The organism is Stenotrophomonas sp. (assembly GCF_032061965.1).
In the GTDB taxonomy this organism is placed as follows: domain Bacteria; phylum Pseudomonadota; class Gammaproteobacteria; order Xanthomonadales; family Xanthomonadaceae; genus Stenotrophomonas.
Genome location: NZ_DAMBEF010000032.1, coordinates 1 through 40803 on the forward strand (window position 1 = coordinate 1; position 40803 = coordinate 40803).

Annotated in this window: 36 protein-coding genes, 1 tRNA gene and 1 pseudogene; 16 read left to right on the forward strand and 22 right to left on the reverse strand. The window is 59.3% G+C overall.

The features are described 5' to 3' along the window. Positions 1-274 (reverse strand): ATP-grasp domain-containing protein (locus RT460_RS14920; protein WP_313319762.1); only part of this gene is annotated, 274 nt, incomplete at its 3' end. A gap of 260 nt (positions 275-534) precedes the next feature. On the opposite strand from RT460_RS14920, the gene RT460_RS14925 reads away from it, so the two are divergent. Next, positions 535-2172, forward strand: coding sequence for an ATP-binding protein (locus RT460_RS14925; protein WP_313319764.1), 1638 nt, complete (start codon positions 535-537; stop codon positions 2170-2172). Between the two features lie 45 nt (positions 2173-2217). Continuing rightward, positions 2218-3618 (forward strand): sigma-54 dependent transcriptional regulator, encoded by a 1401-nt coding sequence (locus tag RT460_RS14930; RefSeq protein WP_313319766.1) that lies wholly within the window; start codon positions 2218-2220, stop codon positions 3616-3618. A gap of 88 nt (positions 3619-3706) precedes the next feature. On the opposite strand, the gene pilB is transcribed toward RT460_RS14930, so the two are convergent. Both pilB and galE read right to left on the reverse strand, forming a co-directional pair. Then, complete coding sequence (gene pilB / locus RT460_RS14935; RefSeq protein WP_313319768.1) at positions 3707-5440, reverse strand: type IV-A pilus assembly ATPase PilB; 1734 nt, start codon at positions 5438-5440, stop codon at positions 3707-3709. A gap of 142 nt (positions 5441-5582) precedes the next feature. Further along, on the reverse strand, positions 5583-6557 hold the full coding sequence (gene galE / locus RT460_RS14940; RefSeq protein ID WP_313319770.1) for a UDP-glucose 4-epimerase GalE: 975 nt from the start codon (positions 6555-6557) through the stop codon (positions 5583-5585). A gap of 191 nt (positions 6558-6748) precedes the next feature. Here galE and RT460_RS14945 point away from each other — a divergent pair, with 191 nt between their 5' ends. The 3 genes from RT460_RS14945 to RT460_RS14955 all read left to right on the forward strand — a co-directional run bounded on the left by RT460_RS14945 (position 6749) and on the right by RT460_RS14955 (position 9969). Then, entirely contained in the window at positions 6749-7606 is an 858-nt protein-coding gene (locus RT460_RS14945) for a glycosyltransferase family 2 protein (protein ID WP_313319772.1), read from the forward strand. Beyond that, a complete protein-coding gene (locus RT460_RS14950; protein WP_313319774.1) occupies positions 7596-8768 on the forward strand; it encodes a glycosyltransferase family 4 protein in 1173 nt (390 codons plus the stop codon). Before RT460_RS14945 ends, RT460_RS14950 begins: the two co-directional genes overlap by 11 nt. Positions 8769-8868: 100 nt before the next feature. After that, positions 8869-9969 carry a glycosyltransferase gene (locus tag RT460_RS14955; RefSeq protein WP_313319776.1) on the forward strand — a complete coding sequence of 367 codons (1101 nt, stop codon included), beginning with the start codon at positions 8869-8871 and terminating at the stop codon, positions 9967-9969. Between the two features lie 9 nt (positions 9970-9978). Here the strand turns inward: RT460_RS14955 and RT460_RS14960 are convergent, their stop codons facing one another. The 8 genes from RT460_RS14960 to RT460_RS14995 form a co-directional block, all read right to left on the reverse strand. Then, the gene (locus RT460_RS14960) at positions 9979-11424 is read right to left on the reverse strand and encodes a hypothetical protein (RefSeq protein WP_313319778.1); all 1446 of its coding nucleotides are present in this window, start codon (positions 11422-11424) and stop codon (positions 9979-9981) included. A 114-nt stretch (positions 11425-11538) separates the two neighbouring features. After that, positions 11539-12156: an NTP transferase domain-containing protein gene (locus tag RT460_RS14965; RefSeq protein WP_313319780.1), complete on the reverse strand. Its 618-nt coding sequence runs from the start codon at positions 12154-12156 to the stop codon at positions 11539-11541. Positions 12157-12188: 32 nt separating this feature from the next. Further along, entirely contained in the window at positions 12189-12791 is a 603-nt protein-coding gene (locus tag RT460_RS14970; protein WP_313319782.1) for an HAD family phosphatase, read from the reverse strand. Further along, a complete protein-coding gene (locus RT460_RS14975) occupies positions 12788-13549 on the reverse strand; it encodes a class I SAM-dependent methyltransferase (protein WP_313319784.1) in 762 nt (253 codons plus the stop codon). Before RT460_RS14975 ends, RT460_RS14970 begins: the two co-directional genes overlap by 4 nt. Before the next feature lie 19 nt (positions 13550-13568). Beyond that, entirely contained in the window at positions 13569-14807 is a 1239-nt protein-coding gene (locus RT460_RS14980) for an oligosaccharide flippase family protein (protein WP_313319786.1), read from the reverse strand. Positions 14808-15022: 215 nt separating this feature from the next. Beyond that, entirely contained in the window at positions 15023-15385 is a 363-nt protein-coding gene (locus RT460_RS14985) for a prepilin-type N-terminal cleavage/methylation domain-containing protein (protein ID WP_313319788.1), read from the reverse strand. A 91-nt stretch (positions 15386-15476) separates the two neighbouring features. Beyond that, entirely contained in the window at positions 15477-17357 is a 1881-nt protein-coding gene (locus RT460_RS14990; protein WP_313319790.1) for a hypothetical protein, read from the reverse strand. Positions 17358-17461: 104 nt separating this feature from the next. Beyond that, on the reverse strand, positions 17462-17821 hold the full coding sequence (locus RT460_RS14995) for a prepilin-type N-terminal cleavage/methylation domain-containing protein (protein WP_313319792.1): 360 nt from the start codon (positions 17819-17821) through the stop codon (positions 17462-17464). Between the two features lie 347 nt (positions 17822-18168). On the opposite strand from RT460_RS14995, the gene RT460_RS15000 reads away from it, so the two are divergent. The 3 genes from RT460_RS15000 (at position 18169) to coaE (ending at position 20978) form a co-directional block, all read left to right on the forward strand. Continuing rightward, positions 18169-19428: a type II secretion system F family protein gene (locus tag RT460_RS15000; RefSeq protein ID WP_313319794.1), complete on the forward strand. Its 1260-nt coding sequence runs from the start codon at positions 18169-18171 to the stop codon at positions 19426-19428. A gap of 7 nt (positions 19429-19435) precedes the next feature. Further along, entirely contained in the window at positions 19436-20296 is an 861-nt protein-coding gene (locus RT460_RS15005) for an A24 family peptidase (protein WP_313319796.1), read from the forward strand. Positions 20297-20360: 64 nt separating this feature from the next. Beyond that, on the forward strand, positions 20361-20978 hold the full coding sequence (gene coaE, locus RT460_RS15010; protein WP_313319798.1) for a dephospho-CoA kinase: 618 nt from the start codon (positions 20361-20363) through the stop codon (positions 20976-20978). A gap of 107 nt (positions 20979-21085) precedes the next feature. Here coaE and RT460_RS15015 read toward each other — a convergent pair whose 3' ends face one another. The 9 genes from RT460_RS15015 to RT460_RS15055 form a co-directional block, all read right to left on the reverse strand. Beyond that, positions 21086-22420 carry a HAMP domain-containing sensor histidine kinase gene (locus RT460_RS15015; protein ID WP_313319800.1) on the reverse strand — a complete coding sequence of 445 codons (1335 nt, stop codon included), beginning with the start codon at positions 22418-22420 and terminating at the stop codon, positions 21086-21088. Further along, a complete protein-coding gene (locus RT460_RS15020) occupies positions 22413-23090 on the reverse strand; it encodes a response regulator transcription factor (RefSeq protein ID WP_313319802.1) in 678 nt (225 codons plus the stop codon). Before RT460_RS15020 ends, RT460_RS15015 begins: the two co-directional genes overlap by 8 nt. A 108-nt stretch (positions 23091-23198) precedes the next feature. Further along, entirely contained in the window at positions 23199-23663 is a 465-nt protein-coding gene (locus tag RT460_RS15025; protein ID WP_313319804.1) for a hypothetical protein, read from the reverse strand. A gap of 218 nt (positions 23664-23881) precedes the next feature. Then, positions 23882-24757: a 30S ribosomal protein S6--L-glutamate ligase gene (gene rimK, locus RT460_RS15030; protein WP_313319806.1), complete on the reverse strand. Its 876-nt coding sequence runs from the start codon at positions 24755-24757 to the stop codon at positions 23882-23884. Positions 24758-25037: 280 nt separating this feature from the next. Beyond that, complete coding sequence (locus RT460_RS15035; protein ID WP_313319808.1) at positions 25038-25991, reverse strand: hypothetical protein; 954 nt, start codon at positions 25989-25991, stop codon at positions 25038-25040. 2249 nt (positions 25992-28240) lie between these two features. Further along, positions 28241-28816 (reverse strand): hypothetical protein, encoded by a 576-nt coding sequence (locus RT460_RS15040; protein ID WP_313319810.1) that lies wholly within the window; start codon positions 28814-28816, stop codon positions 28241-28243. A 13-nt stretch (positions 28817-28829) separates the two neighbouring features. Next, a complete protein-coding gene (locus tag RT460_RS15045) occupies positions 28830-30164 on the reverse strand; it encodes a site-specific integrase (protein ID WP_313319812.1) in 1335 nt (444 codons plus the stop codon). Between the two features lie 289 nt (positions 30165-30453). Then, a tRNA-Gly gene (locus tag RT460_RS15050) sits at positions 30454-30527 on the reverse strand. A gap of 185 nt (positions 30528-30712) precedes the next feature. Then, positions 30713-32548, reverse strand: a complete 1836-nt coding sequence (locus RT460_RS15055) for an autotransporter domain-containing protein (protein ID WP_313319814.1) — start codon at positions 32546-32548, stop codon at positions 30713-30715. A 150-nt stretch (positions 32549-32698) separates the two neighbouring features. On the opposite strand from RT460_RS15055, the gene thiS reads away from it, so the two are divergent. The 4 genes from thiS to RT460_RS15075 all read left to right on the forward strand — a co-directional run bounded on the left by thiS (position 32699) and on the right by RT460_RS15075 (position 36852). Beyond that, positions 32699-32899, forward strand: a complete 201-nt coding sequence (thiS, locus tag RT460_RS15060) for a sulfur carrier protein ThiS (RefSeq protein WP_313319816.1) — start codon at positions 32699-32701, stop codon at positions 32897-32899. A 318-nt stretch (positions 32900-33217) separates the two neighbouring features. After that, positions 33218-34012: a thiazole synthase gene (locus RT460_RS15065; protein ID WP_062166729.1), complete on the forward strand. Its 795-nt coding sequence runs from the start codon at positions 33218-33220 to the stop codon at positions 34010-34012. Continuing rightward, on the forward strand, positions 34012-34746 hold the full coding sequence (trmB, locus tag RT460_RS15070) for a tRNA (guanosine(46)-N7)-methyltransferase TrmB (protein WP_313319818.1): 735 nt from the start codon (positions 34012-34014) through the stop codon (positions 34744-34746). The genes RT460_RS15065 and trmB overlap by 1 nt, the downstream gene beginning before the upstream one ends. A gap of 258 nt (positions 34747-35004) precedes the next feature. After that, positions 35005-36852, forward strand: coding sequence for an SLC13 family permease (locus RT460_RS15075; protein ID WP_313319820.1), 1848 nt, complete (start codon positions 35005-35007; stop codon positions 36850-36852). A gap of 167 nt (positions 36853-37019) precedes the next feature. Here RT460_RS15075 and RT460_RS15080 read toward each other — a convergent pair whose 3' ends face one another. Beyond that, a complete protein-coding gene (locus tag RT460_RS15080) occupies positions 37020-37367 on the reverse strand; it encodes a Rieske (2Fe-2S) protein (protein WP_313319832.1) in 348 nt (115 codons plus the stop codon). A 172-nt stretch (positions 37368-37539) separates the two neighbouring features. Between RT460_RS15080 and RT460_RS15085 the strand changes: the two genes are divergently transcribed. From RT460_RS15085 to mscL, 3 genes are all read left to right on the forward strand, one after another. After that, complete coding sequence (locus tag RT460_RS15085; protein ID WP_313319822.1) at positions 37540-37824, forward strand: hypothetical protein; 285 nt, start codon at positions 37540-37542, stop codon at positions 37822-37824. Between the two features lie 224 nt (positions 37825-38048). Further along, positions 38049-38750, forward strand: a complete 702-nt coding sequence (locus RT460_RS15090; protein WP_313319824.1) for a fumarylacetoacetate hydrolase family protein — start codon at positions 38049-38051, stop codon at positions 38748-38750. A 59-nt stretch (positions 38751-38809) separates the two neighbouring features. Continuing rightward, entirely contained in the window at positions 38810-39226 is a 417-nt protein-coding gene (gene mscL / locus RT460_RS15095) for a large-conductance mechanosensitive channel protein MscL (protein ID WP_313319826.1), read from the forward strand. A 63-nt stretch (positions 39227-39289) separates the two neighbouring features. Here the strand turns inward: mscL and RT460_RS15100 are convergent, their stop codons facing one another. Next, positions 39290-40273, reverse strand: a complete 984-nt coding sequence (locus RT460_RS15100) for a hypothetical protein (RefSeq protein WP_313319828.1) — start codon at positions 40271-40273, stop codon at positions 39290-39292. A gap of 248 nt (positions 40274-40521) precedes the next feature. On the opposite strand from RT460_RS15100, the pseudogene RT460_RS15105 reads away from it, so the two are divergent. Then, positions 40522-40803 (forward strand): annotated as a pseudogene (locus RT460_RS15105) (peptidase M28 family protein); the annotation flags it as partial.

The window sequence follows — 40803 nt, forward strand, 5'->3', positions numbered from 1 at the left end:
GCAGCTCGACGCCGGCGGTCTGGTAGGTGGCCATCTTGGTGCCGAGCATCTTGGCTGCAGCAGCCTTGACGTCTTCGACGGTCTTGCAGAACTTGACGCCGCCGGCCTTGCCGCGGCCGCCTGCGTGGATCTGTGCCTTGACCATCCAGGGGCCCTGGCCCAGCGACTGGGCGACTGCAACCGCCTCATCCGGGGTGGCCGCGACCTTGCCGGCCGGAACCGGGATGCCGTACTCGGCAAGCAGCTGTTTTGACTGGTACTCGTGGAAATTCATGCGTCACCGTGGGAATAGGAACGACCGCACGCATCTCCTCGGGCCCTGCGTTGGGGCACCGGCATGGACTGCGGCGGGCCCACTATTGTGGCCGAGCCAGCGCCGGGGCGCAAAGAAGTCTGTACAAATGGCCACATCCGGCATGTTTTCGGCCGTTTTTTCAGTAACTTGCAAGTGAAAACCGACATCTTGCCGCATCTCGTCCCCTAGCCCGCTGCGCACCTATACTTGCGCGATCACGCCTGGATAGGAGCTCCGGCTTGGCCCCCAGTACCTCACTGCTCGACCGCATCGAATCGATACCGCGACGCGAGCTGTATTTCTTTGCCCTGTACCGGGTACTGATCGCCACCTTGCTGGCTGCCCTGGTGTTCAGCCCATTGACGCCCTTCGCGGGTGAGGCGCACCAGCCACTGCTGGCCAAAGCCGTGACGGTGGCCTATCTGCTCATCTCGGTCGCCTTGCTGGCCTGGGGGCGAAATGAGCGCTGGCTGCAGTCCATCGTGTTCGGCAGCGTACTGGTGGACATCGTCGCCGCCACCCTGCTCAGCCATGCCCTGCCCGGCGCCAGCGCTGGCATCTCGATGTCGCTGTTGTTCAACATCGCCGCCGCCGCCCTGCTGCTGCCGCTGGCACGGTCGATGATGCTCGCGTTGTTGGCCAGCGTGGCCAGCATTGCCGAGTACATCTGGCAGGCACTGGAAGGCAGCGAGAACCTGCGCACCCTGGCCGAACTGGCGATGTTCGTCACCAGCTACCTGGCCCTGGCCTTCATCAGCTACCAGATCGGCCACCGCACCCGCCGTACCCAGCAACTGGCTGACCAACGCAGCGCCGAAGTAGCCAACCTGTTCGAGGTCAACGAACTGATCATCCGCCGTATGCGCACCGGGGTATTGGTGGTGGACGGCGCGGGCCGCATCACCCTCAGCAACGAGGCCGCAACGGCGCTGATCGGCGACATGGAGGACGCCCTTGCGGGCGAGCACATTTCACTGACCAGTGCCGCGCCTGAACTGGCCAAACGCCTGCAACGCTGGCGCAATGGCTGGCACGAAGAGGAGCAGCCCCTGCAACTGGCCGCCGAGCAGCCCGAGGTTCTGCCTCGATTTGCGCGTTTGTTGGCCGACAGCGACCTGACCCTGGTATTCCTGGACGACACCAGCGTGGTTTCCAAGCGGGCCGAATCGCTGACGCTCTCCACCCTGGGGCGCTTTTCGGCCAGCCTGGCACACGAAATCCGCAATCCGCTGGCAGCGATCAACTACGCCACCCAGCTGCTTGAGGAATCGGAGCAGTTGGCCGACACCGACCGGCGCCTGCTGCAGATCATCCACCAGCAATGCCAACGCACCAACGGCATCGTCGAAAGCGTGCTGGCGCTGGCCCGGCGCGAGCGGGCCAATCCGGAGAACCTTGACCTGGCTGCATTCGTGCGGCGCTTCGTGCTGGAGTACAAGCAGACCCTGTCGCAGGACACCGACAGCCTGGAAGTGGTGATCCGCGAGCCCTCGGTACCGGCGCTGATGGATGCGCGCCACCTGCATCAGGTACTGACTGCACTGGTCCACAATGCGCTCAAGTACGGTCGCATCGCCGACGAACCCGCCCGCGTGCGCATCCGGGTCGCCTCCGGCGAGCACAACGCTGTGATTGACGTGATGGACCGCGGCCCCGGCATTCCCGATGCCATTGCCGCCCAGCTGTTCCGCCCGTTCTACACGACCTCCGAACATGGCACCGGGCTTGGCCTGTATATCGCCCGTGAACTCTGCCGGGCCAACCAGGCCCAGCTGGACTACGTATCGGTCCCCGCAGGCGGGGCCTGCTTCCGTCTTACGCTCAGCACGCCGAAAACCGCATTCACAACTCGCCCCAATCGACCAGCGGTAACCTAACCTGCCGTTTGTCGGAAGCCACCCTCCTCGGCTATCGTCTTATTCATGAATGCAACAAACAGCGCCCTGATCGTCGATGACGAGCGCGACATCCGCGAACTGCTGGTCCTCACCTTGGGCCGCATGGGCTTGCGCATCAGCACCGCAGCCAATCTCGCCGAAGCGCGCGAACTGCTGGCCAGCAATCCCTTTGACCTGTGCCTGACCGACATGCGCCTGCCGGACGGCAACGGCATCGAGCTTGTGACCGAGATCACCCGCGACTACCCGCGCACGCCGGTGGCAATGATCACCGCCTTCGGCAGCATGGACCTGGCAGTGGAAGCACTGAAGGCCGGTGCTTTCGATTTCGTCAGCAAGCCGGTGGACATCAACGTCCTGCGTGGGCTGGTCCGGCATGCGCTGGAGTTGAACAACGCAACGCGCCCGACCCCGGCGGTCATTCCCGAAAGCGCCACCCGTCTGTTGGGCGGTTCGGTTGCGATGGACGACCTGCGTGGCACCATCGCCAAGGTGGCGCGCAGCCAAGCCCCGGTGTACATCCTGGGCGAGTCCGGCGTGGGCAAGGAACTGGTGGCCCGTACCATCCATGACCAAGGCGCGCGCGCCGCCGGGCCGTTCATCCCGGTCAACTGCGGCGCCATTCCGGGCGAGCTGATGGAAAGCGAGTTCTTCGGTCACCGCAAGGGCAGTTTTACCGGTGCCCACGCCGATAAGCCCGGCCTGTTCCAAGCCGCCAACGGCGGCACCCTGTTTCTGGACGAGGTGGCCGAGCTGCCGCTGCAGATGCAGGTCAAGCTGCTGCGTGCCATCCAGGAGAAATCGGTCCGTCCGGTAGGTGCCTCCACCGAGGTACCGGTGGATGTGCGCATCCTGTCGGCCACCCACAAGGATCTGGCCAAGCTGGTCCAGGACGGCAGCTTCCGCCACGATCTCTATTACCGCATTAACGTCATCGAGCTGCGTGTGCCGCCGTTGCGCGAGCGCCGCGGGGACCTACCGCAGCTGGCCGACGCGATCCTGAAACGCCTTGCCCATGCCCAGGGCCTGCCGATCCCGCAACTGGCCCCTTCGGCGGTGGAGGCACTGGCGGGATATTCATTCCCGGGCAACGTGCGCGAACTGGAAAACATCCTCGAACGCGCCTTGGCCATGGCCGACGGTGAGAGCATCGGCGCCAACGATCTGCGCCTGCCCCAGACCACAGCCGGCCCTGTCGTGCAGGCAGCCACGGCCACCGAGGCTGCCGATCCCAGCATTGATGCACCACTTGTCGATATCGACCCGAGCAGTGCCGCGCTACCCTCGTACATCGAGCAGATGGAGCGCAACGTGATCCAGAAGGCCCTGGAAGAGAACCGCTGGAACAAGACCAAGACGGCGGCACAACTGGGAATCACCTTCCGCGCACTGCGCTACAAGCTGAAGAAGTTGGGGATGGAGTAAGCGCCCGGTAGTGCCGAGCCATGCTCGGCAGTCGGGGCCCTTGCCAATCAAGCCTCCTGCCGAGCATGGCTCGGCCATGAAGTGAGGCTTAGTCCTTGGTAACGCGGTTGATCTCGGCCAGGCTGGTGATGCCCTGCGAGGCCTTCAACAGCGCTGACTGGCGCAAGTCATTGACCCCGATCTTCTGCGCGGCATCGGCAATATCCATGGCGTTGCCACCTTGCAGAACAATCGCAGCAATCTCGTCGGTCATCGGCATGACCTGGTAGATACCGGTACGGCCCTTGTAGCCTTCGGTACATTCATCACAGCCCACCGCCTCGTACAGATCGACACCCGCATCGATCTGCGAAGCCGTGAAGCCTTCGGCCAGCAAAGCGTTTTCAGGCAGCTGCACCGGGCGCTTGCAGCTGGAACACAAGCGGCGTGCCAAGCGCTGGGCGATCACCAACGTCACGGACGAGGTGATGTTGAAGGGCGCGATACCCATGTTCATCAGACGCGCAATGGTCTGCGGCGCGTCGTTGGTGTGCAACGTCGACAGCACCATGTGGCCGGTCTGCGCCGCCTTGATGGCAATTTCCGCCGTTTCCAGATCGCGGATTTCGCCGACCATGATGATGTCCGGATCCTGTCGCAGGAACGAGCGCAACGCCGCGGCGAACGTCATGCCGCGCTTGTTGTTCTGCTGCACCTGATTGACGCCGGGCAGACGGATTTCCACCGGGTCTTCGGCGGTGGAAATATTGCGCGTGTCATCGTTGAGGATACCCAGCGCGGTATACAACGACACCGTCTTGCCCGAACCGGTCGGGCCGGTGACCAGCACCATGCCGTAGGGCTTGTGGATGGCCTCAAGGAACAGCTTCTGCTGCTCAGGCTCATAGCCGAGCTTGTCGATGCCCAGCTTGGCGGCACTGCCATCAAGAATACGCAGCACGATCTTTTCACCAAACAAGGTGGGCAAGGTGCTGACGCGAAAATCGATCTGCTTGGACTTGGACAGATTGAGCTTGATGCGCCCGTCCTGCGGCACGCGCTTCTCGGCGATATCCAACTGCGACATCACCTTCAGTCGCGCGGCGATACGTTGGTTCAACTTGACCGGCGCCTTCGCTACGGTCTTGAGCAGACCATCAATACGGAATCGCACCCGGTAGTCATCTTCGTAGGGCTCGAAGTGGATATCCGATGCGCCCTTGCGGATCGCATCCACCAGCACCTTGTTGACGAACTTGACCACGGGGGTGTCGTCGCCCTTGGCATCAATGCCGGAATCGCCACCACCGGCGCCCATGTCCTCGTCGCCAGCGGCCACGTCCAGGTCGCCCATGCCCTCGTCGTCACCCCCAAGGCTGTCACCCAGGGAATCATTGCTGGCCAGCCACAGATCCAGGGTCCGGCGGATCTGTTCGTCGTCGACCAGGATCGGCTCAACCACCAGGTTGGTCTGGAACTTGATTTCATCCAGTTGCTGGGTGGGATTGCTGGTACCGACGAACAACTTGCCGCCGCGTTTGAACAAGGGCAGCACCTGGTGCCGGCGCAACAACTCCTCGCTGACCAGCTTGATGGCGCTCTGGTTGCCGTCGAATACCGACACATCCATCAGCGGCATGCCGAATTCCATGGCGTTGGCCGCCGCCATGTGCGCCGCCGTGACCAGCTTCTTGTCGGTCAACCATTGCGACAACGGCACCTTGGCATCGGCGGCCTGGGCCATGGCGGTACGGGCCGCAGCCTCGTCCAGCGCCCCGTCCTGGACAAGCCGACGCGCAATGCCGGTGATGCCCACCAGATTGGCGGTGACGGCGGTATTCATGGATTTCCCCTGGTCGGACGGTTAACCAGCCCAATTGTACCCATGCTCCCGTCGGATGCGCGTGTCTGCGACACGGATCGGCAACTACGGCACTTGCTTATGCAGGCTGGGCATGACAGGGATAGCTTCAGCGTTCGATCACTTACCAGGGCTGCGCTTGATGCCAGCGCCAAGCCGATTCGATGATTTCGTCCAGATCGGTCCAGCGCGCCCGCCAGCCCAGCATTTCGCGCGCCTTGCGGCTGGAGGCCACCAAGGTGTCCGGGTCACCCGCCCGGCGTGGCGCCACCACGAACGGGATCTGGCTACCCACCACACGGGACGCAGCGTCGATCACCTCACGCACCGAGAACCCCTGCCCATTACCGAGGTTGAACGCGTGGGCGCCCGGGGAACTCTCAAGAAAATTCATGGCCCGCAAGTGTGCGTCGGCCAAATCCTCCACATGCACGTAGTCTCGGATACACGTGCCGTCCGGCGTCGGGTAGTCGCATCCGTACACATTCAGCGGCGGCACTAGTCCCAACACGGAGCGCAGCACATTGGGAATGAGGTGGGTCTCACAAATGTGAGCCTCCCCGATGCTTGCATCGCGGGCAGCCCCCGCAGCGTTGAAATAGCGCAGTGACACCGACCGGAGTCCATAGGCACTGGCTGCGTCGACAAGCATCTGTTCCACCATCAATTTACTTGCGCCGTACGGACTGATCGGCTGACGAGGGTGCTGCTCGTCGATCCCGGCGCTCAGCGGCAACCCGAACACGGAGGCGGTGGAGGAGAAAATGAAGCGCTCCACGCCATATCGACGCATGGCATCCAGAAGGTTCAGGGTGCCCATCGTGTTGCAGCGGTAGTACTCGAAAGGACGAACCACCGACTCGCTTACGACTGATCGCGCGGCGAAATGGAACACCCCGTCGAATGCGTTCTCGTCGAACACCTTGCACAGCGCATCCTGGTGCAGGAGATCCACCTGCAGCAGTGGCCCCCACTTCACCGCTTGATGATGCCCGTTGGACAGATCATCAAGCACGACAACGGCATGCCCATGCTCAGCCAGCAAGCGCGCCATATGACTGCCGATGTATCCCGCCCCACCACAAACCAGAAACCGCATTATTACTCCAAGCCCGGCTCGCGGCCCCCCGGCCCTTCGGGAAGCGACGGCAGCGATCAAGTCCGTATTCTAAGCCCCCGCCCGCCTGACCTCGCACGCGGGACCGGCGAAAGACAATATCCGACGCGGAACACCCTCCCCGCCCACGAACCCGGCTACTATGCCCGCGGGGAGAACTATCGGTATTCAATGTGTGTGAACTGAGCATCATCCTGCCCGCAAAAAATGAGGCCGAGGGGCTGGCCAAAACCTTGCCGACGCTTCGCCATGCCTATCCTGATGCCGAGATCATCGTGGTCGATGATGGCTCCACGGACAGCACCGCACAGATCGCTCGCGAACTTGGGGCGATTGTGCTGAGCAGTCCTTACTCGATGGGTAACGGCGCTGCCATCAAACGCGGCAGCCGTGCCGCCAATGGGGCCTTGCTGGTCTTCATGGATGCGGACGGTCAACACAGCGCGGAGCACATCGGTCAGCTACTGGCAAAACTCGATGAAGGCTTCGACATGGCGGTGGGCGCGCGCGACGGAAGCGGCCAGGCCAATTTCCATCGCGGCTTGGCCAATGCCTTCTACAACCGCCTGGCCAGTCATATGACCGGCCACAGGATCGACGACCTGACATCCGGGTTTCGCGCGGTTCGCGCCGACAAATTCCGCGAGTTCCTGCACCTGCTGCCAAACGGCTTCAGCTACCCGACTACCAGCACGATGGCATTCTTCCGGAGCGCCTACCCGGTGGCTTATGTACCGATACCGGTTGCAAAGCGCGTGGGGAATGGAAGCCACATCCGGCCGATCAAGGACGGCATACGGTTTCTGCTGATAATTTTCAAGATCGCGACGTTGTATTCGCCGATGAAGTTATTTGCGCCAATTTCCGGGGCGTTTTTCTTTATTGGCCTTGCTTATTACAGCTACACATTTATCACGATGCATCGTCTTACCAATATGAGCACCCTGCTATTTAGCGCTGCCGTTATTGTGTTCTTGATTGGCCTAATCTCGGAACAGGTCACCAGCTTGACGTATCGACGTGACTCCTGAGATCGCGCGCCCTCGCATTTTACTTATCACCCGCAACCTGCCGCCGCTTGTGGGTGGCATGGAGCGATTGAACTGGCATATGGCTGACGAGCTCTCGCGTCATGCCGACGTCTGGATAATTGGTCCCAAAGGGGCTGCCTTGCGTCGTCCTGCGCAAGTGAACGTGACTGAAGTACCTTTAAATCCTCTATGGCGATTTCTACTGGTATCGGCGTGGAAGGCGCTAGTTAATGCCCGGAGTTGGCGCCCCGACATTGTGCTAGCTGGAAGTGGATTGACCACTCCAGCCGTATGGTTAGCGGCGCGTGCGGCCCATGCAAAACCCATTGCGTACCTTCATGGTTTGGATGTAGCTGTCCAGCACCCCATTTACCGTGCAATCTGGAATCCAGCAATTCGCCAAATGGGCACAATCCTGGTCAATAGCAGAGCAACTTATGAGCTCGCAACTGCGCTGGGTGTGACAGCGTCTCGAATGCACATTTTGCATCCTGGCGTAAAGGTACCGGCCGGTCCACAGACAATGAAAGCACTGAAGTGCTTCCGCCAGAACCACGACCTCGGAGAAGGCCCGCTATTACTCTCCATCGGCCGACTCACCAGTCGCAAGGGCATTCGTGAATTCGTGCAACATGCACTTCCCAGTATCGTCAGAAACTGCCCAGATGTAACCCTGGTCGTCGTCGGAGATACCCCCTCACATTCGCTACATGCCGACATACAAACTCGCGCCAGCATCCAGGCCGCTGCCGACACTGCCGGCATCGGGCAACACGTCCGCTTCCTCGGGGTGATCACAGAGGAAGCGCAACTGGCGTGCGCCTACGAATGTGCCAATCTGCACGTATTTCCTGTCCGCAGCCTCCCCGCCGACCCAGAGGGATTCGGCATGGTCGCGGTGGAAGCTGCCGCCCATGGCTTACCAACCATTGCCTTCGCAACAGGCGGCATCATAGATGCGGTTTCCGAAGGAGTATCTGGCCACCTGATCCCGCCAGGAGATTACCGTGCCTTCGCCGACACGGTCATTCAAAGCATCCGAGCATCGAGGATCAAACGTGAAAACTGCATTGCCTTTGCACAGTGCTTCAGCTGGAACGCGTTTGGGCAACGCATCAACTCCCTGCTTTCCATAGCCACGTCACGAAGATCAGATGATTAGGCAACCGGGACGTTGCCTGCCTACCGGCGCGCGGCTGGCAAAAAGCGCCGCCCTGCTCACGTTCCTCGTCCTGGCGTCACTCGTCACCCCTTAATCAAGAATGAAAATTCTATTCATTGGAAAGCGCTTCTATACCAACCGCGATGCGGCGCTGGAAAGGTATGGCCGCATCTATCAGCTACCTTGCCATTGGGCTATCGCCGGGGTGCAGACATCTCTGTGGCTGCTGGACTATCACTCCCGAACTCCAATCAACCAGACGGATGACAATCCACCAGTTCATTCCACCCCGGTATTAGGACTTTCGTCGATCGCCAAGTTCCTGAAAATCCTCCTGGCACGGCGAAAACACAACTTCGACGTGGTGGTGGCCAGCGGGGACTGCTATATCGCCCTTATGGCCTTTACGTTGGCCCGCAGCATAGGGGCTCGTTTCGTGTTCGATGTGTATGACAAGTACGATGAGTTCGGGGGGTACTGGAGCCCACCGCGATTCGATCTTTTTAATTATCTACTCGACCGAGCTGATGGGCGAATTTTCGCCAGCCGCGCCCTCAAGGAGCAACTGCGACGCTCCACCAACGATCATCTCGCCGCCAATGGCATTGATATATCCAAGTTTGTCGCAAGCGACATTCATGCAGCGAGGAGGGCGCTAGGCCTACCCATCGATAAGATCCTTGTGGGGTACTTCGGAAGCATCACAAGTGACCGTGGCGTGGAGGATCTCATCCTCGCCCAAAACATTCTGCGAAGCTCAAATAGCCCAATTCACCTTGTACTCGCCGGCAAGAAAGAATTCGAAATTGAAACCACGTCAGAAAGCATCACCTACCTTGGAAACATTCCGGCGGACCGTGTGCCGTTAGCGATGTCAGCTTGCGATCTACTTGCCCTGCCTTATCGCACATCGCCATATTTGGACATGGCATCGTCGTGCAAAATCACCGAATATATCGCCATCGGCAAGCCCATCGTGGCAACCCTCACGCCCAACCTCGCAAGCAATTTCCCAGAGCAAACCACGCAGTTGGGCGAAGCAATCGCCATACCAGGCGACCCCGAAAGTATTGCTCGGACTATTGTGCGTCAGCTGGAATTCCCAACACTGGTCGATATGCCTGCAAAAGCGAACTGGGAGAGCATCGCGGCCGATACACTCAACTACCTGGGGTCACTGGATTCAACTGCCCAGAGATGAGTCCGAGCGTCACTTCAACCCGCGCAGTCGTCCAGCCAAATCCATAAGCAGCGGAAAGCCCTTTACCAACTCTGAGATGACCGTACGCGACGCGTTGACTCGCCGACGCAGCCTTTTCGCAAACACGGATTGCTTTGCCTTCTCTGCTCTGACCGCTCGCAATCCCGCCAGCAGTTTGGTCAAAACAGGGGCACCGCGTTCCTCCACGCCCACCGCTCGCATGTTTTCTACTCGCGAAGAAGGCACGTTCACATGACACTGGCTCTCTTGCGGAGCTGATGCCTTCACGCTGCGGCCGCATAGTTTCTGGATCAGCCCAGCCACTCGCCTGCCGGCTTGCCCATCGAGCATAGGAAGGTGCTCTGCTTGCGCACGACTGACCGCCGCCACATCAACAGAGCCATCCTCCAATTGATCAATGAATCGCTCGACCTCCGCAGGGGTGCTCGCCGATGCGTAGTGCTTCACCAACTTCGCGGATTCTTCATTGAATGGTTCGCCGTCCCTATTAATAAGTGCCAGCACCGGCTTACCCGTTATCAGATATTCGAGCAGGAATGAGCCAACATCGGTAAGCAATGCGGCCGATGCACTGAAAGCCGCCGCATGATCCGCGGTCTCGTCAAGCACAATGCCCAACCGCTGCAACTCCTGCCGCAGCTCCAACAAATCCGCACTATCAAGCAGGTTCTCGCGCAATATTGCCGGAAACAGCCCCGGATGCGGCCGCCAGATCAAACAAAGCCTCTCCCTTCGCTCGAGCATCAGCTCCAATAACTCCGGCCCAATCAGGTCGAATGTAGAAAAATTTGCCCCGTGCGAGCAGGACATACCGAAACTGAAGTGCGAGTTCCACAATACCGCAGTGCGCCCACCAATCGCGCTGGACATCCACTCTGGTATCGGCCTGGCCAACGCTTGCAACATGTAATCGAAGCGTGGCAGACCCACGACATGCACGTGGCCATCCCCACTAGGACAGTTGCTGCGGTACAAACCCCTCTCCAACTCCGACCGAGCCACCACGGCAGTCGCGTTGATCTGCGTCGGCTGTGAAAACTGCAGCTTGAGATTTTTTATACCCCCGGCCATCACCAAGCCATAAGGTATGTATACCGTTACCGGAACAAGCCGCTGCAGTTGATCAAACCAGAAGTCCCTGGGGCGATCACGGTCATAAGGATGATTCAGAACCACGACATCGAACTGCCCCTTGCTCAAAACCTGGCCCGCCGACCACTCGTGAAATGGAATCCCCGCCTGACCCAGCAACGCGCGCATCAACCCCGCCTTTTCATTAGATAGGATCGGGTTGTCGATCTGGTAAGGAAGTATCCATATTTCCGGACGAAACATCTCAGGATCAGCCAACGCTGACCACAGCGAGGCCAAGTTCACCCACGCTTCCGGTCTTTGCAGCAACAACAGCACGCGTAGAGGGGAGTCATATTTCATCAGGGAGAGGATTCGGTTCGATTACTCACGCGGTCACTGTGCAGGAAGAGGCGGCAGCAACACACATTCTTCCGCCACACCTCAACCCAGCTGCATCATCTTGGCGAAACCATCTCAGGCGTCGGACCTGGCAAGCCCCTTCATGAATGCCTCTGCCGCCGACAGGTCTCCGGGCGTATCTACCTCATGAAGTTCCAGCAGACGCGCCGGCAACGGCAACAGCGGCTCCAACGCCTGATAAACGAAACCGCCGGCGTCTTCCAGACGCACTGGCGGCCCCGAGAAAACATTGGCCCATTCGTACCGACTTTGGAGCTCTCTACCAAAGGCATTGATTGCAATATCTTCCGGCGATTGGCCACTGATTGAAGCCAATACCGCATTCTCACTTTTTGCCGGAGTCACCCCAATCAACGCACGAACACCCGCAGCGGCACGCAAAAACTCAGCCAGCGATTCCTTCTCGATGATCAGATCACCGTCCAGGTACAGAACCTTGGAATGAAAACCGATACTTCCAAGCGAAATACTGTAAGCCGTATTGGTATCGCGGAACCGCGGATTGCGCACCAGCACAACCTCGCGATGATGGCGCGCACAATACTCGGCAACCAGTTCCTCGCGATAGCCGATGACGACATGGATGCGCGGCACATGCGGCTCCAGCGATTCTATCAATCGTGAAAGAATTGTCTTTCCTTCCACCTCTATGAGGCACTTGGGCAGACCCATCCCCAAGCGAGAGCCGAGCCCAGCGCATGCGATTACAGCACCCTCAACAGCTTGCATAGCGCCTCCGGTGAATTGACGAGAAGAGTCGAAGCCGCAACTGTTGCAGGCACAGGGGAATGCACCGCACCGTAGCCAATTCCAATATCAGCTTCGGTGAACATCGGCACATCGTTTGCGCCATCACCGATTGCCACATAACGCCCGTAGCCCCCCTCCGCTCGCATTGCCCGCAAGGCAACGCCTTTATCAAGAATGTGGTTCAGCCGTAACCGCCCGTTGTCGATACTTGCAGCAGAGCACACCCAACGACACTTCAACCGACTCATAAGGGGGCGAAGCCATATATCCAAGTTGCCTGTGACAATCGCGCAATCAGCGAAACGCTCATTGATGAACTCAACGATGAGCGGTTCCAAAGTAATTGAATCAACGATTTCATGAACTCGCGACAACGATACCTGCCCCAAAATCAGACAACGCAAACGCATGGAATCGGCGAACGGAATATGCCCATCCATCGTCAACCGCGTGAGGGTCGCTATTTCGTCCGCAATATCCAGTTCGGATGCGATGCAGGGTAATAGCTCAGTCGTAGTTACCGTTCCATCAAGATCGAAACAGAAAGCAGTACTCATGCAGTGCGCTCCACAAGCAACCATAGCTGCCGAGTGTCACTGCGATTATTCAGTTCCGCCTCGTCATATACCTCGCCATGGCCAACCAGCCTGAAATGCGGGCCAGGCATCTCATCATCGATCAATGTCCCAAGTTCTTCACGGGTTCTATAGATGGCGTTGTAGTCCTGCCCCATTTCCTCGGAGAAATGCTCGGAAATAGTGAGGCGCCGCCCCAGTCCTGCTGGTTCACGAAAAAGTGCAAAGCCACCGGGGGCAAGTACCTCGGCAATGTTCCTGATCGCTCGACGAACCTCAACCTCGTTGAGATAGATCAATACGCCCGCACATAACACGCGATCAAACGCAGCACTTTCATGGATCGATGCCAGCGAAAAATCATCAGCCGACGCTACGCTGAGCGCGCAATTTTCCATCGCAGAAAACTGCCCCCTCGCATACTCAATCAGCCCCTCGCAAGCATCGATGCCGTGATACCAGGCACTCCGGGGAACCAACTCTTGGGCCCAGCGCCCCGTTCCACAACCAACGTCAAGCACCCGCTGCGAACCATTCAGCTGCAACAGTGGCAACAATTTGGCCTTCTCCGCGAGGTCCCGGCAGCGGGCGAGCTCTGCATTCTTGTCCTGGTAGATCACGGCATGGAGAGGCCCTATGGCATGAATCTTCTCTGCACGTTCAGCAAAAAAGCGGTCGACTGCATTGCGATCTATGCCCGGGAGCTGCTTATCGCCGATATCAGAATAGGACCTACTCATTTCCTCTGACACTTCTTCATTATTTCGTCCCTTCCGCATAGCGGACATACACGATCATGGCCAAACCCAATGCCGCCATCCCCCATTCCGCGCAGATCACAGCCACCGGCAATCCCGATACTCCAAGCTCACCGGTAAGCCCAAGACTACAGATCACGAGAATCAGCAACCCACTGCCCTCGAACCCGACACGCATCCACGGCTTGCCAGCCGCCATAAGTACGTTACCCGCAACCTGCCGCAGTGCCATCCCCGGAACCGCAGCGCACATCAAGCGAATCAGCTCACTGACGCCAATGTATTCGATACCGAAAACGGCATCAAACAATGGCGCAGCCAGCCACAATACCCCCGCCAGCAGAGTGCTGTAGATCAGCGCAGCCACGTACATCCAAACAAGCAGTCGCCGTCCGCTCTGCGATTGTTGCCCCTCCCGAAACAGCCGCGGCAATGCAGCAAGCGCCATGGCCGCGATGGGCAAGGTCGCGGCACCTATCACCCGGGCTGCGGCCGAATACAGCCCAACCGTTGCAACAGGCAACAGCTTCAGCGCCAGCGCCTTATCCAGCTCAGCTGGTGCGGTTCTGGTGATATTGGTGGCGGCATAGCCGAGCGCATGCCTCCACTGCGCGCGATTCGGAAGGCACCACGAACGCCACGACGGCCAACAACTGGGCAATGCCATCCAGCCATAGGCAAGCGCAAGAACCGACGCGAGAACGTAACCGAGGGCATAAAAGAACAGGCCTGCGGGCGAAGCGGCAAGCAGAACCAGTCCGGCAAAAAATAGCCGCAACCCCATGGGTAGCAACTGCAGCAGTTGGGCGTAAGCAACCCGCCCCAAAGCGTGCTGCTCAGACGTCATCAACGCGAATAGGGGCTGCAGCACCATCTCGGAGACACCAATTGCCAACAGGATGAGTACAGGGATATGCACATCACCCAACAGGCAGGTACCTACCCAAAGATACAATAATAAAAGGAGGGCACCACACAACAGGGTGCAAGGTATGGCGTACCGCAATACCTTGCGGCCCTGTCCAGGGTCTTTGGAAACCTCGCCCAACAGCACCACATGGGTGCCGAATGTAGAGAGGGTTCCCAGAAGCACCGCCAACGCGGCGAGCCCGGTGAACGCACCGAACTGATCCGGCCCCAACAGTCGAGCTACCAATAAGAGAGTACCAGCCTGAACCAGCAGGCGCAGACCCAGAACGACACTGGTACGTATGGTGCCTCGGGTAATCGGGCCTGTCACAGTTGTCCTGACGCAGAAAACTCGGATACCCACCCTGCAATTGCCGGGCAAGGGGCCATCGATACGGCCAGTGCGAAGCAGTTCCGCCCCCCAGCCATCTCACCACGACAAGATACACCAATGGCCACCCGGAACGGCTGGCCATGGTTTCCTAAATTCCTTGGCCCAGGCGGATCATATGAAGCCCAACTTGTGGGCAACTTCACTCTTCCGCTTCAGTCCTGCATGCCGCACTGAGCACTACCGGTGTTGCATTCGACTTTTCTTTTCAGATCCACATTGCCCCGAGTTGGCGATTCGAAGGTCACCGTTCTGGGGGTCGCGAAGTCCGAGGCGGTCAGCCCAAGACTTGTGCTTGCATCACAAGCCTTGGGCTCGTAAACCGGCGGCAGCGTGTAATCAGCCAACTCAGCCACGGCGGTACTCATGTACGCCCGCGCCTCTGCCAGGCAGGCACCGTTGGCCGATCGCTGCGTGTAGTTGCGATACTGCGGCAATGCAATAGCCGCAAGAATCGCGATGATGGCGACAACGATCATCAGCTCGATCAACGTAAAGCCAGCGGCGTCTCTAGACATCTTCGTTTCCAATTCCCCTGTGAGCGCCGAAAAGGCAGCAGGAAGCGTGCCAACTTACCCCGCTTGTCGATGCATCCTGCCAGATACAGCACTAATTCGTGATCGCTCGCGCATTAGCGGACACGATCCGAGCCTGATCCTGGCGGGCCCGCTCCAACTGCTGCGCCCAATCCTGAGGGCCCAATTCGTGCAACTGGGCTATCAACTTGATCACGCCTGGATCGTCCGGCGGCGACGCCCTCACAGCCGCGTGGAAATATGAAAGCGCCTTACCAGGCTCCCGAGTCTTGTTGTAGATGAATGCACCTGCCTGCAGATTTTGATCTGCAGTGAACGCCGTTCGACCTGAGGCAATCTCGATGGTCTGCAACACGCCACGCTCGTCCATTGGAATACCTCGGTTCGCATTGCGGATGAAAGTCCACACGATCCCTTTGTTCTGAGCATTCATCGTTGCGTGGCGCATGCGCGACAGGAACAGATCCCAGTCCTGCGAAGCAACGGTGCCATTGATACTCTTGTAAATAAGGGCATTGGACGGCAACAACGCCGAATTGGGGAGGACCCTGGCACCTTCGGACGTGATGACAATCGCCCGATCAAGGTCAGCACCTGGCTTGAATGCACTCCTGTCCACGAAGACCGACGACATGACTATCCAGGCACGCTCCGAATCCGGAGCAGCCCGCAATACCGAAGATGCAAAACGCAGAGGGTCCCCCCAAGAGTGAGCTCGCCACACCGTGAGCCCTCCCAGCATCAAAACAAGCCCCCCAAGCAAGATGCCAGCCGGCAACCTTGGCAGCGCAAAGCGACGCCAGCCTGTAACAGCCAAATCCGCAAGTGCCAGGACCACCCCGATCAGCGGGAAGTGATTCCGGTGCTCGAATGCCAGCTCCAGATTGATTACGTTGCTGGTCATGAAATGCCCGAAAAAGAACAGCATCACTCCCAGTGCAAAAAGCGGATGACGTGCGCGCCAGCGCCAAGCCAACACCAGCAAACCAATTATCAGCCCCCAGGCGGGCAAGGTAGTGAGCGGCGACATCAGCCCCCGCGAAACAGCAAGGTTGTCGTAATAGAACGGCATCAATCGCGGCAGCGGTAGCAATATCTGCCCCAGATACGTCACCAGCACCCTGCCCTGGGTCAGCAATCGCTCGTAACTGGAGAAGTCGCGCCCAGGATAGGAACCCCAACTCCAGAAGTGCGGTACAACTACCAGTAGATAGGCAAGACCACCGGCCAGCGTCATGAACAGATAGCCTCGACGCAGCAGCTTTTCCGTCCCAGGCCGGGCCGCCCGGAAACCCAAGACGGTCAATTCCAACGCCAAGGTGTACGCGGGCAACAACACCGCATCCTCCTTACCGGCAAATCCAAGGACCCAGAACAGCACGACCAGACAAGCGTAGCGGGAGCTGCGCGCCCCCTCCATCTGGGCCTGGCGCATTCCCATGTACGCCCACAATGCAAGCACCAGAAACAGGGTAACCAGCGCCTGCATGCGCTGCACCACGTACAGCACCGACGACACCTGCAGCGGATGCACAGCCCATAGCAAAGCCAGAACCAACGCAGCCCAGGCAGCCTGACGAGGCGTCCAACGGGCGAAAATCAATAGCCGCCGAAAAAAGGCGACCAGCGCCACCGTAGTGAACGCATGAATCAGAAGATTGGTAGCCTTGAACACCCTCGGGTCCAAGCCGCCGCGCCAGTAGTCCAGCGCAAAACTAAGCATCGACAGCGCCCTAGAACCATGACCTGGCCGGAAGCTGTAAGCCGCGTAGAGGAGATTTTCCAGCGTCAGCTTCTGAATGTGCAGCGCATCGTTTTTTACGATGTTCGCGACATCATCAAAAATGAACTGACCTCCCAGGCCTGGATAAAAGCAAGCGCTGGCAACGAGCGCACACACGATACCAACCACTAGGAACCAACGTGATCGCACGTCAAACGATGCTACTTGCATGCCCTTGCCGCTCCCCGGACCAGGCCAGTTACCAACCCCGAAAATACGAACCCCGGCGTAAGCCGGGGTTCGGATCCACTGTAACCACCGCTATACGCGGGTGATTACTTGTCCAGACGGCAGGAGCCGCTACCTGCGTTGCAGATGGTGTCGGTCTGCAAATCCTGGTTACCCTTGACGAACGGGGTAAAGGTGATGCTGGCTTCGCCGTTGTAGTCAGCAACAGCCACAACGTTCTGCGAAGCGGTTTCACAGGCGCTGCCCGCAAAGTTGGTCGAATCACGCCCGTCAGCGGCATCTGCAACGGCGCCATTCATGAACGCCTTGGCTTCAGCCATGCAGGCACCATTCGAGGAGCGCTGGGTGTAGTTACGGTACTGCGGCAGCGCGATGGCGGCCAGGATGGCGATGATCGCAACCACGATCATCAGTTCGATCAGGGTAAAGCCTTGCTGCTTCTTCATGAGTACATCCCCTAGAGGTGTGAAGTGTGAACATGGTTGCAGGCACAGCGCCTGCCCCGCATGGGGTTACAAAGCAGGTTGCGTGCCAACTGAACAAACACCCCCTACTCCCCGGGCGCAATGATGGCAGCATCAGCGAATAAGGGAAGCCCCCCAGCGACAGAATCCTGATCCACACCCCAACCTGACCCGATACGTCACAATGTGACCCAGATTTTCACCATCCACACCGCCGCGGACGTGACGAAGGCCACCAAACTTGTCGCAGGGGGTGTGCTGCGGGGCAAATGAACCGCTACCATGGGTGCTGGTGTCCGGGCTGGGGAAGCTTGGACGGGGAGAAAAAAGTGGCCGTTACCCGTAGCGCAATCAAGAACGAACCGGCTGGGCGCAGCACCAGCCAGATGTTGCCGTTTGTCTGGGAGGGGACCGACAAGCGCGGCGTCAAGATGAAGGGCGAGCAGGACGCCAAGAACGCCAACCTGTTGAAGGCCGAGCTGCGCCGCCTGGGCATTACCCCGACCGTCGTCAAGCCCAAGCCCAAGCCATTGTTCGGCGCGACCGGCAAACCGATCAAGCCGAAGGACATCGCCTTCTTCAGTCGCCAGATGGCGACGATGATGCGCTCGGGTGTCCCGATTGTGACGGCACTGGAGATCATCGGCAGCGGTCACAAGAACCCGCGCATGGCCAAGATGGTAGGTCAAATCCGTGCTGACCTGGAAGGCGGCTCATCGCTTTTCGAGGCTATCAGCAAGCACCCCGTGCAGTTTGATGAGCTGTACCGCAACCTGGTCCGTGCAGGCGAAGGCGCCGGTGTACTCGAAACCGTGCTCGAGACCATTGCCAACTACCAGGAAAACCTGGAATCGCTGAAAGGCAAGATCAAGAAGGCCCTGTTCTATCCGGCAATGACAATTGCCGTGGCGCTGATCGTCAGCTCCATCCTGCTCATCTGGGTGGTGCCGCAATTCGAGGAGGTGTTCAAGGGCTTCGGTGCCGACCTGCCGTTCTTCACGCAGATGATCGTTGCTGCCTCGAAGTTTCTTGTGGGCTGGTGGTGGCTGATCCTTCTGATCATCGCAGGCTCTATCACCGGCTTCATGTTTGCGTACAAACGGTCGCCTGCAATGCAGCACAACATGGACAAACTGATACTCAAAGTACCTGTCATCGGCCAGATCCTGCACAACAGCGCCATCGCCCGCTTTGCACGAACCACGGCAGTGACGTTCAAGGCCGGTGTGCCACTGGTGGAGGCCCTTAGCATCGTGGCCGGCGCCACCGGCAGCAGTGTCTACGAAGACGCCGTGCTGCGCATGCGTGACGACGTGGCAGTGGGCTACCCGGTAAACATGGCCATGAAGCAAGTCGGCCTGTTCCCGCACATGGTGGTGCAGATGACCGCCATCGGCGAAGAAGCTGGCGCCCTGGATTCGATGCTGTTCAAGGTCGCCGAGTACTTCGAGCAGGAAGTGAACAATGCGGTTGATGCGCTTAGCAGCCTGATCGAGCCCATGATCATGGTGTTCATCGGCGTGGTCGTTGGCGGCATGGTAATCGGCATGTACCTGCCGATCTTCAAGCTGGCTTCGATTGTTGGATAATTAGCGCATGGCATTTCTCGACCAGCATCCCGGCCTCGGCTATCCCGCCGCGGTCGGACTGGGACTGCTGATCGGCAGCTTCCTCAATGTGGTGATCCTGCGCCTGCCCAAGCGGCTGGAGTGGCAGTGGCGGCGTGATGCCCGCGAGATCCTTGAGCAGCCGGACATCTACGAGCCACCACCGCCAGGCATCGTGGTGGAACCCTCGCACTGCCCGAACTGCAAGCACAAGCTGAGCTGGTACGAGAACATCCCCCTGTTCAGCTGGTTGATCCAGCGCGGCAAGTGCCGGCATTGCCATACCCCCATCTCCATCCAGTACCCCTTGGTGGAGCTGGTGACCGCACTGATGGTGCTGGCCAGCGTCTGGCAGTTCGGCTTCGGTTGGCAGGGCTTCGGTGCGATCGTGCTCAGCTGTTTCCTGGTCGCACTTTCAGGCATCGACCTGCGCACCAAGCTGCTGCCTGACCAGCTGACCCTGCCACTGATGTGGCTGGGACTGATCGGCAGCATGGACAACCTGTACATGCCCGCCAAACCCGCGCTGATTGGTGCGGCGGTTGGCTACCTGTCCCTATGGACGGTGTGGTGGCTGTTCAAGCAGCTCACCGGCAAGGAAGGCATGGGCCACGGCGATTTCAAGCTGCTGGCCGCCCTGGGTGCGTGGTGCGGGATCAAGGGCATCCTGCCGATCATCCTGCTGTCGTCGCTGGTGGGGGCCATCGTCGGCTCACTCTGGCTGTACTTCGGCAGCAAGGACCGCAACACGCAGATTCCGTTCGGCCCCTATCTGGCCATCGCGGGCTGGCTGGTTTTCATGTGGGGCGACCCGATGATCGCCAGCTACAGGCAGTGGGCGGGCCTGTAAGCACGCATCCAGCATCGCAGCCCGCCCTGGCAAAGGGCGGTTTCGTGATGGCGGGGAGACAGCAATGAGCACCTTCATCATCGGCCTGACCGGTGGCATTGCCTCGGGTAAAAGCGAGGTCAGCCGCCGCTTTGAGGCCTTGGGCATCACCGTCGCCGATGCCGACATCGCCGCACGCGAGGTGGTTGCTGCAGGCAGCCCGGCGCTGGCCCAGATTGCCGCCCTGTTCGGCGATGGCATCCTGCTCGCCGATGGCACGCTCGACCGCGCACGCTTGCGGCAGCGCGTGTTCGCCAGCAACGATGAACGGCGCGCCCTGGAAGCCATTACCCACCCGGCGATACGCGCACGGGTACGTAGCATTTGCGAGAACGCGAACAGCCCTTACGCGGTTGCCGCCATCCCCCTGCTTACCGAGGCGGGCGGCAAAGCCAGCTACCCCTGGCTGCAACGCGTGCTGGTGGTCGATGCACCCGAGGCCGTGCAACACGCACGACTGCTGAGCCGCGACAACATCACGGCGGAGCTGGCTGATCAGATGATCCAGGCCCAAGCCAGCCGCACGCAGCGCTTAGCTATCGCCGATGACGTCATCGTCAACGATGGCCACCCCGATGCCCTGCAGGCACAGATTGAAGCGCTGGATGCGCGCTATCGCGCGCTTGCCGCGCCAAAGACCTGAGAAAAAGCCCCCACCTGCATCCCCGCCGATGTCGGGTGGAACAGACGTGCTGAGGCTGTTGCATGCAGTGAGCATGAGCACGCTGCTCGAAATCGCTTGCTCGTCACTTATCCCGGTGCGAACGTCAACGTCGCCACTACGCCGCGCACTTCTCCAGGACGGATATCCACCTGCCAGCCATAAAGCGCACAAAGACGACTGACGATGGACAGGCCAATGCCACCGCCCTGCGATTGGCCGGCGTGGGTGCCCCTGTAGCCACGCTGGAACAGGCTGGCCGCATCCTTCTCGCTTAGCCCGGGGCCATTGTCGATCACTTGAACTGCGTTTGCGCCGACCTGCACCAGCACGCGGCCTTCCTGTGAGTACTTCACCGCGTTGCCGATCAGATTACCCAACGCAACAGACAGCGCCGACTCGGGCGCATCGATCACCAGCTCGCGCGATCCTTCAAGCTCCAGTTCCAGGGGCTTGCCGCCTAGCTGTGCACGGTGTGACTCCAGCAACTGCTCGGCCACGCGGGCAACATTGCTGCTGCCCTGCGCTCGCTCATTGCGGGAGAGCAACAACAACGAGCCGATCAAGTCGCTACATTGCTGCTCGGCGCGTTGGATGCGCTGCAGGCGCTGCAGCACCTTCTCGTCCAGATTGGGGCGCGCCAACAACAATTCAGTTGCACCACGGATCACAGCCAGTGGCGTGCGCAGCTCATGGCTGACGTCGGCGTTGAACTCGCGATCGCGCTGAACAACTTCGGTCAGACGCTCCGAATAATCATCCAAGGCCTCGGCCAACTGACCAACTTCGTCGTCGGGAAAGCGCGGCGCCAACGGCTCCGGGTGCTTGGCGCCGCCCCGGTAGGCGCGCAATCGGGAAGCCAGGTCGGATACGGGCCGCATCACGCGGGAAGCGGACCACCAGCCCAACACCCACGACAGCAAGCTGAAAATGATGACCGACAGAAACAACGCGCGGTTGAGCTGCTGCTCACCTCGAAGCGCCTGCCCCATGTCGTAGGCAATGAAGAACCAGGCATCCGGGGTTTTACGTACGCCGACCTTATAGGAGAACGGCTTGCCTTCGGCATCCTCGCCATTGATGGTATGGATGCCGTCTTGCAGCCCTTCCCATTCGGGATAGTCACGACGCAGACCATCCAGCTTGTCGGGCCGGAACAGGAAAGCGCGCATCTGCTGCACCGGAGCAACCACGTCAGTGCCGCCACTGCGCATATAACTCTGCCAGGAAGCGTCGAGGTTGCGATTCATCACATCCTCCACCAACTGGTTTTCCACACGCATCCGCGCCCAGTTCGTCGCAAAGGCGAACAACGTCGTCAGGCAGAAACCCAGCAGCACGAATGAAACGATGATGCGGCTACGCAGCCGGCGGCGATACCGCCCCCGACTGCGGACAGGCTCGGGTGACGCTGTTTCAGGCATCTGGCGCGGCGATCCGGTAACCGATGCCATGACGGGTCTGGATCATCGGTGCGTCGAACGGCTTGTCGACTACCGCGCGCAGACCATGGATATGCACGCGCAACGAGTCCGAATCCGGCAACTCCTCGCCCCACACGCGGGTTTCCAGCTCTTGCCGGGTCACCACCGCCGGCGAGGCCTCCATCAGCGCCTGCAGGATCTTCAACGCAGTCGGATTGAGCTGGAGCAGCTTTGCCTGGCGACGCACTTCCAGGGTATCCAGGTTGTACTCCAGATCACCCACCTCCAACACGCGGGTATGCGCGCCCTTGCCTCGGCGCGACAGCGCGTTGAGGCGTACTTCAACTTCCTGCAGCGCAAACGGCTTGATCAGGTAGTCGTCGGCACCGGAGTCGAAGCCGGCCAACTTGTTGTCCAGCGAGTCGCGGGCGGTCAGCATCAGCACCGGTGTCTGCTTGCGCGCATCGTTGCGCAGCTTGCGGCACACCTCGATACCGTCCATGCCCGGCAGATTGAGATCGAGCACGATGGCGTCGAAATCATGTACCACCGCCAGATGCAGACCGGTCACGCCGTCGGCGGCGAAATCAACCGTGTGCCCGCGATCCTCCAAATAGTCCCCAAGGTTGGCGGCGATGTCGCTGTTGTCTTCAATTACCAGAATACGCACGGGGGCGATCACCTTCTTCTTTGGACATGACAGGCGGGAAAGTCCGCCTGGGCCGAGGATTACATCACAGGCACCGTTAACTTCTCACGACCACGCTGCGCAGTGGCGTTACTTGGCTCCCTCGTTCGCGCTACTGGAGCGGAACGAACGCAGGCTCTCTGCCCCGCTTTCACGCAGGCGGTCCCGCTGAGCAGCGGTGAGGCACTGGGTGGTCGGCATGTTCGACCCGACCGTCTTTTCGCGCCTGCAGATCAGGCGGCTATCGCGGCGCGCTTTGGTGAGAATCGTGTTGACCACTTCCTGGTCATTAAAGAACGCTACCTTCGCCGCAGGAGAAAGTGCATCTGCGCTCCCATCGCCGATCAATGCCGTCATGCGATCCAGGGCAGAGATCACCAGCACGCGATCCTGATCGGCGATTTCACTATAGACCTCTCCCCCCATGAGGTCCGAGCGGACCTGTGCCTGCTGCGCTGGGAAAGGACTGTTTGCCTGCAAAGGAAGCGCAGGCGGCGCGGCAACGGCGGCGAGCGGAGACAGCGTCAGCGACAACAGCAGCAAGCATTTGAACATCGGACCACTCCTTAGTCATATGTCCCACTTTAACTCGTGCTGACAACCGCCCACAACAACACACATGCGAAAAAACAAGGCCCTGGCGCGAAACGCCAGGGCCTGAAGATTCCCGATCACCGGACCCACTGAGGAGGGCTGGGCACAGTGGGGACAGCCTAGGTGCAGCCGGATTAAAGGCTTGTTAAAAGCGTGCAAACAATTTGCACAAGCCGCAATCAACGCTTGAGGCTGGTCACGTAATCGATCATCCGCCCTGCCACGTCCCCTCCTGATACCGCTTCGATGCCCTCCAGGCCGGGGGTCGAGTTCACCTCCAGCACAAGCGGCCCCCGTTTGGAGCGGATCAGGTCCACACCCGCGATCCCCAGGCCCAGCGCCTTTGCCGACCGCACTGCCACCTGCTGCTCGGTCTTGCTGCACTGCACAGGTTCAGCCGTACCGCCCGCATGCAGATTCGAACGAAAATCTCCCTCCTGGGCCTGGCGGCGCATGGTCGCCACCACCTGGTCCCCCACCACCAGGCAGCGCAGGTCGGCCCCTTGCGCCTCGGCAATGAACTCCTGCATCAGGAAATTGGCGTACAGACCCCGCAACGCTTCAACCGTGCCCTTGGAGGCACTGAGCTTCTCGGTGAGGATCACGCCCCGGCCCTGGGTCCCCTCATTGAGCTTCACCACATGCGGCGGCGGACCCAGCATCGACAGCAGGTCATTGGTGTCGTCAGGGTTGTCGCCAAACACCGTCACTGGCATGTCGATACCCTTGGCCGCCAGCACCTGATGTGCGCGCAGCTTGTCGCGCGCACGCAGGATCGCGTCGGAAGGATTGGGGGTGCGTGCACCCATCATCTCGAACTGCCGCAGCACCGCCGTGCCATAGCGGGTGATGGAGGCACCGATGCGTGGAATCACCGCATCGAAGCCGGTCAAGGCCTTGCCCTTGTAATGCATGCCGAAATCGCCGGCGGTGATGCGCATGTAGCAGCGCAGCGGATCAAGGATACGCACGGTGTGGCCGCGCGCCCGCGCCGCCTCCACCAACCGGCGGGTCGAGTACAACTTGCTGTTGCGGGAGAGGATGGCGAGCTTCATTGCAGCCAGTTCGGTCAGAAGGCGCGCAGCATAACGCGAGGACGTTGTGCACGATGAGACGAAAAGAAGGCATCTGCCCGCCGTTCATGCAGGGCAGGTATTCGCTCGTTTGGGGAATCCAGTCCGCAGAGGGGACTGCTGGGCGACCACCGGTGTTGCAACCCACAGTGGTGCCTGAATGGAGCGGGCGAAGGGAAACTAATCCAAAATCCCCATTACCCACTGATTTAAAACGATTTCCAACAGACCGAAGTGGCCAAAAAAGCATCAAAACAGTACCTCAAACAGTACCTTTTTTTGCGCATGACGGCAACAATTTCGGGTATGGAATGAAGAGAGGCGAAGCCTCCACCAAAGCCGTTTTTGATGGTGCTTTTGGGGTGGCTTTTTGGGGTGTTTTTCGCACTCTTTTTTGTGCCTTTTCGCCCCTCCTGACTGGTGATTTTTTCACCACACTGGACGCCGAGACCTTAATTTTTGGTCGTCTCCGACTTCGCCCCCGGTTGGTGGCTCCATACGACAAAAGACTCTGGGTTGACCTGTGTCCCATCACCATGGCGGCCTGTTCTGGGGTCGTCTGACCGTCCGCAATGGACGCTTTCAGGTCACTACCGAGAGCATGACGAAACGTGTAGCAACTTATTTTATGAACGCAAAGTAAACGATTGAGGCTTCGGTAGTCTGCGCTGGTGGTTCCCAATGTGAACCGACCACCACGTTCAAGACACAATTCAGACAATCCACGCGCTACCACGCCATCCAACAAGAATGCAAGCCTGCGCTTTTCGTGTCCTCGGTTGTGGTCAACCTTTGCCCCACTGACTTCGATACCAACACCTTTGGGTTGTCCGTTCTTGTCTCGCAACAACCGAACTTCAACACCTTTCATCAGTTCGGATGGTCTGCAACCCGTGAGCGCCAAAACGGCCAACCGTTCTGTGTGCCGTTCCAAGAGTTGGGTTCCCCGGTGTCTCTTGTCCAGCAAAATGGCAGGTGCAACATCAATCGCAGGTGCGGTTGTGTTGCGTTTGGATTTGTTCACTGGTTGCAATCCGTTGGACTTCATCCAACGCAATTTGTCTTTCCACGTTGGATGACCAACGCCTAAAAACTGGTCATCGAGGGCAACGGCCAATTTCCACGCTTGGGTTGTGTACTGTTGTGCGGTTGCAATGTCCCCAGACTTTCGGGCCGCTTCTGACAGTTTGCGAAATGCGCGAATGTCATCAGCCATTGACCACCGGCACGCGGTTCGCAACTTGTTCCAGTGTTGGACACTGTTGGATTTCTCCCACGCTGTGACACCCTCAACGGTCAGCCGGTGGTAGACCTTTCTATATTCGTTTGCAGTTGATGCGTTGAGTTCGCGCTGTGGACAGTCATCAAGAACCTTCCGCGTGTATTTGTCAGCCAACAATGTCCACGGCCGATTGTTGGCAATAGCCTGTCTCTCGTAAAACCTTTTATCGCGTTCTAGTTTTTTTTCGTGCTTACTCGTCCACCCACTACACAGGGGTAGTGGTCGAACATCGTGCGCAACAACTGCGGTTTGTATGTCACAAACCGCAGTGGGGGCTGTGCCCCCGTGGCCACCTATCGGTCTACACTCTCGTTTCGACCTGTGTCCACTCCCCCCATTCTCGGACGGTATAACCGCCCGAGAATGGTGAGTGCTGTTGTCGGTGTGTGGACATTTTTGTTTCATCACTACAGCTAAACAGATTCGCGAAAACGCGCAAGTCATTGCACTGCACTGAATCGATGTGATGAATTTTTGTACAAATTTTCAGCGAAACGATTTCGTCTTGAGCGTCCATTGCTTGAGTTGCACTGCTCACACTGAAAAATTTTCCGTACAAATTTTTGCGAGGTCGTGAAAGTGGTTCAACACGCGATTGCGCGCCCACAGCGAATACGCTGGAAAGCGTTGCGCTAGAACGGTTTGAGAGCATTTCTCGCTAAAAGTCGTATGCCAAAGCGTATTCAGGCAAAAGCCTTGTGCTGTAAGCCTTTCCGTCAGAAAAGCACTCAAACGTATATACGTGCACAAACATCGTAGATGCGACATGTGCATATCTTCTCCTCCACATTTCCCGACAACCACTCAACCCCATCCACTGGGCTGTTGCTGTTGCTCTTTCTGCGTTTTTGTTCGTGCTTGCTTCTTCTTTTTGCTGTTACTTCACACCACTACCCCACCCTCCAACTTTTCTCACTGACGCTTTTTTTGTCGCCGTCGTTCTTCTTCATCAACCTCAACTCAACCGCTTTCCACAGTTCTAAACACTCAACTTTTTCTGTTGCTGTTGCTTCTTCCGTTGTTGTCGTCGTTTCTTCTGTCGTTGTTGTTCTGTTGCTCTTTCACTATCTCTGTCGTTGCTTTCGTCTCTTGTTGTTGTCGTTGTCACTTTGGTGCAACGGCAACCCAAAACACGGAACCACTCAATGATGGTTTTCATCACTGCGGTGCGCACGAAACCGTTGCTACGACGGCGTTTGAGCAATCATTTCACTCTAAAGCGGTGCGAGTAGCGGTGCGCACTGAAAGCCTTACACCGCAATGGTTTCGGCCATCTTTCCGAAGGATGGCGGTTACAACGAAGGTGCGATTGGTGTATGAGGAATTATTCTGCCTTGTGCTTCATCCATCACACAGAAGAACAACCCCTCTACGCGAGAACACCAACACATCATCATTGCGATGACGCACCACACTGAAGAACCAACACGCACAAAAAATAAAACTCGCTCTTGACTTAAGAGCGAGTTTTATTACCTTGAAGATATGGCCACGAGGTGTAACGAACCTGTGGCGAGTAAGGCAAAGAAAGATTTTGCGATACCCAAGCAGTGATTGCTCCTGATTTAAAGTTAGCAAGCAACTGAAAAAAATCAAGCCCCAACTCGCTACAACGTCCGAAAAATTTCTGGTCGTCGGATATGGAAGAAGCGGGATAACCACGCCGTAAGTATTCGTGACAACTGCATCAGGCGGGGAACAATTGAACACGATGCACCACACAACTAGACATGAAAGGCTTGGACGATTTCCCCCTGACATGTTGCTCCGAACTGGGTTCAAGGCGAAGTATGTTTCGCGCATCGGAGTGGTGATAACGACACACCGTTTATCACTTGTGGGCTACGGTCGGGCGGGTTTGAAATCAAATTCTACCGGGGTGGTTACAGACAAGTTCGTTGCCCGTAGGGAGTTTTTCCTGTGGAAAAACGAACAACATCTGTAAACACCCCTGAGTGGAAGTATCCACTTGTAAAAGCCATCTAGAACATAGAAAAGCTAAGCTATACATAAGCAAAGCTATAGATTCTCTAGAGAATCCACTCCATACATATGGGGGTGGGAAGGGGTTCACCCCTTCGGGTTACAAGTAAAACCACATGCCCTTAAAAGCACATAGCAAAGCAAATCGAGACGCGCAAAAAAAACGCCACATGCAAGTGGCGCTTTAATAATAAAATAATTCAATACGCCAGATTGTAGCGCGGATCATTACCCTTGGAGTGATCCATAACAACCATCCGCATCGAAAGTCTCAATATACCCCACGCTAGCGGGTACACATCTCGAATGATTTCATGCGAGTCATTCCATAAAGCAATTATCTTATCATCCGGTAGATATTTTCTTAGAGACTTTAGAACATCAGTAGCCGCCATAGCCCGCACAAAAGAACCTTGGTTAACAGCCCACTCATTGGTACTGGCAACTACCCCATTGAAATTTTGCACATCTGAGAGCGACGTCCAAACGTCATGATTATGCTGTTCATAACCTCGTGCTGTGAGCGTAGCAGTGAGTTGGTCGCGCTTCTCGCACGCAGAATAGTCGTCGTACCCACCTCTACACGCATCTTGAACAACCCACCATTGCTCTAAGAGCGCGGTATCACTGAGGGCTCCAAATCCTTCGTCAGCATTTGCGGGCACTGCACAAATAGACATGGCAGTAAGAACAGACAATACCAGCCCGCGAAATAGCACTGAAAGGTTCAACACGGACTTACCCACAATCTTCGAAAGAACAAACTCACTTTGCATCTTGACCTCCATGTTAGCCAACGGCGCTCTTTTTTACCTTCACCAATTCAATGGGCGCTTCCCGCAACTGTCGTTTGAACATACCTTTTTTGTACGCTGACAATTCAACCAACGGCCTGAACTTTTCCAATCCAGCAACTTGGTCGGGGATTGCTTTCTCGATGTACACCTCACTCAACGTTGGGGCTACACCCTTCACAGCGTGGCCCGTGATAGATGCAATCGTTGGAACGGAAACATCACAACGCTCCATTTCAGTGGCGATGGTGTGGCGAAATGCGTGGAAACCTAGACCAGCATCCTCAATGCCACATTCCTTTTTTAGGTACGCGCTGAACTGTCGTGACAACTGACGACCGAAACCCAACCCTGTTGAGTTCGGCAAGTTCGGGAACAATCGTTTGTGTCCAGAGTTCCGAACGTCGTCCACGTACTTCAAGAACCCAGCATTCAAAACGGGTTTGGCGATGGGAACGAACCGCAATGAGTTATCGTTCTTGACCTTTTGCCCAAGGTCTTTTTTGCGTCGGACAACGAAACCCCAAACGCCCAACTTGTTCTCAATGTCATCAACGCGAAGTTGTCCAACCTCGTTGACTCGCGCACCGGAGTACAACCCCAACATCGCGCCAAACCATCTGTGCGGCCATTTCTTGGCCCACGCTGAGAACCTGTTGGGTTCAAAGATAATTGCCAGTTCACCTGCTGAAAATGGTCGTCCGCCATCTTCATCGCTGGGTTGCGGAATTCCGCGAATTCCATGCACTGGATTCACGTCCATATCTTTCGATGCAACCAACGAATTAAACAACACACTCAACCGTTGCGTGTGCTTCTGCACTGTTCGCGCGGCAGGTTCTGGTTCGTCGTTCTTCTGTGCCAGCGCAATGACTTCAAGCACCGACAAATTTTTGTACTGGCTCATTTTCGAAGCATTTTTCGGCCACCAGCGAACGCCATCCAAAAACGCACGAATGTCGTTTTGCTTGATGTCTGCAACCAGTTTTTTCTCGTCATTGATGATGCCTGCGAACAACTTCAACGTGTGTTGACTGTCGAGAATTGTACGACCGTCCAACTTCTCACGTTGCAAATCTGCGATGTGGTCGGCAATGGCCCGAGCAAGTGTCAGACTGCTTTTTTTCGGTTCGGACTGTGCAACAGCGGATGCGCCAATGTCAGACAAGAACTTTGAAAATCGTTGAGCATCTTCATCGCTCTCAACTTTGACACCCTTCAAACGGGTGCCGTTGGCAAGCACGATTTCATCGGTTTGCCAGTCTTTGGACTTACCCGTCTGCAACGCTCTCAAACCGCTTTTGAGAGCCTTCAATTCGTCACTTGCCATTGTCCCCAATCTCACACTGTCAAACGCTCTGGACAGTGTCACAGCCATTCTGGCCGCTATCAATCGGGCATCGTCTTTGACCGCCCAAAGTGGCCGAACAACGTAAGTTGACCCCAACGTTTGACGCAGGTCGATGGGAACCAAAAAACGGACATACAGACCCGAACGTCTGCGAAGAATGTAGGGCTTTGGCACGAAAACAGTACCTCAAACAGTACCTCGGGAGGGTCTGTTTCGGCGCTTTTTCGCTGGAAATTTCGCTTTAGAATCAGCAACTTATTGAAGTTACTGGAGCGGGCGAAGGGAATCGAACCCTCGTCAGTAGCTTGGGAAGCTACAGCTCTACCATTGAGCTACGCCCGCTTGGCGAGCGGCAAGTCTATGCGCCGCGGGTACCGCAGCGCAATGGCTGGGCACCGTGCGGGCCTTGTGCCCAGCCCGGCAATCGAACGCCTCAGGCAACCCCTGTCACCCCATGAAGGCGGCAACAGGGTAGGCCCTGCCAATGGTTGCTGCCTCCAGGGACAGCAACCGTATGGCGTATCGCTTTAGAAGCTGCCGCCAAAGCTGGCGAACAAGGTGGCATCGCGTGCCGACTTCTGCAGCGTGGTGGTGCTCAGGCCGATGTTGCTGTCCAGGCCCCACAGCTTGATGCGTGCGCCCAGAACGGCCGTGGCGTAATCACGGTCGAACTCCAGGCCCGGCACCTTGTAGCTGCCCACGTCCGCCATGGTCTGCAACCAGGCGCTGGCCTGCTTGCCGTCTTCGAACTCATGGTCGTAGGTCACCTGCACGTAAGGCTGCACCGAACCACCATCAAAACGCGCCTGCCAGCCGATCCGGCCCACGGTCGAGTCCACATCCTGGTCGCCGTAGCCCATTGCGGTGGCACTGAGGTTTGATTCGGTATAGCCATCCAGCTTGACCTTCTGCCAGATCACGCCTGCCACCGGCCCGTGGCGGAAGCCACCCTCCTGACCGAACTCGTAACCACCGGTGACCGCCGCAGTGAGGTTGCTGCCATCCGGCGAACCCTTGTGCTCGCGGGTGGCCGGGCCCAGTTGCACCTTGCGGGTGACGTCGTAGCCCAGCCAGCTGTAGCTGACCTGGCCATTGACCCAGGCGTTGTCGCCATACCAGCCGGCAAACAGGCCCAAGGTGGTGTCATCCTGGGTGAAATCACCCTGGCTGTTGCCGAAGTCCGCATCCATCCGGCCATAGCCGGCGAAGCCGCCGAGCACCATGCCATCGCGCGCCCAGTCGATGCCGAACAGTCCGGCCGGCGCCATGCCGTCATACAGGTCGGCGTGCGCATAGCGCTGCATGTCCCCTCGCAGGTTGCCCCACCAGCTCAGGCCGTCAGCCGGCCGGCCACCGACGTGGGAGCCCACTTGATCGGCACGGGCGCGGCCAATGGTCTGCGCCGAGTGGCTCAGGATCTGCTGCAGGCGCGGCGCTTCAAGCACCGAGATCGCGTATTCGCCCAGTATCTGGTGGGCGGCGGTGCTCGGGTGCACGCCATCGGCAAACACATAGGTATTGGCTGCATTCGGTGCCGCCACGGTCAGCGGCGAGCACACCAGCGACGAAGCCGAGGTGCAGGCTATGTCGCTGACGTTGGTGAAACCGTAGGCACCCGGCGAAGCAACGATTTCCTGCAGGATGGTGAAGGTATCCACCGGAATCACCTGCAGGCCAGCCTGCTTCAGGCCTCCGAACAGCGCGTCGTTGTAGGACTTGGCCAGGGCGGTGCCCTGTGCCATGGCGACAGCGCCGCCAGCACGCGAAGACGGGGTCAGGCCGATATCCGGCAGATTGGGCACCATGACGTACTGGGCACCTGCCCCCTTCAGCGCACCGACGATGCCCACCTGGTCGGCAACCGCCGCACCAATGGTTGCCGCTGCCGGCGCGCCAGCAGCCACGGCAAACAGGTCATTGGCGCCACCCCAGACGGTATACAGGGCATTGGCATCGGCCTTGCCGCCATTGGCTGCGAGATAGCTGGCCATCTGCGTCTTCAACGAGGCCACCGGCTGCGCCGGGGTACCGGGGGCGAGCGTCACCGAGCTGTCCACGCCGACGCGTGCACCACCGATGGCGTAGTTGTCTCCGCCCTGGCCGTTACCGTTGGGTACGGCATTGGTGCCGTAATGGTCGGCCAGGTAGTCGGACCAGACCCAGCCCGGATTGGTGGTGAACCGCCCGACCAACGCCGCGTTCGGGTCCAGCTGCATCAGCACCGGGCGGAAGTGACCGGTATCGGTCAGGCTGTCGCCAAAAAACACCGTCTTGGAGAACGGTGATTGGGCCATGGCGGGGGCAGCAGCCAACGCGATGGCAACAGCCACGGCAGTACGCAGCGGACGGAAGGAAAGCGACATGGGGAAACTCCTGAAGTGGGGTAAAACACAGACGGCATACGCCGCCGCACGTTGTTATGTTTTCATTACCACGTAAGACGCACACGCTGCGCTGCGGCATCGACGGGCTCCCGGCTGGGCTTTTGGGCTTGCACTGGCCAGAATGAGACGATGAACATCCAGCTCAATGGCGAACCACGCCAGCTCCCCACCCCGTTCACCCTGACCGAATTGCTGTCCAACGAAGGGTTGGGCCAACGGCGCGTGGCAGTAGAGGTCAATGCCGAGATCGTGCCGCGCAGCCAGCATGCGACCCATCAGCTGCAGGACGGTGACGTCGTGGAAATCGTGCATGCATTGGGCGGTGGCTGAAGCAATCAGCGACGCAGGCCGCGGCCGGTAGTGCCGAGCCATACTCGGCAGGCGCCTTCCCAACGATGCTCGTGGGACCGGCGCCAGCCGCGAAGCTGGCGACCATGAAAGCCCCTCCCTTTGCTGCAGGAGCGCGGCTGCATGACTGCTCGCTTGATCAATAGGGCGCAGCGGTGCTGCGCGTGGGGCGTTACCGATGAAACCTCTGCCGAGCATGGCGCGGCACTACTGGGCTGGCGGCGCTGGGGCATTACCGGCGAAGCCCCCGCCGAGCATGGCTCGGCACTACAGGTTGGCGGGATGGGTGATAATTCGCCCATGAATGCACATGTCCCCACCGACTCGCTGGTCATCGCCGGCAAGACCTATTCCTCCCGGCTGCTGACCGGCACCGGCAAGTTCAAGGATCTGGAAGAAACCCGCCTGGCCACCGAGGCCGCCGGCGCCCAGATCGTCACCGTGGCCATCCGCCGCACCAATATCGGCCAGAACCCCGGCGAGCCCAATCTGCTCGACGTGCTGCCGCCGGACCGCTACGCCATCCTGCCCAATACCGCCGGCTGCTACACCGCCGAGGATGCCGTACGTACCTGCCGCCTAGCCCGCGAGCTGCTCGACGGCCATAACCTGACCAAACTCGAAGTACTGGGCGACCAGAAAACCCTGTACCCGGACGTGATGGCCACGCTCAAGGCTGCCGAACAGTTGGTCAAGGATGGCTTCGACGTCATGGTCTACACCTCCGATGACCCGATCCTGGCCAAGCGCCTGGAAGAAATCGGCTGCGCTGCGGTGATGCCGCTGGCTGCGCCGATTGGTTCGGGCCTGGGCATCCAGAACAAGTACAACCTGATCGAGATCATCGAGAACGCCAAGGTGCCGATCATTGTCGATGCCGGCGTCGGCACCGCGTCCGACGCAGCCATCGCGATGGAGCTGGGCTGCGACGGCGTGCTGATGAACACTGCCATTGCCGGTGCTCGCAATCCGGTATTGATGGCCAGCGCCATGCGCAAGGCAGTGGAAGCTGGCCGTGAGGCCTTCCTGGCCGGGCGCATCCCGCGCAAGCGCTACGCCAGCGCCTCCTCCCCGGTAGATGGGCTGATCGGCTGATGACCAATCCTTTTGACAGTGCAGGCGCCAAGGCGCCGCCCAAGCCTTTCACCGTGACCGAAGGCCGCCGCGAGATCCGCAGCTTCGTATTGCGCCAGGGTCGCTTCACCCCGGCCCAGCAGCGCGCGTTCGACGAACGCTGGCCGCGCTTCGGCATCGACTTCAACGGCGAGCCACGCGACCTGGATGCCACCTTTGGCCGCAACGCGCCCAAGGTGCTGGAGATTGGCTTCGGCAACGGCGCCGCGCTGCGCTACGCCGCGCAGTTCGACACCAGCAAGGACTACATCGGCATCGAGGTGCATGCACCGGGTGTTGGCCGCCTGCTCAATGCGCTGGCCGATGACAACGCCGACAACGTCAAGCTCTACCACCACGATGCGGTCGAGGTGCTGGAGAAGGAAATCGCCGACGGCGCGCTGGATGAAATCCGCATCTACTTCCCCGATCCCTGGCACAAGAAGCGCCACAACAAGCGCCGCCTGGTGCAGCCGGCGTTTGCCGAACTGCTGGTGCGCAAGCTGCGCCCGGGCGGTCGCCTGCACTGCGCCACCGACTGGGAGGATTACGCCGAACAGATGTGGGAAGTGCTGGATGCGACGGCCGGGCTGGTCAACCGTGCCGGCCCGCGTGGCGCGGTACCGCGTCCGGACTGGCGTCCGCAGACCCACTTCGAGACCCGCGGCCAGAAGCTCGGCCATGGCGTGTGGGATTTGTTGTATGACAAGGATTAGGGATTGGTGATTCGGGATTCGGGATTCGGGATTCGGGATTCGGGATTCGGGATTCGGGATTCGGGATTAGGGATTCGCAAACGCGTAAGGTGCAATGACAACTTCACTTTCCAGCAGAAACACCCCGCGGACTACGCCAATAGCGCAGTGTGAGCTTGGCTTTGCGCTCCGATTTCCGATCACCCGTCGGTTCGCTTTGCCGTTCAAGCAATATCGCTCCACCCCATCCCCAATCCCCACTGCCAGATCCCAGCCCTGATGGATACCGCGCTGACGCTCACCACCGATATGAAGCTCGTGCTCGGGCTGGTGGGCTTCACGATGGCGATGTTCCTGTTCGAGCGCATCCGCGCCGACGTGGTCGCCTTGGTGGTGATGGTGGTGCTGGGCGTCACCGGCCTGATCGCCCCGGAGGAAATCTTCGGCGGCTTCTCCGGTAACGCGGTGATGAGCATCATCGCCACCACCATCCTCGGCGCCGGCCTGGACCGCACCGGTGCCTTGAACCGGCTCGCGGGTTGGTTGCTGCGGCGCTCGCACGGGCTGGAACAACGGCTGCTGCTGTTGACCACGGCCACCGCCGGCTTGAACTCCTCGTTCATGCAGAACCCGTCGGTCATGGCCTTGTACCTGCCGGTCGCCTCACGCCTGGCCTCACGCACCGCACTGACCCTGAAGCGCCAGTTGCTGCCGATCTCGGCAGCAATCGTGATGGGCGGCGCGCTGACCATGGTCGGCAACTCACCGCTGATCCTGCTCAACGACTTGCTGGTCTCGGCCAACAACAACCTGCCATCGGGCACCGCCACCATCGAGCCGCTGCGCATGTTCGCGCCGCTGCCGATCGGTGTCGCACTGCTGATCGCATCGCTGGCCTACTTCCGCTTCTATGGCAGCCGCAAACTGCAGGAAGAAGAGATCGAGAGCGAGGATGGCCAGGCTCCGGCCCGCACCGAGAGCTATTTCGCCAAGGCCTACGGCATCGAAGGCGATGTTTTCGAACTGCTGGTCACTGCCGAAAGTCCGCTGGTGGGCATGACCGTCGGCGAAGCCGAGAACCTGTTCGATGCACCGCTGCTGCTGGCGCTGAAAACCGGCGATGACACCCGCTTGTCGCCGCCGGCGGACATGCGCATCTGGGTCGGCAGCGTGATCGGTGCCATGGGCCCGCGCCAGCAGGTGTCGGATTTTGCGCAGAACCAGTTCCTGCGCATGTCCTCGCGGCTGAAACAGCTGGGCGACCTGTTCAATCCCGCCCGCGCCGGTATTTCCGAAGCGGTGATTCCGCCCACCTCGAAGGTGATCGGCAAGACCGCCGGCGAGTTGCGCCTGCGCAAGGAACGCGGCATCAGCCTGCTGGCGATCAACCGCGACAAGCAGGTGATCCGCGAGGACGTGCGGAACACGCCGCTGCGTGCCGGCGACATGCTGGTTTTCCACAGCATCTGGCAGGACCTGGCCGCGGCAGCGGAAACCCGCGATTTCGTGGTGGTCACCGACTATCCCAAGGGCGAGCAGCGCCCGCACAAATTCAAGATTGCGATGGCGATCTTCGCCATCACCATCATCATCGCGCTGACCTCGCACCTGCCGGTGGCGCTGACCCTGCTGACCGGTGTGGCCGGCATGCTGTTGACCGGCGTGCTGCGCATGGACGAAGCCTACGCCGCGATCAACTGGAAGACCATCTTCATGATGGCCGGCCTGATCCCGTTGGGCTGGGCGATGGACAGCAGCGGCGCAGCGGCCTGGATCGCTGGCCATACCATCGACAAGCTGCCCAGCGGCATCCCGGTTTGGGCCCTTGAAATTGCATTGGCGCTGCTGACCACGGCGTTCTCGCTGGTGATCAGCCATGTCGGCGCGACCATCGTGATGGTGCCCATCGCGGTGAACCTGGCGCTGGCGGCGGGCGGTAATCCCACCGCGTTCGCACTGATCGTGGCGTTGTCGGCCTCGAACAATCTGATGACCGCATCCAACCCGGTCATTTCGATGGCGATGGGCCCGGCCAAATACACCCCGCGCGAAATGTGGCGCGTTGGTGGCCCGCTATCGCTGCTCTACACCGCGATCGTGGTGATCATGATCAACATCATGTTTTAAGTAGCAGCCCCGGTTTCTGCAAGCGCGACGCAAGCCGCGAAACCGGCGGCACTTCCGGCGCTGGTGAGCAAGCGCCGTCCGTGATCCAGCCAGTGCCAGTGTCTGCTCTACCAGGCATCTTTGGCGTTGCGGCTTGCGCCGCTCCTGCAAGATCGGCCAGATCGCTCTCAGCCCAGCAGCACCTTGCCGTCGTGCACCCGCACCGGCACCGCCCGCAGCGCATCCCCCTTGCAAGGCCCTGCCACGCAGAGGCCGCCCTCCAGCTCGAACGAAGCACCGTGCACTGCACATACCAGGTGCCCCTCGCGACTCTTCAGGAACTGCCCTGGCGCCCAGTCCAATGCGCGACCCGCATGCGGACATACGTTCAACCATGCCCGCACCTTGTCGCCATCGCGGTACAGGACAAGCGTTTCTGCGTCGCCATCAACAACGGCAGGTACCGCATGAAAACCTTGGTCGGGAACGGATTCGACGAGGGCAAGTTCAATTTCGGGAACGGTCGTACTGGACATCACAACACCGGCGCTCATGAGGTGCTCATTGTCGCACGCCGGCATTTTCATGAACGAATCTGACCGCCGTCACTCTTCTGCTGCCTGTTCAGGAAAAAATTAACGACAACTTCACGCATTGCCGGGCTGCCGCCCCGATACTCCCCCGCACACCTGCCGTCACCTTACTTTCATGCAGATCCGGTACTTCCAATTCGCAAAGCTCCGCAACCTGGTCGAGCCGCGCAAGCCACGCAATCCGCTGGTACGGATCGCGCTGGGCCTTCTTGGCTTGGTGATCCTGGCGGTGCTGGTGGTGGGCGGCGTTTTCATCGGCGCAGCCATGATCCTGGGTGGCATCGCCTGGAAGCTGCTGGCCGCACGCAAGGCACGCAACCTCAACAACAAGGCCGACCCTACCGTCGTCGACGCTGAGTACCGCGTTGTGCGAAAAGCGGCGCTGCCACAGCCTCGCTGAGGATTGTTCCGCAACCCATGTAGTGCCGAGCCATGCTCGGCATGGGCCTTGGCGCCAAAAGCCTCCCCTCACCCAAGCCCCTCTCCGTAAACGGGACAAGGGCTCATGTAGTGCCGAGCCATGCTCGGTATGGGCGTTACCGCCCAAAGCCTGCGCACAACGCTGCCTGCACACAACACGCCCCCGTCCGCTAGACTTTTGCGTCGTTTCACCTGGACGCAAACATGACCGATCTGATCCCCGCCCTGCCCCAGCCCCGTATCCCGGTTTCCGGGGGCGGCACGTTCCCGGTGCACCGCATTTATTGCGTAGGCCGCAATTTCGCCGACCATGCCCGCGAAATGGGCGCCGCCGTGCCAGCTGCGGCCGAGCGTGGCCAGCCGATGTTCTTCATGAAGCCGGCCGACGCCATCGTGGTCGGCGATGCTCCAGTGCCGTATCCGTCGGCCACCACCGACCTGCACCATGAGGTCGAGCTGGTCGTAGCGCTGGGCAAGGACGCACCTGCCGGCGTACTCGCCGCCGATGAAGCAATGGCCTTGGTGCTGGCCTATGGCGTGGGGCTGGACCTGACCCGGCGCGACCTGCAGGCAGCGGCCAAGGCCAAGGGTGGCCCCTGGGATATCGCCAAGGGTTTCGACCACTCTGCCCCGGTCAGCACGCTGGTGCCGGTCGCGGAAGTCTCCGATCTGGCGACACTGGAGTTGTCGCTGGAAATCAATGGCCAGCTGCGACAGAAGTCCACCCTGGACCAGATGATCTGGGACGTGCCCGAGATCCTGCACGAGCTGTCCAAGCTGTATGCCCTGCGCGCCGGCGACCTGATCTTCATGGGAACCCCGGCCGGCGTCGCCGCCCTGCAGCGCGGCGACCACTTCAGCGCCAGACTCGGGCAGATCGCACAACGTGACGGCGTGATCGCCTGATGACATCCACTGGAGTAGGCTTCGCCAGCCCTCCCCTTATGCATATTCAGGAGTAACACATGGGAATGATCAGCGAATTCAAGGAATTTGCGATGCGCGGCAACGTCATCGACCTGGCGGTCGGTGTCGTCATCGGCGGCGCCTTTGGCAAGATCGTCACTTCACTGGTGGACAAGGTCATCATGCCGCCGATCGGCTGGCTGATCGGCAACGTCGATTTCTCTGCGCTGGCCTGGACCCTGGCCCCGGCCAAGATCGGTGCCGATGGCAAGGAAATCCCCGCGGTGGTGATCGGCTACGGCGATTTCATCAACACCCTCATCCAATTCATCATCGTCGCCTTCGCCATCTTCATGCTGATCAAGGTGGTCAACCGCCTGTCGCGCAAGAAGGAAGAAGCCCCGGCCGCTCCGCCGGAGCCGACCGAAGAGGTGCTGCTGCTGCGCGAAATCCGTGACAGCCTCAACAAGCAGTAAGCAATCCGCTGCAATCGTATGAAAACGGCCGGGCTTTGCCCGGCCGTTCTTTTTTACAGGCGGTTAGAACTGCAGGGTCATCGATACTTGCGGGCTGAGATAGGAGGCACTATTTCGTCCGCCCGGCAGGGAGGCCTGCACGCCGACCAGAAAGCCCAGTTTGTCGCTGACGTTGTACTCCACTGCCGGGGCAATGCTGAAGCTTCGGCTCGCCCCATCATGGCGATGCACACGCTGACGTTCGCCATCTGCGTCAAGCTCGGTGCCATCCAGCAGATTGCCCGATTGACGTGCAGCGATCAGGTCCAACGCCAGCACCCAGTGCTGGTCGATGCTGTATTCCAATCCCAATGCAGCACCCAACGCAGGGCCCGGGCTGACGTGCCCACGGAAGCTGCGCTCGGTCGCATAGACGCTTCTGCCTGTGATCGATACGTCCCTTGGCGCAGGGCTCCAGCGCAGTTGCCAACGCCAGCGCAAAGGTCGCCCGTTCGGCAGCCAATGATAGTTCTGCCCCAGCAGCGAAAAATTATTGCGATAGACACCACTGCCTTGACCATTGAGCAGGTTGTCGCCGAGTTTGTCGTAGCGCCCGGTGGGCAGCCCCAAGCCCCACATCACCGCAAGCGCTGATCTGCTGTTGAGCGGATCACCTTCGCGCAGCAGATAGCGCAAGCGCAGCGCACTGTCGGCCATCCGGTAGCCATTGCTATGCCGCCCGTCCTGCGAGCTGCGGGCGCTTTCCACTATCAGCTCACCGGTGAGGCGGTCGGTAAGCCCCGCGCTGAGCAACACCGACAGCAAGGAGGTGTCGTTGGCATGCTCCAAGGCATGTCGGTCACCTTTGTCGTCGTAGCGACCGGAGGTGTGGGTCTGCACCAGATAGGGCTGGATGAAGAACTGCCCCTGCGGCAGTGTCGAGGGCGACGGCGTCACCAAGGGCCCGGTGAAACGCACATCCTCCAGTGAGTGCGCCTGCGCCCAAACCGCCGTAGGCGAAAGCGTTGCTACCAACAACGTCCATGCCGCCCTGTTTCGCAATGTCATTACTACGTCCTGAGTCTCCACCCCATCGGTGGAGACTCAGGCTCTCCCGCAGCACAGCATCGCGGCCACCGGAAAACTCCCATTCCCTGTGTAGTCGAACCCGTCGGGCTATTTGACTAGGCGATCTGTGCCTGCAACGCCAGAGGTATTGATCCAGATTCCATCAAGCTTTTGCCCATACCAACTGGCACATTCCCTGCCGAGTTCTCACTGTTACCCTGACAGCCCAATCCACTGTGGAACCGAACATGCGCCGCCGTGCCCTTGCTCTCGCCATCGTGCTGCTCTGCACCTCCGCCGCAGCTGCCGCCGCTCCCACCCACATCCCGGACCAGGCGCTGGCCCAAGCTGCGCAATTGCGTGAGCAGGCGTTGGCGGACAACACCGGCTGGCAGGTTGTCGAATCCCTGACCACCGAAGTGGGGCCGCGCATGGCTGGCAGCGAGGCCGATGCGCGTGCGGTGGAATGGGCCAAGGCCAAGTTCAAGGCGCTGGGCTTTGACAAGGTGTGGACCGAGCCGGTGACCTTC

What these genes read in the sequence shown, in the direction of transcription:
- RT460_RS14995 (WP_313319792.1), bottom strand. Translation starts at nt 17,821, where the DNA reads ATGAAGAAGCAGCAAGGCTTTACCCTGATCGAACTGATGATCGTGGTT.
- coaE (WP_313319798.1), top strand. Translation starts at nt 20,361, where the DNA reads ATGAGCACCTTCATCATCGGCCTGACCGGTGGCATTGCCTCGGGTAAA.
- RT460_RS14985 (WP_313319788.1), bottom strand. Translation starts at nt 15,385, where the DNA reads ATGTCTAGAGACGCCGCTGGCTTTACGTTGATCGAGCTGATGATCGTT.
- RT460_RS15065 (WP_062166729.1), top strand. Translation starts at nt 33,218, where the DNA reads ATGAATGCACATGTCCCCACCGACTCGCTGGTCATCGCCGGCAAGACC.
- RT460_RS15025 (WP_313319804.1), bottom strand. Translation starts at nt 23,663, where the DNA reads ATGTTCAAATGCTTGCTGCTGTTGTCGCTGACGCTGTCTCCGCTCGCC.
- pilB (WP_313319768.1), bottom strand. Translation starts at nt 5,440, where the DNA reads ATGAATACCGCCGTCACCGCCAATCTGGTGGGCATCACCGGCATTGCG.
- RT460_RS14960 (WP_313319778.1), bottom strand. Translation starts at nt 11,424, where the DNA reads ATGAAATATGACTCCCCTCTACGCGTGCTGTTGTTGCTGCAAAGACCG.
- RT460_RS15005 (WP_313319796.1), top strand. Translation starts at nt 19,436, where the DNA reads ATGGCATTTCTCGACCAGCATCCCGGCCTCGGCTATCCCGCCGCGGTC.
- RT460_RS15080 (WP_313319832.1), bottom strand. Translation starts at nt 37,367, where the DNA reads ATGTCCAGTACGACCGTTCCCGAAATTGAACTTGCCCTCGTCGAATCC.
- RT460_RS15055 (WP_313319814.1), bottom strand. Translation starts at nt 32,548, where the DNA reads ATGTCGCTTTCCTTCCGTCCGCTGCGTACTGCCGTGGCTGTTGCCATC.
- rimK (WP_313319806.1), bottom strand. Translation starts at nt 24,757, where the DNA reads ATGAAGCTCGCCATCCTCTCCCGCAACAGCAAGTTGTACTCGACCCGC.
- RT460_RS15015 (WP_313319800.1), bottom strand. Translation starts at nt 22,420, where the DNA reads ATGCCTGAAACAGCGTCACCCGAGCCTGTCCGCAGTCGGGGGCGGTAT.
- RT460_RS15075 (WP_313319820.1), top strand. Translation starts at nt 35,005, where the DNA reads ATGGATACCGCGCTGACGCTCACCACCGATATGAAGCTCGTGCTCGGG.
- RT460_RS14955 (WP_313319776.1), top strand. Translation starts at nt 8,869, where the DNA reads ATGAAAATTCTATTCATTGGAAAGCGCTTCTATACCAACCGCGATGCG.
- RT460_RS15090 (WP_313319824.1), top strand. Translation starts at nt 38,049, where the DNA reads ATGACCGATCTGATCCCCGCCCTGCCCCAGCCCCGTATCCCGGTTTCC.
- RT460_RS15040 (WP_313319810.1), bottom strand. Translation starts at nt 28,816, where the DNA reads ATGCAAAGTGAGTTTGTTCTTTCGAAGATTGTGGGTAAGTCCGTGTTG.
- RT460_RS14975 (WP_313319784.1), bottom strand. Translation starts at nt 13,549, where the DNA reads ATGAGTAGGTCCTATTCTGATATCGGCGATAAGCAGCTCCCGGGCATA.
- trmB (WP_313319818.1), top strand. Translation starts at nt 34,012, where the DNA reads ATGACCAATCCTTTTGACAGTGCAGGCGCCAAGGCGCCGCCCAAGCCT.
- thiS (WP_313319816.1), top strand. Translation starts at nt 32,699, where the DNA reads ATGAACATCCAGCTCAATGGCGAACCACGCCAGCTCCCCACCCCGTTC.
- RT460_RS15035 (WP_313319808.1), bottom strand. Translation starts at nt 25,991, where the DNA reads ATGGCTGATGACATTCGCGCATTTCGCAAACTGTCAGAAGCGGCCCGA.
- RT460_RS15085 (WP_313319822.1), top strand. Translation starts at nt 37,540, where the DNA reads ATGCAGATCCGGTACTTCCAATTCGCAAAGCTCCGCAACCTGGTCGAG.
- RT460_RS15045 (WP_313319812.1), bottom strand. Translation starts at nt 30,164, where the DNA reads ATGGCAAGTGACGAATTGAAGGCTCTCAAAAGCGGTTTGAGAGCGTTG.
- RT460_RS14970 (WP_313319782.1), bottom strand. Translation starts at nt 12,791, where the DNA reads ATGAGTACTGCTTTCTGTTTCGATCTTGATGGAACGGTAACTACGACT.
- RT460_RS14965 (WP_313319780.1), bottom strand. Translation starts at nt 12,156, where the DNA reads ATGGGTCTGCCCAAGTGCCTCATAGAGGTGGAAGGAAAGACAATTCTT.
- RT460_RS14990 (WP_313319790.1), bottom strand. Translation starts at nt 17,357, where the DNA reads ATGCAAGTAGCATCGTTTGACGTGCGATCACGTTGGTTCCTAGTGGTT.
- RT460_RS15100 (WP_313319828.1), bottom strand. Translation starts at nt 40,273, where the DNA reads ATGACATTGCGAAACAGGGCGGCATGGACGTTGTTGGTAGCAACGCTT.
- mscL (WP_313319826.1), top strand. Translation starts at nt 38,810, where the DNA reads ATGGGAATGATCAGCGAATTCAAGGAATTTGCGATGCGCGGCAACGTC.
- galE (WP_313319770.1), bottom strand. Translation starts at nt 6,557, where the DNA reads ATGCGGTTTCTGGTTTGTGGTGGGGCGGGATACATCGGCAGTCATATG.
- RT460_RS14930 (WP_313319766.1), top strand. Translation starts at nt 2,218, where the DNA reads ATGAATGCAACAAACAGCGCCCTGATCGTCGATGACGAGCGCGACATC.